Raw genomic sequence first — 56,165 nt, 5'->3', positions numbered from 1 at the left:
GGATTGGTGCGATTGACCGGGGCTACTCCCTCAAATCCGACTCATGGATCGGGTTGGCCCGGCTGGTAGCCCGCTGGTACTGGGCCGGCCAGGTGGCCTTGTTGCCGCCCAGGTCGTCATCGGCATGCAGAGGCCAGTACGGGTCGCGCAGCAACTCGCGGGCGAGGAAGATGATGTCGGCCTGCCCGGTGCGCAGGATGTGCTCGGCCTGGGCCGGTTCGGTGATCATGCCCACGGTGCCGGTGGCGATCTCCGACTCCTTGCGCACCCGTTCAGCGAAGCGAGTCTGGTACCCCGGGCCGGTGGGAATCTCGGCGTTGACCGAGGTGCCGCCGGAGGACACATCGATCAGATCCACGCCAATGGCTCTCAGGCGCCGGGCCAGCTCGACGGTTTCGTCCGGGTTCCAACCGTCTTCGACCCAGTCGGTGGCCGAGACCCGTACGAACAGGGGCAACTCCTGAGGCCAGACCTTGCGCACCGCCTCGGTGACTTCCAGGGTCAGGCGAATACGGTTTTCGAAGCAGCTGCCATAGCGGTCGCGGCGCTGGTTGCTCAGCGGCGACAGGAACTGGTGCAGCAGGTAGCCATGGGCAGCATGCACCTCGACCACCTTGAAACCTGCCTGCAGCGCACGGCGCGCAGCATCGGCGAAGGCCTGGACGATGCCGGCGATTTCATCTTCGGACAACTCATGGGGCACCGTATGCTCCGGATCGAAGGCGATCTTCGACGGGCCTACCGGCTGCCAGCCGCCGTCTTCGACCTTGACGCTGCCATGCTTGCCAAGCCACGGGCGATGGGTGCTGGCCTTGCGCCCGGCATGGGCGAGCTGGATGCCGGGCACGGCGCCCTGGGCGGTGATGAAGCGCGTGATGCGTTGCAGCGGGGGGATTTGGGCGTCGTTCCACAGGCCCAGGTCCTCGGCACTGATGCGACCGTCGGGAGTGACAGCCGTGGCTTCGGTGATCACCAGGCCAGCGCCGCCGACGGCACGGCTGCCCAGGTGCACCAGGTGCCAATCGTTGGCCAGGCCGTCCGCGGCGGAGTACTGGCACATGGGGGAGACGGCGATGCGGTTGGGTAGGGTCAGCTGACGCAGGGTGTAGGGCTCAAGCAGCAGGCTCATGAGGGGACCTCCCAGGGACTCCAATGGTTGGCCGGTCCGGGCACTTGTGTGAGGCCTTGGTCCGGTATCGGTAGTGTTCAGACTAGACCAGATAGGGAGGGTGAGGGATGTTGGTTTGCTGTCGAACGGCCGATGCCGTCCGGGTGCTTGGTTGCCTGTTCTGGCCCGATCGCGGGACAAGCCCGCTCCTACAGGGGTAGCGCTGAGCTCGAAAATCCGAAGAAGCGGTGGTCCGACTTGCGTCGAGATTGACCCAACAGACCGGACTACCGCGCCTCCATGTGCGCAATCATCAATTGCACACTCTCCTGCCCACGAAACTCGTTCACATCCAGCTTGTAGGCCAGCTCCACCCAGCGCACCGTAGGGTTCGGCCAGACCTCCCGGTCGATCCCGAAGGCAATCCCATCCAGCCTGACCGACCCGCACTCGCTCTTGAGCACCACCTTCAGGTGCCGCTCCCCCACCACCCGCTGCTCGACCAACTGGAAAACCCCATGGAACAGCGGCTCGGGGAAGTGCTGCCCCCAAGGCCCTGCGTGACGCAACGCGCGCGCCAGGTCCAGGTGGAACTCCTCGACCGCCAGCGTGCCGTCGGACAGCAAGCGCCCGGTCAGGTCCTCTTCCCCAAGGTGCCGGCGAACCTCCTCGTCGAAGGCCGCGGCAAACGCCGGGAAGTGCTCCGCCGGCAACGACAGGCCGGCCGCCATGGCATGCCCGCCAAACTTGCTGATCAAATGCGGATGGCGCGCCGCCACCGCATCCAGCGCGTCGCGAATATGAAACCCAGGCACCGAGCGCGCCGAGCCCTTGAGCATCCCCTCGCCGGCGTCGGCAAAGGCAATCGTCGGTCGGTGGTAACGCTCCTTCAGCCGCGACGCAAGGATGCCGATCACCCCCTGGTGCCAGTCGGCTTCGAACAGGCACAGGCCATAGGGCATGGACTCGACCGGCAGGTCCTTGAGCTGGGCCAACGCCTCGCGCTGCATGCCCTGCTCGATGGACTTGCGGTCCTGGTTCAGCCCATCGAGCTGCTGGGCCATGTCCAGCGCCAGCGCCGCGTCATCGCAGAGCAGGCATTCGATCCCCAGGCTCATGTCGTCCAGGCGGCCGGCCGCATTCAGGCGCGGGCCGAGAATGAAGCCAAGGTCGGTGGAGGTGATGCGCCGGTGGTCGCGTCGGGCCACCTCGAGGATGGCTTTGAGCCCTGGCCGGGCCCGGCCGGCACGGATACGCTCCAGCCCCTGGTGCACCAGGATGCGGTTGTTGGCGTCCAAGGGCACCACGTCGGCGACACTGCCCAGGGCCACCAGGTCGAGCAGCTCGCCGATGTTCGGCTGCGCTTGGCTGTCATAGCGGCCCAGGCTGCGCAGGCGCGCGCGCAGGGCCATCAATACATAGAAGATCACCCCCACGCCGGCCAGGGCCTTGCTGGGAAAATCGCAGCCGGGCTGGTTCGGGTTGACGATCGCATCGGCGTCCGGCAGGTGTTCGCCCGGCAGGTGGTGATCGGTGACCAGCACCTTCAGGCCGGCCGCCTTGGCGGCGGCGACACCCTCGACACTGGAGATGCCGTTGTCCACCGTGATCAGCAGCTGCGGCTCGCGCTGCAGGGCCACCTGGACGATTTCGGGGGTCAAGCCATAGCCGTATTCGAAACGGTTCGGCACAAGGTAGTCGACATGGGCCGCGCCCAGCAGACGCAGGCCAAGTACACCGACGGTACTGGCCGTCGCACCATCGGCGTCGAAGTCACCGACGATGAGGATGCGCTGGCGCTGGTCGAGCGCCTCGACCAGCAGGTCCACCGCCGCGTCGATGCCCTTGAGCTGTTGGTAGGGCAACAGCCGCGCCAGGCTTTTGTCCAGTTCGGCCTCCGACTGCACGCCTCGGGCGGCGTACAGGCGGGTCAGCAAGGGCGGGAGGTTACCGAGAAAAGGCAGGCTCGGTGGCAGGGGACGAGGTTCGATACGCATGGAGGCTTCGGCAGTCAGGTTGGGAACAGGTCAGCCACGCTCACCGAGCAGCCACTCCAGCTGCACTTCGTGCTGGCCACGGTCGTCGGTCACGAACAGCGTGCCCTCGCTGATCATCACGTCCCACTTGATCGAACGGGGCATGTCGGTGGCCAGGGTTTCCAGCACGTCCTGGGGCACCGCGGCGATGCTCAGGTTCTTCAGGCCCTTGACCGCATCGACCACCTTGTTCTGCCATACCCGCAGGCTGCCATAGGCCAGCAGACTGGTGCGCTCGGTACGGCGTGAGCACCAGGTCAGGCGCTCGGCATCCGGCTGGCCGACTTCGATCCAATGCAAGACGCGGTCATCCAGGCTCTTTTCCCACAGGGCGGCCTCATCCACGTCCGACAGGCCACGGCCGAACGACAGGTTCTCGTTGTACCACAGGGCATAGGCCAGCAGGCGTACGGCCATGCGTTCCTCGGTTTCCGAAGGATGGCGGGCGATGGTCTGGCGGACGTTCTCGTACACGCCGCGGTCGAGGTCGGTCAGATTCAGTTCGAACTTGTAGGTGGTGGACGGCTGGGCCATGGGCGGGGGCTTCTTGCGAAATAAAAGTCACACAGTCTAACCGATCCCGCCCTTCGTTGTGCCGCGACAGTACCTGCAACCGATGACCTATGATAAAACCACGCATCAACCCAGTCGCCACGGATGCCCCATGCCCACGTCCAGCAAACCCCTCGCCGGCCTGAAAGTGATCGAGCTCGGCACTCTGATCGCCGGCCCCTTCGCCTCGCGCATCTGTGCCGAATTCGGCGCCGAGGTCATCAAGGTGGAATCCCCCGATGGCGGCGACCCCTTGCGCAAATGGCGCAAGCTGTACGAGGGCACTTCGCTGTGGTGGTTCGTCCAGGCACGCAACAAGCAGTCATTGACGCTCAACCTCAAGCACCCCGATGGCCGTGAGATCCTCAAGCGGCTGCTGGCCGAGGCCGACATCCTGATCGAGAACTTCCGGCCCGGCGTGCTGGAGAAGCTCGGCCTGGGCTGGGATGTGCTGCATGCGCTCAACCCACGCCTGGTCATGGTGCGCCTGTCGGGCTTCGGGCAGACCGGCCCGATGAAAGACCAGCCCGGTTTCGGCGCTGTGGGCGAGTCCATGGGCGGCCTGCGCTACATCACAGGTTTCGAGGACCGCCCGCCAGTGCGTACCGGGATCTCCATCGGCGACTCGATCGCCGCCCTGTGGGGCGTGATCGGCGCGCTCATGGCCCTGCGTCACCGAGAGGTCAACGGTGGCCAGGGGCAGGTGGTGGACGTGGCCTTGTACGAAGCCATCTTCGCCATGATGGAAAGCATGGTGCCGGAGTTCGATGTGTTCGGCTTCATCCGCGAGCGCACCGGCAACATCATGCCGGGCATCACCCCCTCTTCCATCCACACCAGCGCCGATGGCAAGCACGTACAGATCGGTGCCAATGGCGATGCCATCTTCAAGCGCTTCATGCAGGCCATCGGCCGCGATGACCTGGCCATCGACCCGGCCCTGGCCACCAATGACGGCCGGGACCTGCGCCGCGACGAGCTCTACGGTGTCATCGACCGCTGGGTCAACAGCCTGCCGCTGGCGCAGGTGATGCAGGTGCTGACCGAGGCCGAGGTACCGGCGAGCCGGATCTATTCGGCCGAAGACATGTTCAACGACCCGCAGTACCTGGCTCGCGAAATGTTCCTCCAGGCCAAGCTGCCCGATGGCAAGCCGTTCAAGATGCCTGGCATCGTTCCCAAGCTCTCGGACACCCCCGGCTCCGCCGAATGGGTCGGCCCGGCCCTGGGCGAACATACCGAGGCGGTGCTCGGCCGCCTGGGCTACGACACGCCAGCCATCCGCCGGTTGCGCGAAGCCGGTGCGGTCTGACGGCACGCCGATGCCCAAGGCCGTCCGACATGCACTTGGCCTGCTGGTCCTGTTGTGCGGACTGCTGCCCGCCATGGCCAACGCCAAGGAACGCCTGATGTGGCTGATACGCGACCTGCCGCCTTTCACCATCTTCGATGGTGTGGCCCAAGGCCAGGGCGTTATCGACCGCTTGCTGCCTCAGTTGATCGCGCAGATGCCCGAATACGACCACAGCATCATCCGGGTCAATCGTGCCCGGGGCATCCAGATGCTCCAGGAGCCCAGCTTCACCTGCGACCCGACATTGCTGTGGACGCCTGAACGGGCCAAGTTCGTGCATTTTTCAACGCCTTCTCTGGGCGTGCTGAGCAGCGGCGTTGTGGTGCGCAAGCAGGACCAGGCCATGCTGGCGCCCCTTCTCGATGGCCAGCAAGTCGACCTCAAGCGCTTGCTCGCCGAACCCCGCCTCAAGCTTGGCATCGTCGCCGAACGCAGCTACAGCCCCCAGGTCGACGATATGCTACGCCAGTTGCCCGACACCGCCGTGAGCCGCCATTACGGTAACGAAGCCACCACCAACCTGTTGCAGATGCAGCAGCTCGGGCGCCTGCAACTGGTGCTGGGGTACTGGCCGGAAATCCGCTACCTGATCCAGGCGCAGGGTTGGCCGCTGGACGATTATGCGTTCCATCCCATCCAGGGTGTGACCCGCTACCAGTTCCTGCATGTCGGCTGCACCGACACACCGCTTGGGCGCGAAGCCATCCGCCATATCGACCAACTACTGCCGCACCTGCGCCGGGACGTCCTCCCTGCGCTGTATGCCCGATGGCTGGACCCGGAGCAACAACGGGACTATCTGGAACACAGCAGGCACTTTTTCGAAGATCGCCAAGACTAGCGCGATCGAACAGGCGCCGAATCTTTCACGACAAATACTTCTCAAGGCTGACGGTATAAAAAAGAAACCCCGAACGCTGGGGAAGAATCGTCCGGGGTCAAGCGAAGTCCAATGGGACCTCCAGGAGCAGCCCACAGCACCGGAGCAAAGCGCTGTCACACCACCCCTACTGGTTCTGATGAACCGTTCAGGCGAAGGTTCCCTGGAATGTTCGCTGGTGCTGCAAAGCCGCGATCACGCAAGGTTGCAGGCGGCCTTCGGCGATCTGCAGGTCCCGGTGCAGACCATCGACCAGGTCGACCAGCAGCCGCTGGTCCTGCAACTGGCGTTGGCTCACGGAACGTTTGAGGGTCACTTCCCCTTGCTGGTCGACCACGGTGAGTTGGCGGTTGCCGCTGGCGTCGGTTTCGCCAAGCTGGGCCTGGTAAGGGGTCAGGGCATGGTTGAGCAGTTTGCAGATTCTTTCCATCCGGCTTACTCGCTGTTCGTGGAACCTATCGGAACTGACCACCAGGCGCAGTGGAAAGTTCGTCACACAGCGCCGGTCACCTTGAGCATGCGCGGCGGACATGACAGTTTGACCACGGCCTCAGAGGGATAGGCCGGCCGGCAGCGCCAGGCACTCCAGCGCTCTTTGCAAGGTTGGCATCGACAACGGCCAGGACAACTCACCGACGACCTTCAGGTCCTGTCGCCGGGCTTCACGGGCCAGGCTCTCGCCCTGCCTCGCCGGCTCGCCGACGAACAGCAACGCACAGGGACGCTGCGCGCGATCCACCTGCCTGAGCAGGACCCGCCCGTCCCGTACGGGCATGGCATTGTCCAGGATCAGCAGGTCGACCGTGCCACGTTGCGCCAGGCAGGACTTGGCCTCGAGCAGGTCCTGGGCGACCCGTACGTTGAAGACGCCGTGGGCATTGCATGCCTGGTGCAGAGAAATGTCGTGGGAAGGTCGTGCGTGAATCAGCACGTTGAGCCATTGCATGAACTGCTCCTGAGATGTCCCGCCCGGGGTGAATGGGCAGGTCACTCTAATGGCGTCATGCTGAAAGCTATGTAAGAAAAATCTGAAGCTAGTACAGAAACGTCCGAGCGGCGACCTCAAATAAGAACGGGTCTACAGGCGAAACATGCCCCAAGGCATATGGCACCGGCGTTGCTGGTGATCGCGGGACAAGTCGAACCGCCGCCCCCACAACAAACCCGCTCCTACCGAAGAGCGGGGCCCTGTGGGAACGGCGGTGCGGCGCTCCGACTTGTCCCGCGATGACCTCAGAGCGGCTTGCCGCGGTTGCCGTGCTGGCTGACGAAGGCCTGGACGGTCTTCAGGTCGTTGGCCAGGACCGTACAGCGCTCTTCGCGGCTGAACAGGTCGCTCAGGTGCGCCGGCAGTTCCAGGGCTTTGCCCACGCCCGCCTTTTCCACCGCCTCGGGGAACTTGACCGGGTGCGCCGTGCCCAGCACCACCATCGGCGTGTCCAGGCTGCGGCGGCATTCGCGGGCGGCCTTGACGCCGATTGCGGTGTGCGGGTCGAGCACTTCACCGGTGCTGGCGAATACCTCGGCGATGGTCTCGCAGGTCTGTTCGTCGGTCACTGCCAGAGAATCGAACAGCTTGCGGGCCTCGGTCCAGCGGTCTTGCTCGACGCTGAAGCCGCCACCCTGCTTGAAGCGCTCCATCAGCTCGGCGATGGCCGCGCCGTTGCGACCATGCAGGTCGAACAGCAGGCGCTCGAAGTTCGACGACACCATGATGTCCATCGACGGCGACAGGGTCGGGTGCAGGGCATCCTTGACGTACTGGTTACCGCTCATGAAGCGGTGCAGGATGTCGTTGCGGTTGGTCGCCACGATCAGCTGGCTGATCGGCAGGCCCATGTTGCGCGCCAGGTAGCCAGCGAAGATGTCGCCGAAGTTGCCGGTCGGCACCGAGAAGGCCACCGAGCGGGCCGGGCCGCCCAGCTGCAGCGCTGCATGGAAGTAGTAGACGATCTGGGCCATGATCCGTGCCCAGTTGATCGAGTTCACCGCCACCAGGCGCGTGCCCTTGAGGAACGACTGGTCGGCGAAGCTGGCCTTGACCATTTCCTGGCAATCGTCGAAGTTGCCTTCGATGGCGATGTTGTGGATGTTGTCGCCGAGAATGGTGGTCATCTGGCGACGCTGCACCTCCGACACGCGCTGATGCGGGTGCAGGATGAAGATGTCGACGTTGTCGCAACGGCGGCAGCCTTCGATGGCCGCGGAACCGGTGTCACCGCTGGTGGCGCCGACGATCACCACGCGCTCGCCGCGCTTGGCCAGTACATGGTCGAGCAGCCGGCCGAGCAGCTGCAGGGCGAAATCCTTGAAGGCCAGGGTCGGGCCGTGGAACAGCTCCATGACCCATTCGTTGCCGCCCAGCTGGCGCAGCGGCGCAACGGCGGCGTGGGCGAAGGCGCCGTAGGTTTCTTCCAGGATCTTCTTGAAGTCGGCATCGGCGATGCTGCCGTCGACGAACGGGCGCATCACCCGGAAGGCCAACTCGTGGTACGGCAGGCCGGCCCAGGAGGCGATCTCTTCCTGGGTGAAGCGTGGCAGGTTTTCCGGCACGTACAGGCCGCCATCGCTGGCAAGGCCGGCCAGCAGGACATCTTCGAAGTTCAGGGCCGGTGCCTGGCCGCGGGTACTGATATAGCGCATGGGAGCAAACCTTCGGTTCTGGGTGGGGGCCGCGGTCGCGGCCCGCCTCTGACATTAATTGAGCTGTTCGACGCGGATGCGCACGACCTTGCCGACCACGTCCTGCAAGGCTTCCAGGGCGACGATGGCGTCGTTGATGCGTTGTTCTACCACACGGTGGGTCAGGAGGATCATCGGCACCAGGCCATCCTGTTCCTCGGCTTCCTTCTGCATGATCGACTCGATGTTGATGCCGCGCTCGGACAGGATGCTCGCCACCTGGGCCAGCACGCCTGGGTGGTCCTTGGCCTGGATGCGCAGGTAGTAGGCGCTCTCGCAGGCCTCGATCGGCAGGATCGGGTGGGCCGACAGCGAGTCTGGCTGGAAGGCCAGGTGCGGCACGCGGTTCTCGGGGTCGGAGGTCATGGCGCGTACCACGTCCACCAGGTCGGCAACGACCGAGGAAGCGGTCGGTTCCATGCCGGCACCGGCGCCGTAGTACAAGGTGGAGCCGGCGGCATCACCATTGACCATCACGGCGTTCATCACACCGTTGACGTTGGCGATCAGGCGGTCGTTGGGGATCAGCGTCGGGTGGACACGCAGCTCGATACCGGCGTCGGTGCTGCGGGCCACGCCCAGGTGCTTGATGCGGTAACCCAGGGCCTCGGCGTAGTTGACGTCCGCGGTGGTCAGCTGGGTGATGCCTTCGGTGTAGGCTTTGTCGAACTGCAGCGGGATACCGAAGGCGATGGACGCCAGGATGGTCAGCTTGTGGGCCGCATCGATACCTTCGACGTCGAAGGTCGGGTCGGCTTCGGCGTAGCCCAGGGCCTGGGCTTCGGCCAGCACTTCGGGGAAGGCACGGCCCTTGTCGCGCATTTCGGTGAGGATGAAGTTGCCGGTGCCGTTGATGATGCCCGCCAGCCAGTTGATACGGTTGGCCGACAACCCTTCGCGGATCGCCTTGATCACCGGGATGCCGCCAGCCACCGCGGCTTCGAAGGCGACGATGACGCCCTGCTCGCGGGCCTTGGCGAAAATCTCGTTGCCATGCACGGCGATCAGCGCCTTGTTGGCAGTGACCACGTGCTTGCCGTTCTCGATGGCCTTGAGCACCAGGTCGCGGGCGATGGTGTAGCCGCCGATCAGCTCGATGACGATGTCGATCTCCGGGTTGCTCGCGACCTCGAACACATCAGCGGTAATGGGGGTACCGGTAATCTGGCAGTTCGGGTTCTGCGAGCGCATGGCGATCTGTGCCACTTCAATACCGCGCCCGGCACGGCGGGCGATCTCCTCGGCGTTGCGCTGAAGTACATTGAAGGTTCCGCCACCGACGGTCCCCAACCCACAGATGCCTACTTTGACCGGTTTCACTGTGAACTCCCCATTGAACGGCCGGCACCTGCGCCGACCGTGAAACGTGCCGTCTCCCCATGAAGACGGCGTACTGTTTGAATTACTTGCCTTGCGCCAGAGCCAGCTTGGCCACCTGAGGGGCCGGCTGGTAGCCCGGAATCACCTGGCCACTTTCCAGGACGATCGCAGGCGTGCCGTTGACGCCGATCGACTGGCCCAGCTGGAATTGCTTGCCGACCGGGTTGGCGCACTTGGCGGCCTTGATTTCTTTGCCATCGATCATCTTGTCCAGTGCCGCGCGACGGTCGCTGGAACACCAGACCGCCTGCAACTGCTCGTCACCCGGCGAGCCCAGGCCCTGGCGCGGGAAGGCGACATAGCGCACTTCGATACCGCGACGGTTGAGCTCGGGCACTTCGGCGTGCAGCTTGTGGCAATACGGGCAGGTGGTGTCGGTGAAGACGGTGATGTGCGACTTGGTCTGGCCCTTGGCAGGATAAACCACCATCTCGGCAGTCGGAATGCCGTTGATGAGCTTGGCGATGCCCTGGCGCTCGGTCTTCTCGGTAAGGTTGACCGGCTTGCCGTCCTGGATCTGGTACAGGTAGCCCTGCATCACGAACTGGCCGTCGGCGCTGGCATACAGCACGCGACCACCCTGAAGCTTGACTTCATAGAGGCCATTGACCGGGCTGCTGGCCACGCTTTCGATCGGGACTTCCAGCTCAAGCGTCTTGAGGGTGTTGCGGATCGCCTGCTCGGCGCCGGCACTGGCGTCGCTGGCCGCAGCCACGGCAAAGGTGCTGGCCAGCGCCAGGGCGGCGGCGGCGAAAAGATGGGTCACGCGCATGGGGTACTCCTGAAGGCGGACGGGGCCGGAGGGCGTCGACATGCGGCAAGCGGGCGTCGACCGTGCGGCCCTTGGAAACCGTCCAAGCCTACCACAACCGGTAGGCGCTAAATCAGCCCTCACAGGCCACAGGTCGGAACATGAAAATCATTCATCCACGCGGATGGTGCTGGGCATGCAACTGTTGCAGGCGCGCCTTGGCCACGTGGGTGTAGATCTGCGTGGTGGACAGGTCGCTGTGTCCCAGCAGCATCTGCACCACGCGCAGGTCAGCGCCATGGTTGAGCAGGTGGGTGGCGAAGGCATGGCGCAGGGTATGAGGCGACAGCGGCTTGTCGATCCCGGCCACCCGCGCCTGGTGCTTGATGCGGTGCCAAAAGGTCTGCCGAGTCATCTGCTCGCCCCGCTGGCTGGGGAACAGCACATCGCTGGGGCGGCCGTTGAGCAGTTCGTTGCGACCATCGCGCAGGTAGCGCTCCAGCCACACCACCGCCTCCTCCCCCATCGGCACCAGGCGCTCCTTGCTGCCTTTGCCCATGACCCGCAGCACCCCTTGGCGCAGGTTGACCTGGTCGAGGGTCAGGCTGACCAGCTCGGTGACCCGCAGCCCACAGGCATAGAGCACCTCGAGCATGGCCCGGTCGCGCTGGCCGATGGCCTCGCCCAGATCCGGCGCCTTGAGCAGCGCCTCGACATCGGCCTCGGAGAGGGATTTGGGCAAGGGTCGGCCCAACTGCGGCATGTCGACCTGCAAGGTCGGGTCGACGCTGACCAGCCGCTCGCGCAGCAGGTAACGGAAGAAGCCGCGTAGCCCGGAAAGAAAGCGCGCCGTGGAGCGTGGTTTGTAGCCTTGGTCGACGCGCCAGGCCAGGTGATCGAAGATCAGTTCGCGCCCCACGTCCGGTAGCGCCACGCCGCGCGCCTGCAACCAGCCGTTGAACAGGGCCAGGTCGCTTCGGTAGGAGGCGCGGGTGTTGTCGGACAGGCCTTTTTCAAGCCATAGGGCATCAAGGAACTGGTCGATCAGGGGGTGGTCGAGGGCGGACATGAAAACTCGGTGGCAAACGACGAATTGGCGCTTAGTCTTTCATAACAACGTCGGCATAGGGAGCCCGCATGAGCGAACAGCAGATTCTCTTGAGTTTCGGTGGCATCGGCGCCGCCGCACTGGCCTGCCAATGGCTGGCCTGGCGCCTGAAACTGCCTGCCATCCTGTTCCTGCTGCTGTCCGGGATCCTCGCCGGCCCCGTGCTCGGCTGGCTGTCGCCGCAAGACTTGTTCGGCCCGCTTTTGATGCCCCTGGTGTCCCTTGCGGTGGCCCTGATCCTGTTCGAAGGCAGCCTGACCCTGCACCTGTCCCAATGGCACGAGATCGGCAGCGTGGTGCATCGACTGGTGACCCTGGGCGCGCTGAGCACCTGGGTGGTGATCGCCGTGGCCACCCATTGGCTGCTGGGCTTCGACTGGCCGCTGGCGATCCTGTTCGGCACCTTGACCCTGGTGACCGGCCCGACAGTGATCGTGCCCATGCTCCGCGTGGTGCGGCCCAAGGCAGCGATCGCCAACATCCTGCGCTGGGAGGGCATCGTCATCGACCCGATCGGTGCCTTGCTGGCGGTGGTGGTCTACAGCTTCATCATCGCCCGCACCGATGGCGAGGGGCTGAGCCAGAGTCTTGTGACCTTCGGCGGGGTGATTTTCTGCGGCAGTGCGCTGGGCGCCGCCGGCGGCTGGCTGCTGGGGCAGGTGATGCGCGCCCAGTGGCTGCCGGAGTACCTGCACAACCTGGCATCGTTGGCCGCGGTGCTGGGCATCTTCATCGCCGCCAACCAGATCGTCCATGAGTCCGGACTGCTGGCGGTGACAGTGATGGGCATGTGGCTGGCGAACATGCCAGGGGTGGATGTGCGGCAGATCCTGCACTTCAAGGAAAACCTCAGCGTGCTGTTGATTTCCGGCCTGTTCATCCTCCTGGCCGCCCGCCTCGACCTGCATGCACTGTTGGCCCTGGGCCCGGCGGTACTGGCATTGCTGCTGGTGATCCAGTTGCTGGCCCGCCCGCTCAATGTGCTGCTCTCCACCTGGGGCTCGAGCCTGGGCTGGCGCGAACGCCTGCTGCTGGCCTGGATCGCCCCGCGGGGTATCGTCGCCGCAGCGGTCTCGGCCATCTTCGCCATCCGCCTGGATGAGGCAGGTCATGAGGGCGCCCTGCTGCTGGTGCCGCTGACCTTCGCCGTGATCATCGGCACCGTGGTGCTGCAGAGCGCCACCGCCAGGCCCCTGGCCCGCCTGCTCAAGGTCGCCGAACCTGCGCCCAGCGGCTTTCTCATCGTCGGCGCCAACCCGCCGGCGCGCGCCGTCGCCAAAGCCCTGCAACAATTGGGTAGTAGAGTGCTGCTGACCGATTCCAGCTGGGAAAACATCCGCGCCGCGCGCATGGACGGGCTGCCGACCTATTTCGGCAACCCCGCCTCCCAGCATGCCGATGCCCACCTTGACCTGGTCGGCCTTGGCCACCTGCTCGGCCTGTCGCCGGCAGGCGAGCTCAATGCCCTGGCCTGCGCGCGCTTTCGCCACGACTTCGGCCACAACCGCCTGTTCGTGCTGGCCAGCGGCCTGGACAAACAGCGCAGCGACAAGCACCGCGCCAGCGAGGAACATCGCGGCCAACTGCTGGGAACGAGCCCTATGACCTATGGGCAACTGGCCAACCGCCTGCACCAGGGGGCCGAGCTGTACAGTACCCACCTGACCGAGGGCTTTTCCTGGCAGGACTACCAGGCGCTACATGGTGATCGGGCCACCGTACTGTTCGCCCGCGATGCCAATGGCTGGGTGCATGTGGCCAGCCCGGATTCATCCCTCAAGCCCCAACCGGGCTGGACACTGGTAGCGCTGGTGGAAGCCGACCGGGAGGCCAAAGCGGTCGTCGAGGCGGACATGGCCAATCATTGAGAAAGCAAAAAAGCAGCCCGAAGGCTGCTTTTTTTCTCGCAAGGTGGCCTCGGCCACCGGTCAAACTGCACTCAGGACAGTTTTTCCTTGATGCGAGCGGCTTTGCCGGACAGGTCGCGCAGGTAGTACAGCTTGGCCTTACGCACGTCACCACGACGTTTCACGGACAGGCTGTCGATCTGCGGGCTGTAGGTCTGGAAGGTACGCTCTACGCCAACGCCGCTGGAGATCTTGCGCACGGTGAAAGCGCTGTTCAGGCCGCGGTTACGCTTGGCGATAACGACACCTTCGAATGCCTGCAGACGGGAACGGTCACCTTCCTTCACTTTGACCTGGACGACAACGGTGTCGCCTGGTGCGAAGGCAGGGATTTCCTTGTTCATCTGCTCGGCTTCGAGCTGCTGGATGATCTTGTTGGTCATGCTGTGCTCCTAAGGCGGATAACTCGATCCACCATCGATACGTTAACTATCGTCCCGCTCGCGGAGGTATTCCTCGAGCAGCTTCTTCTCTTCTCCAGAAAGCGAGCGACTTTCCAGAAGATCGGCGCGTCGTTCGAAGGTCCTACCAAGGGACTGCTTCAACCGCCAACGCCGGATGTGTGCATGGTTGCCGCTAAGCAACACGTCGGGAACGCGCTGATCCGCATACACCTCCGGTCGGGTGTAGTGCGGGCAATCGAGCAGACCATCGGTGAAGGAATCTTCCTGCGCCGAGTCCACATGCCCTAAAGCTCCGGGCAGCAGTCGCGTAACCGCATCGATCAGTACCATGGCCGGCAGCTCGCCACCGGAAAGCACATAGTCGCCAATCGACCACTCTTCATCGACATGAGCCTCGATAAAACGCTCGTCGATGCCTTCATAACGGCCGGCAATCAGGATCAACGATTCCTGTTGTGCCAAGCCTTCGACCGCCTGCTGGGTCAGCTTGCGGCCTTGTGGCGAGAGGTAGATCACCTTCGCCGATGCTCCGGTCGCCTGCCTGGCGCTGGCCAGGGCATCTTCCAGAGGCTTGATCTTCATCACCATGCCAGGACCACCGCCAAAAGGCCGATCATCCACCGTGTGGTGGCGATCCGTGGTGTAGTCCCGCGGGTTCCAGCAGGTCACTTGCAGCAACCCCTGTTTCACCGCGCGGCTGGTAATGCCGTACTCCGTGATGGCCGAGAACATCTCGGGGAACAGGGTGACGACCTCTACGCGAAGGTTACCCATCGTCTAGAAATCCGCGTCCCATTCGACTCGCATCACGCCTGCTTCCAGGTCGACTGCCAGCACGCATTGCTCCGTATAGGGCAACAGACGCTCGCGATCATCCAGGCTGCCTGCGCAAGGCTTGACCACCATTACATCGTTCGCACCGGTCTCCAACAGGTGATCGATCTTGCCGAACAGCTGTTCGTCCTGATTGATGACCTTCAGGCCCACCAACTGGTACCAGTAGTACTCGTCAGCTGCCAGGTTGGGCAAAAGGCTCCGCGGGATGCAGATTTCGTAACCGCTCAAAAGACGTGCTTCGTCACGATCGTCGAGGCCTTTCAATTTCACGACCAGGCCCTTCTGGGAGCCACGACCGTTGACCAGCTCGACCTGCTTTACCTTGCCTTCATGCCGAAGCGTCCAGCGCGGATAATCCAACAGGTTTTCAATCGGATCGGTAAAGGAGTACACCTTCACCTCGCCGCGAACGCCGTGAACCGAAAAAATCTTGCCGACGACAATGAGGGCGTCAGCGTTTTCTGGCGTCGCGTTCATACTGCTCAGGCAGCGGCCTTGGCAGCGTCCTTCAGCAGCTGAGCAACACGCTCAGACGGCTGCGCGCCCTGGCTCAGCCAGTAGTTGACGCGTTCCTGGTTGACCGACAGCTTGACTTCGGCGCCCGATGCGATCGGGTTGAAGAAGCCAACGCGCTCAACGAAACGGCCGTCACGGGCGTTACGCGAGTTGGTCACGGTCAGGTGGTAGAATGGGCGCTTTTTCGAGCCGCCACGGGCAAGACGGATGGTTACCATGTGAACATCGTTCCTATAGTCGGTGCTGCAAATCTGAATGCCCAAATGGGCACAGGGTGCCCAAAAGGCCGCATATTCTCGGGGAATACACGGACATTTGCAAATGCCTTTTTCGGCGAGGGCCTGCCGCGCCGTTCAGATCTGCCAGTTAAGCCGCGAATTTCGCGACATCAGTTCCCGCCAAGGCGGGGGGTTCCGGGTGGCTGCCCTATTAAAGGCAGCCACCCTGAATGACGTTACAGCTTCGGCATGCCGCCACCCGGCAGCATCCCGCCCAGGCCACGCATCATCTTGGCCATGCCGCCCTTGGCGGAGAATTTCTTCATCATCTTCTGCATCTGCTTGTGCTGCTTGATCAGCCGGCCGACATCCTGCACCTGGGTGCCGGAGCCGAGGGCGATGCGGCGTTTGCGCGAGCCGCTGATGATTTCCGGGTCGCGACGCTCAGCCGGGGTCATGGAGTCGATGATCGCCTCCATCTGCTTGAACTGCTTCTCAGCCGCGCCCTGGGCATTGCCCATCTGCGACAGGTTGACCCCGCCGATGCTCGGCAGCTTGTCCATCAGGCCGCCCAGGCCGCCCATGTTCTTCATCTGCTGCAGCTGGTCGCGGAAGTCTTCGAGGTCGAAGCCCTTGCCCTTCTTGAGCTTCTTGGCGAGCTTGTCGGCCTTGGCCTTGTCGATGTTCTGCTCGGCCTGCTCGATCAGGCTGAGCACGTCGCCCATGCCGAGGATGCGCGAGGCGATACGGTCCGGGTGGAACGGCTCCAGGGCCTCGGTCTTCTCGCCCATGCCGATGAACTTGATCGGCTTGCCGGTGATGGCGCGCACCGACAGTGCGGCACCGCCACGGGCGTCGCCGTCGACCTTGGTCAGCACCACGCCAGTCAACGGCAGCGCGTCGCCGAAGGCCTTGGCGGTGTTGGCGGCGTCCTGGCCGGTCATGGCATCGACCACGAACAGGGTCTCGACCGGCTTGACCGCGGCGTGCAGGGCCTTGATCTCGTCCATCATGTCGGCGTCGATGTGCAGACGGCCGGCGGTGTCGACGATGACCACGTCGATGTACTTGAGCTTGGCCTCGCGGATCGCCGCCTCGGCGATGGCCACGGGCTTCTGGCTGATATCGGACGGGAAGAAGGTCACGCCGATGTCGTTGGCCAGGGTTTCCAGCTGCTTGATCGCCGCCGGACGGTAGACGTCGGCCGACACCACCATCACGCTCTTCTTCTTGCGCTCTTTAAGGAAGCGCGCCAGCTTGCCGGCGGTGGTGGTCTTGCCCGCGCCCTGCAGGCCGGCCATCAGCACCACCGCGGGCGGAGCGGCATTGAGCGCCAGGTCTTCGTTGGCGGCGCCCATCAGGCCTTCGAGTTCGGCCTGGACGATCTTCACGAATGCCTGGCCTGGGGTCAGGCTGCGCGACACCTCGGTGCCGACCGCACGCTCCTTGACGCTGTTGACGAAATCCTTGACCACCGGCAGGGCGACGTCGGCCTCAAGCAGGGCCATGCGCACTTCGCGCAGCGTGTCCTTGATGTTGTCTTCGGTCAGCTTGGCCTTGCCGGTGACATGGCGCAGCGTCTGTGACAGGCGGTCGGTCAGGTTTTCGAACATGGTGATCCTTTCAGGCCCTAGTGAAGCCGAGGTTTTTCAGGCGCCCAGGTGAACATGTACACGCGCTGGGCACAGCAAGGCGGCGATTATAGCGAAGAGCGGCGACGGCGCACACCTTGGCGCCACCGGATCTGGATGGTCGGCGCCCCCATCGCCGGCAAGCCGGCTCCCACAGGGTGTGGTTGGCGCTGCACCAGTGGGAGTCGGCTTGCCCACAACCATAGAATCTCCCACAGGTATGGCGGTGTCTCTGAAAACAGCGCAGGACAGGTGGACGCCGGCTCACCGGCGATGGGGCCTGCCGGTCTTCCTTGGCAGCGGCGATCTATGCCACACTCCGTCTCTTTAAGGCTCGCCAACCAGGACTTATGGTCTCCTCTCCCAGCCTCATCCCCAACCTGATCGCCGCCGGCCTTTATATAGCTGCAGCGATCTACCAGGGTGCCTACCTCGCCCAGGGCCGCAAGGTCGACAAACGCCTGCTCGGCCTGCTCGGCGCCTTTGCCGTGCTTGCCCAGGGCGGCGCCCTGTTCTTCCAGTTGATCACCCCCCTGGGCCTGAGCCTGGACTTCTTCAGCGCCGCCAGCCTGATCGCCGTGGCAGTGATCGGCCTGACCCTGCTGGCCTGTCTGCGCATTCCGGTGGAAAACCTGCTGATGCTGTTGTTCCCGCTCGGCGCCATCACTGCCCTGCTGGCCCAGTTCGCACCGCCCGGCACCGTACCGCTGGTCAACGAGGAACCCGGGATCCTGGCGCATATACTGCTGTCGATCCTGGCCTATGGCCTGTTCACCATCGCCGTGTTCCAGGCCCTGTTGCTGTTGCTGCAGGACCACCAGCTCAAGCACAAGCACCCCTCAGGGCTGATCCGCAACTTCCCGCCCCTGCAAACCATGGAGAGCCTGCTGTTCGGCTTCCTCTGGGCGGGCTGGGGCCTGCTCTCGCTGTCGCTGCTTTCCGGCTGGCTGTTCCTGGAGAACCTGTTCGCCCAGCACCTGGTGCACAAGACCTTGCTGTCCTGCATCGCCTGGGTGGTGTTCGGCTTGTTGCTGTGGGGGCGCACCCGCCTGGGCTGGCGCGGCCACAAGGCGATCCGCTGGACGCTCGCCGGTTTCTGCCTGCTGATGCTGGCCTATTTCGGCAGCAAGCTGGTACGTGAATTCATCCTGCATATCTGACGGCCGCCCATGGACACCCTGCCGTACGCTCCGCTACTCGGCACCTTGGCACTGGCGCTGCTCTGGGCGGCGCTGTTCACCGCGGTAGACGCAGCCCGCCAACTGCTCAATGGCCACCAGCGCCCCGCTGAAACTGCCGAACCGGCCCTGCCCGCCCAAGCCGTGGTGCTGTGCGCGAGCCTGGGCAAGTTGCTGGTGCTAGGCCTGGCCTGCCTGGCTGGCCAACGCTACAACGGTGAGCACGGCTTCTGGCTGGCAGGCCTGGCAGCCACCTTCACCTTGCTGATCCTGGCCGAATACCTGCCGCGGCGTATGGCCAGGCGCAACCCGCAGGCCTTCGTCACCCTCGGCGCCTTGCTGCGCTGGCCGCTGGTGGTATTGCAACCGCTGGCCTGCCTGCTCGATGGCTGCGCCAAGCTGCTCCTGCGGCCGTTTCGCATCCAGCCCACGGCGCTGGCCCTGCACCCGGAGGAACACGACGACTTCGACGACGCCGAACCCTTCGAGGCACCACGCGCGGGCCTGCTGGACGGCCTGCAATCGCTGGACAAGATCACCGTCAACGACATTCTGGTGCCGCGCAACGAAGTGGACGGCATCAACCTGGACGAGCCGATCGAGCAGATCATCGAGCAGCTGATCGTCAGCCGCCATACCCGCCTGCCGGTCTACCACAGCGACATCAACCAGGTCGAAGCCATCCTCAACACTAAGCAGATCAGCCACCTGCTGCCCCGTGCCGAACTGACCCGCGAGGCGTTGCGGGCCGCCTGCTACGAACCCTATTTCGTTCCCGAAAGCACGCCGCTGCAGATGCAGCTGCTGAACTTCCACAAACAGCAACGGCGCCTGGGCGTGGTGGTCGACGAATATGGCGAAGTGCTGGGGATCGTCACCTTGGAGGACATCCTCGAGGAAATCGTCGGCGAGTTCGAAGATGAACAGTCCCTCGACAACCCCCACGTCCACCCGCTGGACGATGGCCGCTACGTGATCGAAGGCACCGCTTCGCTGCGCGAGATCAACCGCAGCCTCGGCTGGCACCTGCCCTGCGACGGCGGGCCGAAGACCCTCAACGGTCTGGTCACCGAAGCCCTGGAAAGCATTCCGGAAAGCGCCGTTTGCCTGAAGATCGGTCGCTATCGCCTGGAAATCCTCGAAACAGAGGACAATTGCGCCAGCAAGGTACTGGTATGGACCGTGACCCGGTAGCTATACTCGGGTCACGCTTACCCAGCCCTGCCGTCCCGCCCGCTACCCGCACCCGGCGTCCGACGGCCAGTCCGCCTCACTGACACGCCCCGCGGTCCTGCTTCACCACCCAGAACAGCCCGCTCCCCTCCTATCCCTTGGGCTATCGTCAGTTGGGCGACTCACTACTGTTCGCTCCGGCGCCCACGCGCCCCTGCCTGCCTGGCAAGGGTTCGGGCTGCCCACGAAGGAGCACTCGACTGTCAGGGACCTACATAATGACAACCAGCAGCACCTATGCCGACACCCCGGCAGCCCCGGTCAACTCGCCTGCGCGGGTGGCAACAGCCAGCTTCATCGGCACCGCCATCGAATTCTACGATTTCTACGTCTATGCCACCGCCGCCGCCCTGGTGATCGGCCCGGTGTTTTTCCCGTCGGGCTCGGGCACCGCGCAGATGCTCGCGGCCTTCATCACCTTCGGCATCGCCTTCCTAGCGCGCCCGCTGGGCTCGGCGCTGTTCGGCCACTTCGGCGACCGTATCGGGCGCAAGTCGACCCTGGTCGCCTCGCTGTTGCTGATGGGCGTCTCCACCACGCTGATCGGCGTATTGCCAGGCTATGACAGCATCGGTATCTGGGCACCGGTACTGCTCTGCCTGCTGCGCTTCGGCCAAGGCCTGGGGCTGGGCGGCGAATGGGGTGGCGCGGCGCTGCTGGCCACCGAGAATGCGCCCGAAGGCAAGCGGGCCTGGTTCGGCATGTTCCCGCAATTGGGCCCTTCGATCGGCTTCCTGGCCGCCAACGGCCTGTTCCTGGGCTTGGCCTTGGTACTGAGCGACGAGCAGTTCCGCGAGTGGGGCTGGCGCATTCCGTTCCTGCTCAGCGCCGCGCTGGTGGTGGTGGGCCTGTATGTGCGCCTGAAGCTCGAGGAGAGCCCGGTGTTCGCCAAAGCCGTGGCACGCCATGAGCGGGTGAAACTGCCGGTGGTCGACCTGTTCGCCAAGTACTGGCTGCCGACCTTGCTGGGTGCCCTGGCGATGGTGGTGTGCTATGCGCTGTTCTATATCTCCACGGTGTTTTCCCTGAGCTACGGGGTCTCGACCCTGGGCTACACCCGCCAGAGCTTCCTGGGCATGCTGTGCTTCGCCGTGGTCTTCATGGCCCTGGCCACGCCATTGTCGGCCTGGTTGAGCGACCGCTACGGGCGCAAGCCGGTGCTGATCGTCGGCGCCCTGCTGGCCGTGGCGTCTGGGTTCACCATGGAGCCGCTGCTGACCTCCGGCTCGACCACGGGCGTGGCACTGTTCCTGGCCATCGAGCTGTTCCTGATGGGCGTGACCTTCGCCCCGATGGGTGCCTTGCTGCCTGAACTGTTCCCGACCCATGTGCGCTATACCGGCGCTTCGGCGGCCTACAACCTGGGCGGCATCGTCGGCGCCTCGGCGGCACCGTTCTTCGCCCAGAAGCTGGTGACCCTGGGTGGGTTGAGCTGGGTGGGCGGCTATGTGTCGGCAGCGGCCGTGATCAGCCTGATTGCCGTGTTGTGTTTGAAAGAGACCCGCAACGCAAAACTTTGAAAGGCGGGGGCCGCGTTGCGGCCCCTTCGCGGCGCAAGGCCGCTCCTACAAAGGTTGTGGGAGATCACCCAGCCCTTCGGGCTGCACTACCGCACAGACCTTGGCCATCAGAACTCGACCTTGACCGCCTGCGACGCGCGGGTGGCCTTGGCCCGGGCCGCCTCGATCGACTCGTCACGAGCCAGGCACACGCCCATGCGACGCTGGCCGTCGATTTCCGGTTTGCCGAACAGACGGATCGCGGTATCCGGCTCGCTCAACGCTGCGCCCAGGTTGGCGAACGAGGTCTGCTGCGATTTGCCTTGCGGCAGGATCACCGCCGAGGCCGACGGGCCGAACTGGCGTACCACCGGAATCGGCAAACCGAGGATGGCGCGAGCATGCAGGGCGAACTGCGACAGGTCCTGGGATATCAGAGTCACCAGGCCCGTGTCGTGCGGGCGCGGCGAGACCTCGCTGAACCACACCTGATCGCCCTTGACGAACAATTCCACGCCGAACAGGCCGCGCCCGCCCAAGGCATCGGTGACCGCCTGGGCGACCCGCTGGGATTCGGCCAGAGCCTTCGGGCTCATGGCCTGGGGCTGCCAGGACTCCTGGTAGTCGCCCTTCTCCTGGCGGTGCCCTACCGGCGCCAGGAAGGTGGTGCCGCCCACGTGGCGCACGGTGAGCAAGGTGATTTCGTACTCGAAATCGATGAAGCCTTCGATGATCACCCGGCCCTTGCCAGCACGGCCACCCTCCTGGGCATAGTCCCAAGCCTTCTGCAGGTCGGCCTCGCTGCGCAGCAGGCTCTGCCCCTTGCCCGAGGAGCTCATCACCGGCTTGACTACGCACGGGTAGCCCAGGTCGGCGACTGCCTTGGCGTAGTCTTCGAAGGTATCGGCAAAGTGGTAGGGCGAGGTCGGCAGGTCCAGTTCCTCGGCCGCCAGGCGGCGGATGCCCTCACGGTTCATGGTCAGTTGCGTGGCGCGGGCGGTGGGGACCACGTTGAAGCCTTCATTCTCCAGCTCCACCAGGGTCGCGGTGGCGATGGCCTCGATTTCCGGCACGATGTAGTGCGGTTTTTCAGCCTCGATCACCGCACGCAGGGCAACGCCATCGAGCATGTTGATGACATGGCTGCGGTGCGCAACCTGCATGGCCGGGGCATTGGCGTAGCGGTCCACGGCAATCACTTCGACACCCAGGCGCTGCAGCTCGATCACCACTTCCTTGCCCAGCTCGCCGCAGCCACACAGCAGTACACGGGTCGCGGTGGGCGACAATGGGGTTCCGATACGGGTCATTTCAGGTCCTCGAAGGCGTCGGGGCCGCGCCACGCTGGCTGCCGCCCGCTGAAAAAGGACCGGTATTCTACACCTGGCAACGCGCGTTGGGGCCGTTGCAGGAGCGGCCTTGTGTCGCCAGAGAAGCGCGCAGCGCTCCCTGCCTCAGCCCGCGACGGCCGTGCGGCGTGCCCGCCAGGCCATGGCCAGCCACACCGCAGTGACGCCGGCGAACTTCGAAGCCAGCGCCGTACCGATCACCGCAGGTGTCAGGGCGCCGATCATGCCGAAGAAAATGAAAGTGTCCACCGGGATGCTCAGCGCCGAGCTCAGCCACAGGCGGTCGCGCAGCGGCCGGCGGGTAACGCTGAACACCAGCCAGTCGATCAGCTCGGAAATGAAGAACGCGGTGGCGCTGGCCAGGGCGATGGCCGGTTCCGAGGTGACGTAGGACAGCACCAGGGCCGCCAGCATGGCCAGTAGCGCGCCATGCCCATAGCGGGTCTGCACCATGTCACGCAGGATGAACACCAGCCCGCCCCAGGCGGACCAGATGACATCCAGGTGCGGCGCACTGGAGAAGGCGTAGTTGATCAGCACTACGCTGCTGATGTAAGCGATGAGATAGAACATGGGATCACGCGTTGGACAAGCGGCACAGAATACTTGATTTCAAGGTCAACTGCAGCCCCTGCCTGCGCCCGCCCCATCGCGGGACAAGCCCGCTCCCACAGGTCCCGAACGACCTCGTGGCATGCATCGTACCTGTGGGAGATCACCCAGCCCTTCCGGGCTGCGCTGTCGCGCAAAGAACAAGCGGCTAGCGCTGGTTCCCCTGTGGGAGCGGGCTTGTCCCGCGATTGGACCGCATGAACACCACGGCCCTCAGATGACCAACCCAGCCGCCACCGCCCGCTCATGGCACAGCACCAGCACCTGCCGGCGCTCCTGGTTGTCCATGCGCGACCAGCGGGTGATCTCGGCCACCGTACGCTGGCACCCTACACAGATATCCTGTTCATCCAGGGCGCAGACATTCACGCAGGGCGAGGCGACCGGCCGTTCACGATCAGCCACGTCAGTCATCCTGCGGCGCCAAGTCACGGGCATAGCGTTCGGCGTTCTGCACGTAGTGCGCGGCGCTGGCTTCTAGCATGCGCTTTTGCGCCTCGGTCAGCTCGCGTACCACCTTGCCCGGCGAACCCATCACCAGCGAGCCGTCAGGGATCTCCTTGCCCTCCGGGATCAGCGCGTTGGCGCCAATGATGCAGTGCTTGCCAATGCGCGCCCCGTTGAGGATCACCGCGTTGATGCCGACCAGGCTGTGGTCGCCCACCGTGCAGCCATGGAGCATGGCGTTATGGCCGATGGTCACGCCCTTGCCGAGCGTCAGCGGCGAGCCCATGTCGGTATGCATCACTGTGCCATCCTGGACATTGCTGCCTTCGCCGATGTCGATCAGCTCGTTGTCGCCGCGCAGCACCGCACCGAACCAGACGCTGGCCCCGGCCTGCAGGCGCACCTTGCCGATCAGCGTGGCATTGGGCGCTGCCCAGCTGCTGGGATGGGTCTCGACCCGCAGGTCGCCCAGGCGGTATTTCATGTCTCGCTCCTCACGGTTGAAGCTGTCGGGGGATGCCCACTCAGATCGGGGTATAGCGCTCTGGGGGATGATGCAGGTCGATGCCGGCATCGAACAGCACGTTGACCAACTCGACGATCATGATTGCCGACAGCCCCCAGATCTTGTATTCGCCATAACGGTAGGCCGGTACATACCAGCTGCGGCCCTGGTAATCGATGCGGTGGGTGTGATCGCGCGGGTCCTGGCGGAAAAACGCCAGCGGCACCGTGAACACGGCCGCGATCTCCGCGTCGTTGGCGCGGTACTCGACGAAATCCGGAACCACGCCGACGAACGGCGTCACCTTCAGGCCATGCAGGGAGATCAGCGGGCTGAGGGGGCCGACCACCTCCACCAGACCAGGCGGCAGGCCGATTTCCTCCTCGGCCTCGCGCAGCGCGGTGAACACCAGGTCCGGGTCTTCCGGGTCGCGCCGCCCGCCGGGGAAGGCCACTTCGCCACCGTGGGTGGAAAGGCCCTTGGCCCGCAGGGTCAGCACCAGTTCGGGCTCTTCGCTACGGGTGATGGGCAAGAGGACCGCCGCCTCGGGGAAACGTCGGTCCGTTTCCAGTGATGCGGGGGTATGGTTGCTCATGCGGCGAAGAAGCTCATCCAGCATTACACACTCTCGATTGCAAGGCCTGCCCTGCATGATGCACCAAAGCCGCAACGCACCCAAGCCCTGCCCGATGGCGGCTTGCGGTCACGGTGGTGGGCACGCCAAGATAGCCGTACCTCAAAGGAAGAAAAGCATGAAATTCTGCAGCGCGTGCGGCCAGCCAGTGATACAGCGCATTCCCGAGGGCGACAGCCGCCCCCGCTATGTCTGCGACCATTGCCAGACCATCCATTACCAGAACCCCAATATCGTTGCCGGCGTACTGCCCACCCATGGCACCCAGGTGCTGCTGTGTCGCCGTGCGATCGAGCCGCGCCGTGGCTTCTGGACCCTGCCCGCCGGTTTCATGGAGAACGGCGAGACCCTCGAGCAAGCCGCCCGTCGCGAAACCGTGGAGGAAGCCTGCGCCCGGGTCGGGCACATGAGCCTGTACCAATTGTTCGACCTGCCGCACATCGACCAGGTGCATGTGTTCTTCCGCGCCGAGCTGGCCGACCTGGATTTCGCCGTCGGTATCGAGAGCCTGGAAGTGCGCTTGTTCGAAGAACATGAAATTCCTTGGGACGAGCTGGCTTTCCGCACCGTGACACGCACACTAGAATGCTATTATCGCGACCGCATCGGGCAGTCCTACCCGGTAGGCCATGAGTACCTGCCCCCGATGAATGTCTCGTCGTCCATCACCTAGTTTTCAGGGATACGGTTTCATGCGCTGGTTGCTCGCCCTTTTCTGCCTTTGCGTTACGTCGGTGTCCCAGGCGGCCTTCACCGAGACCATCATCCGCAAGCCGCAGGACACCGCGCAGTCCCCGGTCGCCAGCCAACCGTTGGTCGACAAGGTACTGGTGCTCAAGTCCGAACGCCGCCTGCAACTGATCAGCCGCGGCGAGCCGCTCAAGACCTACCGTATCTCCCTGGGCAAACAACCCAAGGGCACCAAGGAACGCGAGGGCGACAATCGCACCCCCGAAGGCCTCTACTGGCTGGACTGGCGCAAGGTCAGCGACCGTTTCAACCTGGCCATACATATCTCCTACCCCAATATCAGCGATGCTGCCCGCGCCCGCCGGGAAGGCGTCAACCCTGGCGGCATGATCATGATCCACGGGACGCCCATCGACGAGAACTACCCGGAGTGGTACTTCCACACCCTGGACTGGACCGAAGGCTGTATCGCCATGCGCAACGCGGACATGCAGGAAGTCTGGAGCATGGTGAAGGACGGGACCTTGATCGAGATTCGTCCCTGATTCCTACACGACATCGTTTCTGTAAGACGCTTCGTACATTCGATCCGCTCCCAGCCGACAGGCCTATGGGCACGGGACCGCATCCAAGCAATGGGGTGCATTTTTAGAATTCACGCAATCGGGTACCTCCCGTACCCACCTTGCGGAATTCCCCCATGCCGACCCTCCTGTTGCGTATTGCCAGCTGGTTATCCGTCGGGCTGCCCCTGGCCTGCCTGGCCGCGCTGCCCGCCCAGGCAACCGACCCAGCCAGCGAGCAGCTACGCGACCAGCAGCGCACGCTGCGCCAGTTGGAACAACAACAACGCCTGGAGCAATGGCAGCGTCGTCCAGCGCCCAGAACGGCTAGGGAACCGACCCTCGATGAACGCCCCGCCGGTCGCTGCTGGGCAATTCCCGGCCTGCGCCTGCGCGGCAACCGGCAGGTGCCGACCGCGGCATTGGACCGGGCCTTGCGACCCCTGCTGGCGCCCTGCCTGGATGTGGCCGGCATCAATCGGCTGCTCAAGGCCATCACCGAACGCTACATAGAGGCTGGCTACCCCGCCAGCCGCCCCTACCTGGCCCTGCAGCCCCAGGCCGGCCAGCCTCTGGATATCGTCATCGTCGAAGGCTTCGTCGAGTCGATCGAACTGCCCGATGCCGACCTGCCGCTTTCCCTGCAAGGCGCCTTTCCCGGCTTGCTCGGCAAACCCTTGTACCTGCCTGACCTGGAACAGGGGCTGGACCAACTCAACCGCCTGCGTGCCTATGACCTGGGCGCCGACCTGCTGCCTGGGGAACTGCAGGGCGGCACGCGGGTGATCATCCAGCCGCGCCAGGTCGGCTCGCGCTGGCATTTGGACAGCCGCCTGGACAATCGCGGCAGCGAGCTGACCGGCCGCCACCGTCTGAACCTGGGCGTGGGGCTGGACAGCCCGCTGGGCCTGAACGATGACCTGCGCCTGGCCCTGGTCTCGGCCGTTTTCGACGCCCCGGGGCAGAGCCAGGGCGCCAGCCTGTACTACGCCCTGCCCTATGGCCCATGGACATTGGCCCTGAACGCCAGCTGGATGCGCTACAAGGCCCCGCTGCCCAACGGGCGGCAGGTCAGCAGCGGCACCAGCAGTCTCCAGGGCGTGAGCTTGGAGCGCCTGCTGTGGCGCAACCAGCAAGGCCTGCTGAGCACGGTTGCCCGCCTGGACAGAAAGGCCCTGGTCAATCGCATCGACGGCGCCACGACCCTCCAGCAAAGTCCGACACTCGCCACCCTGGAAGCCGGGCTCAACCTGCTATGGCTCGACGGCGGCCTGTGGAACGCCTACCTGGGCGTCGCCCAGAGCCTGGACTGGTTCGGTGCCGAACACCCTGTCCAGGTCCCTGGGCTGCCTGCACGGGCACATTTTCGCAAGTACCGCGCCAACGTCCTGCACCTGCGCCAGGGCCCTGCGCAGTGGCCCTGGCGCTGGCAAGGCGAGCTGAACCTGCAATATAGCCGCGAAGCGTTGCCGGCCGTCGAACAACTGTTACTCAGCGACGACTCCGCCGTGCGCGGTTGGCGCCAAGGCACCGTAGCCGGCACCAGCGGTGCGGTATGGCGCAATACCTTCAGCCAACCCCTGCCCATCTCCGCGCCTCTGGAAGTCCGACCACAGCTTGGCCTGGATCTGGGCTGGGCGCGCTTCAACCGCAACGCACCGTCCCAACGCATCGCAGGGGCCTCCCTGGGCCTCGAACTGGTGCGCCCAGGCAACCGCCTGCGCCTCGACTACCAACGCGCCCTGTATGCCAGCGACCGCAACCGGCAGTCGCTGGAGCCCGGCATCTGGGTCCTGGAATGGGCCCTGAGCATCTGATCACCCACAACAAAGAGAACAAAACGTGACGACTTGCATCCAAGTTAGATCCAAACGCCCGGATACCTTGCGCTGGGCTATCTTCATCGCCCTGCTGACCTCGTCGGCCGCTCTGGCGGGGCCTGCTCTGCAACCGGCCGCAGGGCCTGGCGGCACTCCTGTGGTCAACAATGGCCATGGCGTGCCGGTGATCGACATCGTCGCCCCGAATGCCAAGGGCCTGTCGCACAACCAATTCCTCGACTACAACGTCGGCAAGCCCGGTGTCGTGCTGAACAACGCCTTGCAACCCGGCCAGTCGCAACTGGCCGGCGCCCTGGCCGCGAACCCGCAGTTCCAGGGCCAAGCCGCCTCGACCATCCTCAACGAAGTGATCAGCCGCAACGCATCGGTGATCGAAGGCCCACAGGAGATCTTCGGTCGCCCGGCCGACTACATCCTGGCCAACCCCAATGGCATTACCCTCAATGGCGGCAGCTTCATCAACACGACCCGCGCCGGGTTCGTGGTCGGCACCCCGCTGGTCGAGGAACAGCAACTGCGCCTGATCGACACCTTGCAGGCCAGTGGTAGCTTGCAGGTTGCCGCCGGCGGGCAGGCCAACAGCGAAGGGGCACTAGACCTGGTCGCCCCACGCATCGACAGCCAGGGCCCGCTGACCGCTGCAGGCGACCTCACGCTCATTGCCGGGCGCAACCGCATCGATGCCGGTACAGGCGATGTACTCGAGCACCAGCCGGGCGTCCCGGCCAGCATCGATGCCAACCTATTCGGCGCCATGCGTGCCGGGCGCATCCGTGTGGTCAGCACCGCCGAAGGCGCCGGCGTGCGCATGGGGCCGACGCAGGTTTCGGCACAGCGCGGCATCAGTATCCGGTCGGCCGGTGACCTGGCCATCAGCGGCACCGGCAGCGAGCGAGCCAGCCTGCAGAGCGCCCAGGGCGAGCTGTCGCTGGCGGCGGCCGATGACCTGACCTTGACCGCCGTCGAAGGCAAGGCCAGGCGAATCGACATCAAGGCCGGCAACACGCTCACTCTCGACGCTCAAGCCCGGCAGGACATCCAGCGTGACCGTGAGCAATGGAACAGCAAGGCCTGGTTCGTCACCACCGAGACTTACGACCGCACCCGGACCACCACCACCCACAAGCAACAAGGCACGCAACTGCAGGCCGGCGACATTGCGCTGAGCGCCGGCGGCGACATGCGTCTGCGCGCCGCCGAGCTGGACAGTGCCGGCGAGCTCAGGCTCGACAGCGCTGGTGCGCTGGGTATCGAAGCGGGTATCGATAGCCTGCGGGTCGAGGAACAGATCCGCCATCGCAAGAACCTCTGGCGTGGCGACCGCGACTCCGACCAGACCAAGGAAACAGCGCAGGCCAGCGTGCTCCGAGGCCAGCGCCTGGTGGTCAATGCCGGTGGCGACCTCACGGTCACGGGCAGCCGCCTGGAAAGCACTGGCGACATGCAATTGAAAGGCAAGCAGGTAACCGTGACGACAACCACTCTCGAGGAGATCGGCAACCAGCGCGACTATCGCGGCGACCTGGTCTCCGGCACCTTCTTCGGCAATCGCGACGGCAATGATCGCCAGGGCCAGGCCGTGGCCGGCAGCGATCTCGATGCCAAGGGCAACCTGAGCGTGATCGCCGAACAGGTCACGATCAAGGGCAGCAACCTGGCCAGCCAGGGTGACTCGGTGCTGTATAGCGAGAAAGGCCTGCTGAGCATCGAGGCCGATCGCAGCACCCTGTCCACTGCCGAGCATGAAAGCGACAGCAAGCTTTTCGGCCTGATCGGCACCCAGCAGACACGCAACAGCCGCCAGGAGCAGTTGTTGGTCAGCGACGTGACCGCCAGCAGCGACCTGCGCCTGGCCAGCGCCGAAGAGATGCGTATCCAGGGCGCCAAGCTCGGCGCAGGCGGGAAGTTGCAGGTCGAGGCCAAGGGCGACCTGCTGGTCGACAGCGCACAGGCCGACAAGCAGACCGAGACCCTGCGCCAGACGCGCGGGCTCAGCGCCAGCGCCAGGCAGACCCAGCAAGCCCAGGACGGCAAGCCGGACTCGCGCCAGTTCGAGGCCAGCCTGGGATACCGGGTAAGCAACAGCCGGCGGAAGGAGCGAGAAACCACCCAAGTGTCCAGCGAACTCAAGGGCACCACGGTCGAGCTCACCAGTGGCGGGCATCTGCAGGTCAACGGCTCCAAGGTCCAGGCCAGCGCTGGCGACCTCACTGTGCAGGCTGCGCGAACCACCCTGGGGGCGACCCACGACAGCCGTGAATCAGACAGCGAGCAAACCCGCATCGAAGGCGCACTGGCGGTGACGGGCGGGATCGACAGGCTCGGCAGTGCCTTCACCGGCCAGCACCAGCAGAGCACCGCCCGCGAAGCCACCCGCAACGCGGTGCGCAGCGAACTGTTGGCCACGGGTGATATCCAGCTCGCCACCGGCAACCTCCTTACCCAGGCCGCTCGCGTGCAGGCCGGCGGCGCCCTGGGTGTGCAAGCCGAACGAATCGACAACCAGGCCGTCGAGAACGTCGGAGAACGCGAGCAGGGCACACGCAACTGGCGCGCCAGCCTAGGGGCCAGCCTGGAATACCGCGACATCAGCCGACCGATCGAGCGCTTGGTCGAGGGTGAGGAAGCCGCTCGTTTCCAGCAGGCATCGGTGGAAGACGCCCTGACCGCACCCAGCCTCGGCGCCGATGTGACCGTGGACCATCTCCTACGCCTGGAAAACCAGCGCCGGGGCTATGCCCAGGCCAGTGAGCTATCCGGCGCCTCGGTCACGGTCAGGGCCAAGGACATCAATGACCAGGGTACCCAATGGCGCGCCGATGAAGGCACTTTGACGCTGCAGGCCGAGCGCCACCAGATGCTCGCCGCCACCGATACCACGCAAACCGATATAAAACGCCGGGACGTAGGCGGCGACGTGCGTGTCGATACCAGCACCGGCCAGGACATCAACGCCCGGGTCGCGGGCAAGGGTGGCTCGCTGGAAACACAAGACAGGGCCACCACTGCCCGCCCCGGCACGCTCTACGGCCAACGTGGCATCCAGGTGCAACTCGGCAGCGATGGGCGCTACGAAGGCACGCATATCGACGGCGGGGAAGGCGATGTATCGCTGCACAGCGACGGCACCTTGACCCTGGCCCAGGCCACCGACAGCACCAGCCAAATGACCGAGAGCCTGGCCGGCAATGGTTGGGCCAAAGGCGGCAACCGTCCTGGCAGCACCGGCATCGACGGCCGTGGCTACCTGGACAAGGACCGACAGCAACGCCTGGACACCAAGGCCCAAGTCGCACAGGTCGACGCCAAGGGCGATGTCAGCCTCAGCAGCGGCGGCGACCTGCTGATCGAAGGCACCCGCATCGGCAGCCGCGAGACGCCCGTGGCCAATGTGCGCCTGGACAGTGGTGGCTTGCTGCAGATCGAGGCCGCGCGTGATACCCACCAGGCCAGCGGTGCGAGGCTCGGCGGCGGGCTGGAGCTGGCGGCCAAGACCGGTACCAGCAAGGGTGGCGGCATCGGCGGTCATTTCACCCATGGCTCGCTGGACGAACGCAGCGACCAAGCCGTTGATGCGCGTATCACCAGTGCCGGCACCCTCTCCTTGAGCAGCCGCGCACGAGAAGCAATAGCCCTGCGTGCTCAAGGCCTTCAGGCATCTGCGGCACGGATCGACGTGCAGACGTTCAATGGCGGCCTGTTGCTCGAGGGATCCGGCAACCGTGACTACCGCAACAACCTCGACATCACCGCAGGGGCCGGCATAAGCCTGAGCCAGGGCGAACTCGACAGCCGCGCCCTGCACGGCAGGGTCCGAGTCGACCTCGACAAACGAGACAACCAGACCTGGAATGCCAATACCTGGCGTGCCGACCGCATCAACCTGCTGAGCCAGGGTGATGCCCGTCTCGAAGGCACCAGCCTGGAGGCCCAACGCATCCAGGGTGATATCGGCGGCGACCTGCTGGTAGCCAGCCGCAAGGACCGGGTCGATACCCTGACCGTGACGGGCGATGCGCGCCTTAGCCAGGAGAAGAATCCCCAGGGCTATACCAACGCCGCCAAGGCCCTGGCTGGGCCTGCGAGCGGCAAGATCGGCGAGAAGACCAGCGCGGCGCTGGGCAAGGCCGAGCCGGGCCTGTCGCCGACGTTCAAGCTCGAGGTGTCCCACCAGCAACGAGACACCGTGGCTCATCAGGCCACCCTCAAAGGTCGCGAGGGCATCGGCGTGAAAGTGGGTGGCGATGCGCACCTGGTGGGCGCCCGCCTGCAGTCAGCCAACGGCCCGGTCGACCTGCAGGCGGCGTCAATCACGCGCGAAACGCTGACCGGTACCGATTATCGACGGGATGTATCGGTCGATGCGTCGAATTCACCCGTCGACCTCGGCACCGCAATCGCCGAACTGGCCAAGGGCAAGGGGGCGGCCGACGGCGAGAACCCGTTGGACCTGGGGCTGTTGCGTACCAGTGGATATAGCCGCAGCGAACAGTGGGTTTCGGAGGTTCGGCAGAACGGGGATCGTTGAGGGCGTGTTCGAGATGGGCGCCGCCTGGGACTGGGTCGGGCCCGATATCATCGTCGCCTGGCAAGGGCTTCGCCCTTGATCGCGGGACAAGCCCGCTCCCACAAAGGACCTGCAAACTCAAATAGTTATGCGTTGTTCTATGAGAGCGGGCTTGTCCCGCGATTGCCCCATCGCCGGCAAGCCGACTCCCACCTGCCCTGCGCTGTTTTCAAAGACACCGCCGCGCGCGGCGTCCCAATTACCACTTGACCAACCGCTGCACCCGAGTCGCCTCAGGCCCCAGCCAGCGGGCACCGCGCAGCAGCGGCGTCACGGCAGCGCCCTGCTGCACGTGCAGATCGACCTGGGCCTGGCGCCCCAGCAGGTCTGCCTTCAGTTCAGCGCTGTGCTGCCCAGCCAGCGCCAAGCGCCCAAGCACCCGCCAACCCTGATCACACTCCACTTCCAAACTACCCTGCCCCAGCCCCAGCGACCAAGGCGCAGCCAGGGCCAGGTCCTCAACCGCAAGGCGCCCCTGGGCTTGGTGGCATCGCGAGCCATTACCCTGCAGGCGTACCAGGCCTTGCCATTGCCCCGCCAAACGATAAGCCGACGCAACACTGGCCTGCGGGCCCAGCGCCTCAAGCTCGGCCTGCCATTGCCATGGCCAACCGGCCAGGCGAACGCGCCAGCCTTGCCCCTGGAACGCCAGGCCTGCCTCGATCTCGCGATGCCAGGGCCGCCAATGCCAGCGCACCGGGCCGACCTCGCCCAGCTGCCGGGCCTCACCCCGCCACAGGCTGCCAGACACACCGGCCACCGGCAGGGCCAGGCCTCGCAGGACCCAACCGGCAGGTAACTCGACCAGCACTGTCAGGCAAAACACCCCCACCAGCCATACCCAGCCACGCCGTGTCATGGCCGCAACCACAGTTCGAAGCGCAGGCCCTTGGGCTCCCGCTCCAGGCCCCATTGCAAGGGCTGGGCGCCATCGATCTGCACGGCCTGCAGCCACCCTTGCAGCACCTGCTCGTCAGCGACCAGGCCATGCAGCCGCCAGGCCTCGTCGTCGGCTTGCACATCCTGAAGGTCGATCCCCCGTGCCTGAGCCGACTGACGCAGGCGCTCCAGGCTCAGCGTCGGTCCGTTGCGCAGCTCTGCTGCCGTGACAGCCAAGGCTTGCCACTGGCTCGTCTCGCGCCACAGGACCAAGCCTTCGCGCACGGCCAGGAAGGCCAGCAACGATGCAATCAGGCTCCAGGCCAGGACCATGCGGTAGCGTTGCACGCCATCCAGGTTCATGTTGCGCCCCCTAGGTCGAATACCACTTGCCATTGCCCCGCCTGCCCATCGCCCTGCACCTCGACGCGCGCACCTGCGGCCGCGGCCATCGCGTCCCAGGGTGGCGCGGCGCCGTCGCCGTCCAGCCGCAGGTGCCAGCGCCGGCCATCGAAGCGCACAGCCTGAAGGTGCCAGCGGGGTTGCTCGCGCAGCCAAGCCTGCAGGCGGGTTTGCAGATCCTCGAGCTGGCGCAGGCGCAACTGCCGTTCCGTGTCGGCCCCCTGCAGGCGCTTGAGCGCCTGGGCGGCCTGGCGTGGCGAAGCCTGGCGGCCCACGACGGCTTGCACTTGCGCCTGCCAAAGCTGCGCCTGGCGCCATTGCTGATGCCCCCATAGCCCAGCCCACAGCGAGCACAACAGCAGGCAGGCTGCCATCAGGCGTAGGTGCAGGCGTGGCAATTGGGGCTTGCTCCAGTTTGACGTACGCCGTTGGGCGAACAGCCCGGGCAGCACGTCGAGGTCGGCAACTTGCGTCGGCCAGGGGCCCTCCATGGCGTGCACCTGCAGGCCAGCCCAAGGCGAACGCGGGGCCTCGCCCAAGACGTGCGGCCAAGCCAACCAATGCTCCCGGCCATCCTCGGCCAGGCCCCTGAGCAGACTGACGTCCGTCGGCTTGCACCATTGCCAGGCAGTGCCCGTCGGTGGCGCCGGCAACAGTTGGAACTCCGCCCAACAACGCTCGACCTGCAATCCCCAGGCTGCACATTGAGCGTGCCAAGCCTCGAGCTGCCGGCGCGCCACGGCCACCAGACGTACCTGCCCCGCCTGCCGGGCAAGGCTGGCGCAAGCCAACGCTTCGCTCTCCTGCAGCAACTGGTCTTCCAGCAGCAGCGGCCACTCCTCGCGCTTGAGCCCAACAGGGGCAGGCACCTGGAAATGACTGCACGCCTCCCCCGGCAGCACGAGGGCCACCCGGGTGTGCGCCTCGGCCGGGGGCTCGCCCTGGCCCTGGCGCAGCAGCGCGTCGCCGCCCACCCGCAACCACTCCCAAGGGGCGTCGCCCTGGCCGGGGCGCAGCAGAAGCCAGGGTCGGGCCGGCGCGGCTCGTCGCCACTCAAGCTTCATGAACGCCCCCAGGGCAATACGAAGGTGCAGGCATACGGTGCTCCATCACGCTGCAGATGCAGGCGCACGCCACGGCCAGGGTGCACCGGTTGATCGGACGGCCAGGCCAGCCAACGGCCCTCCTGGTAATAGAGAATGTGCATGGCGTTCACCCGCTGCAGTTGTTCACGCAGCACCCATTGCGGCTCGCCCACGGCGTACAGGTCTGCCGAGCTTTCCAGCAGCAAGCGCTGGCCCTGGGCATCGAAGCGCAGCCGCTGGCGCTGCAGGCGCGACCCGCCCTCGGCCTGCGGCCAGCCGGTTGCAGCCACCCAGAGCAACGTGTTGCGCTGCGGCTGCCAATCGAGCCAGCGCGTTGCCAGGGGCAGGCGTTGTTCATACACCCGGCGCAGCACTGGGCTGTCGAAGCGCCGCTCCAGGGCCAGGCAGAACTCCAGGACGCGGTCTGCTTCGACAGAGGTGCCGAGGCGTTCGCGCACCTTGAGCCAGCCATTCACCAGCGCCGCGAGCATGACGCCGAGTACGGCGGTCAAGGCCAGCGCCACCATCAGTTCGATCAGGGTCATGCCCACCTGGCGAGCTTTCACGGGCGCTCCAGGAAAAGACTGTACTGCCCCAGCGGCAGGCGTTGGTCGACGTCGGCGAACAGGCGCAACTCGCCACGACGCAAGTCGCGCACGCCTGTACCACGCAGTTGCAACTGCCAGTGACAGGCCTGCCCGCCCTGGTGCAGCACGCCGCTGTTCTGGTTGGACGGTGGCCAGTAGCGCTCCACGGTAAAACGCGCCTGCAGCTCGCGCGCGCAGAGCAGGCCGAGGCGGTGCTGTTGCACGCCTTCCTGCACGGCCAGGCGCTGACGCAATACCTGGCTGGTGATCACCGCCAGCACCGCGGCGATCGCCAGGGCGACACACACTTCGAGCAAGGTGAACCCGCGCTGGTGTACTTTCATGAGCCCTGGCCCCTGCGCAGCCGGCCATCACGCCCCCACTCCCAACGCTCGCGGCCTTCGGCCCAGCGCCAGGTCAGGCTGCCCGGCCGGGCCCACCCCTCCGGGGTGAACACCAGCTGCGGCGCCTGGCTCGCGGGCCAGTCCGGGCGCAGCGCGGTGGGCCAGTCGCCCAGGCGGGTTGGCTCGGCCACCCAGCCTGTCGGCTCCCGCCGAACGAACTCCGGGCGCTGGCCGTTCCAACGCAGGCCGCGTAACTGGCCCGCGTGCCGAGCCAGGGCGGACTGGCTGCGGATTTCCGCGGCCAGACGCGCCAACGCTTGGTCGGCACCGGCCTTGCCGCTGTCGAGCCAGGCCACGCCGAGCCCGGTCATCAGCCCGGCGATGGCCAACACCACCAGCAACTCGAGCAGGCTGAAGCCGCGTTGGCCGGTCACAGGTCAGAGTTCCCAGTTGCCCAGGTCGGCATCCAGGCCCTCGCCGCCCGGCACGCCATCGGCGCCCAGGGAATAGACATCGACCCGGCCGTGTTCACCGGGCAGGCGATACTGGTAGGGCGTACCCCAAGGGTCTTCCGGCAGGCGGCGGATATAACCGTCGCTGCGCCAAGCGCGGGGCAACGGCTCCTGGGACGGTTTTTTCACCAGCGCCGCCAGGCCCTGTTCGCTGCTGGGGAAGCGCAGGTTGTCCAGGCGGTACATGTCCAGGGCCTGCTCCAGAGTCGCCAAGTCGGCCATGACCTTCTGCCGCATGGCCTTGTCCTGGTTACCCAGCACGCTGGGGGCGACCACGGCGATGAGCAGGCCGATGATGAAGATGACCACCATGATTTCCATGAGGGTGAAGCCACGCTGGCGGGGGCGTCGATACTGCATGTCGCTGCTCCTTTTCACATTGCAGGTTTTCATAGTTGCAGGCCCTGGTTGAGCTGCATGATCGGCAACAGCACCGCCAGCACGATGAACAGCACCACGCCGCCCATCACCAGGATCATCAGGGGTTCGAAGAGCGCCATGGCCGTGTCCACCTGGCGGGCGAAGCCGCGCTCCTGGTCATCGGCCACGCGCTCGAGCATGTCGGCCAGGGTGCCGCTGGCCTCGCCGCTGCCGACCATGTTCACCAACAGGGGCGGGAACTGGCCGCTGGCATCCAGGGCCCGATGCAGGCTGGTGCCGCCTTCGACCTGGGTGCGCACCTGTTCCATGGCCTGGCGGATGCGCCGGTTGCCGACCGTCTCGGTGGCCACCTGCAAGGCTTCGAGCAAGGCCACGCCGCTGCCGCAGAGGATCGCCAGGCTGCGCGCCAGACGTGCGCTTTCCAGTACCTGCAGCAGCGCGCCGATACGCGGCAGGCGCAGCAGCAGGTCGTCGCGACGCAAACGCCAGTGGGCTTTGCGCAGCAGCCAACTGCACAGCAACGTCGACAGGATCGCCAAGCCCAACAACCACGGGCCTGCCGTGACCAGCCCCTGGCTGAGGCCGATCAGCAGCGAGGTGACCAGGGGCAGGCTCTGCCCGGAATGGGCGAACTGCTCGGTGAGCTTGGGGACCACGAACGTCATCAGGCCAATCACCACCGCCAGCGACACACCCATCAGTACGCTGGGATAGATCAGCGCCGTGCGGGCCTTGTGCTGTTGGCGCTGTACCTGCTCCAGGTGATCGGCCAGGCGCGCCAGCACCTGGGCCAGGCGCCCGGAGCGCTCACCGGCTTCGACCAGGGCGCAGTACAGGCCGGTAAAGGGAGCACCCTGGCGGGCCAGGCTGCGCGCCAGCCCCAGGCCCTCGGCCAACGAGCCGCGCACAGCGACCAGCACCGCGTGCAACGCAGGCTGGCGCAGTTGCCGCTCCAGAGTCGCCAGGGCATCGACCAGGGGAATACCGGCACCGGTCAAGGTGGCCAGCTGACGGGTCAGCTCGCACAGTTGCGAGCGGCTCAGGCGTTGGCGGCGGGGCTGGGCCTCACCTGGGTCCTGGCGTTGCAACTGGCGGGCGAACAGGCCCTGCTCGCGCAACAGTTGCCGGGCGTGGCGCTCGGTGTCGGCCTGCACGCTGGCCTTGTGGGTCCGCCCGGCCATGTCGACCGCCTGGTATCGGTAAGTCGGCATGCTCAGCCCTGCACCACGCGCAACACCTCGGCCAGGCTGGTCTGGCCGCGGGCCAGGCAGTCGCTGGCCATGCCCACCAGGCTCTGTCGCCGGTCGGCGAGGTAGCCCTGCATGGTCACCTCGCTGGCACCGTCATACAGCAGCGCCACCAAGCCCGCGTCCAGCTCGATGAACTCATACAGGCCCAGACGCCCCACATAGCCAGTGCCCTGGCAGTGCTCGCAACCGACCGGGTGATAGGTCTCGGCCAAGTTCGCAAGCTCCGGCCACAAGCGCCGCTCGGCCGCCTGCAGCGGGTGCGCCACGGCACACGCGCACAGCCGCCGCACCAGGCGCTGGGCCAGCACCCCGCGCAGGCTGGAGGCGATGAGGAACGGCTCGACGCCCATGTCGCGCAGGCGCGTCACCGCGCCCACGGCGCTGTTGGTGTGCAGGGTCGAGAGCACCAGGTGCCCGGTGAGGCTGGCCTGCACGGCAATCTGTGCGGTTTCCCGGTCGCGAATCTCGCCGAGCATGATCACGTCCGGGTCCTGGCGCAGGATGGCGCGCAGGCCGCTGGCGAAGGTCAACCCCGCACGTGGGTTGATGGCCGTCTGGCCGATGCCGGCGATGGCGTATTCCACTGGGTCTTCGACGGTGAGGATGTTGCGGCTGCCGTCGTTGAGGCTGTTCAGGCAGGCGTAGAGCGTGGTGGTCTTGCCCGAGCCGGTAGGGCCGGTGGAGAGCACGATGCCATTGGGGCGGGCCAGGCAACTGCGCAAGCCGTGCAGCACGGCCTCGGTCATGCCCAGGTTGTCCAGTGCCAGCAGGCTGGTCTGCTTGTCCAGCACACGCATCACCACCCGCTCGCCATGGATGCCCGGCAACGTCGAGACCCGTACGTCCACCTCGCGCCCGGCGGCGCGCAGGGTGATGCGCCCATCCTGGGGCTGGCGCTTCTCGGCGATGTCCAGACGTGCCATGACCTTGATCCGCGATACCAGCATGGCCGACAGCGCCCGTGGCGGACGCAGCACCTCGCGCAGGTGGCCATCGATGCGCAGGCGCACCACCAGGGTCTGCTCGAAAGTCTCGATATGGATATCCGAGGCGCGCTGGCGCAAGGCCTGGCCGAACAGGCCGTTGATCAGACGAATCACCGGCGCTTCGTCATCGCTTTCGAGCAAATCCTCGATGCGTGGCATCTCGCTCATCAGCCCGGCCAGGTCGACCTGTTCACCGATCCCTTCGATCAACGCCTCGGTGGCCGATTCGCCCGCTTGGTACAACAGGCCAAGGCGCTCGTCGAAGGCAGCCCGGTCCAGGCATTGGCAGGTCTCCGGCCGGCCATGCACGCGCAGCAGCTCCTGCAGTTGGTCGCTGTCGGCATCCTCGCGCAGCCACAGCTGCCAGCCCTCGGCGCTGGGCGCCATGGCCAGGCCGGCCTGGCGGGCCAGGCGATACGGCAGCATCACCAGTCCCCGCCTTCCAGGCGGGCACGGCTGGAGGGGAATGCCTTCAGCAACTGCGAGCCCTCGGCCAGCTCCGGCAGTTGCAGCGGCGTGCCCTGCTGCAGGCTGCGGTATTTTTCCTGGCTCAGGCCCGCCAGGCTCTGGCCATCGCGCAGAATGCGTGGACGGATGAACACCATCAGGTTCTGCTTGGTGTTCTTGCTGGTGTCCGAGCGGAACAGCCGGCCCAGCCCCGGGATGTCGCCCAGCAACGGGACACGCTGGTCGCTGGTGCTCAGCTCGTCGCTGATCAGGCCACCGAGGATCACCAGGCCGTTGTCCTCCACCATCACCTTGGTCTTGATCTCGCGCTTGTTGGTGATGACGTCGCTGGCGGCACTGGAATCGGCGATCGACGAGACCTCCTGGACAATGTCCAGGCGCACGCTGTTGTCGATGTTCACCTGCGGCTTGATGCGCAGCTTGACCCCCACTTCCTTGCGCTCGATGGTCTGGTAGGGGTTGGCGTTGTTCTGAGTCACGGAGCCTGTGACGAAGGGCACCTCCTGGCCGACCAGGATCGACGCCTCGGCGTTGTCCAGGGTCAGCAGGGTGGGCGTCGACAACAGGTTGAAGCCGCTCTTGCCCTTAAGCGCATTGATCAGCATGGCGAAGTTGAAGCCGCCGCCGATATGGCCGATGCCGACGGTGGCACCGGTGGTGGCTGAGAGTAGCTTGCCGAGTTTCTCGTTGTCGCCACTGGCGGCCGCCCCGGCGACATTGGCAATGTTCACCCCGTTGCTGCCGAAGTTGACGATACCGGCACCGAACTTCTCGTCAGCGAACAGCCATTGCACGCCCAACTCCTGGGCCTGGCTGTCGCTGACCTCGGCGATGATCGCCTCGACCACCACCTGGGCGCGGCGGATGTCCAACTGCTCGACGATATTACGGTAGGCGGCCAACTCGCTGTCCGGCCCGACCATCACCACGGCGTTGGTGCCTTCTTCATATTCCAGGCGAATACCCGAGTCGCTGGCCATCGCCACTGGCGTCTCCTTGCCCTGCCCTTCGCCTTCGGCGGGTACTGCGCCGCTCTGGCTGAGGCCGCGCAAAACCTTGACCACCTCGCTGGCGTTGGCGTGGCGCAGGTAGATCACCTGGGTGTTGCTGCTGTGCAGGCTGTCGCTGGGCCGGTCGAGCTGGGCCAGCAGGGCGCGCACGCGCTCACGGCTGTCGGCACTGCCGCGCACCAACAATGCATTGCTGCGCGGGTCGGCCACCACCTGGGCGCCGTCGGCACCCTGCTCGCGAGCCAGCAGGCGGGTTACCAGCTGGGCGGTATCAGCGGCGCTGGCATGGCGCAGGGGCATCATCTGCAGGGGCTCTTCGCTGACTTGGTCAAGCTGGCGCAGCAGGCTGTCGATGCGCTCGAGGTTGCTGCGCCAGTCGGTCACCACCAGCAGGTTGGCGGCCGGGTACGGGGTGATGACGCCGACCCGAGGGTCGATCAGCGGCTTGAGGATACCGAGCATCTGTTCGCTGGCGGCATTGCGCACATTGAACACCCGGGTGGCCACGCCATCACTGCCTTCGCTCTGCCTGCCCGCGGCCTCCACCGGCACCGGTTCCAGGCGCGCGGCCTGGTCGGGGACAATCTTCACGCTGCCATTGGGCAGGTCGACGGCAGCAAAGCCCTGGGCACGCAACTGGGCCAGGAAGATGTCGTAGATGGCCTCGGCATCATGGCGATCGACGGTACGCACGGTGACCTTGCCCTTGACCCGCGGGTCGACGATGAAGCTGGTGCCGGTGATGCGCGACACGCTGTCGATGAACTCGCCAAGGTCGGTGTCGACGAAGTTCACTTCGTACAACGGCGTGCCGTTCTCATCGATCTCCTCGGGCTCCTCGGCCCAGGCCAGCGCAAGGCCCAGGCTCAGCATCACGGCCACACAGTATCTTGCAAACATCGCTCATCCTTGCCGCTTGAAGCCGGTCACGGCGGGCCGTGGCGGCCAGGGCAGGCGTTCGCGCCGCCCCTGGTTGTCGAAAATCAGGCCATCGGCATCGATGTCCTGCAGCACGATGCCTGGCGCCAGCCGCTGGCCACGACCGAGCGTGCGTACCTGTTCGCCGAAACGCAGCACCACCACCGTGGCCGACAGCGGCTGCGCCTTGAGGCCACCCAGGTAGCGCAGGGGCAAGCGGGTCAAGGGAATGGCGCCGTCATCGAGCGCGGGCTGCCAGTGGCCGACCATCAAGCCGGGCAACAGCGCGTCGCGGCGGTCGGGTGCATGGGCCGGTTGCAAGGGTTGGCTGAGCTGCAGCACGCACTGGGCAGCGAGCCAGCCGGCCAGGGTGAGCAGCGCTGCGCCGAACAGGCGGCCGCGCGAGGTCACGACGCCACCTGTCGGGGATGCCAGCCAGGGTGGCCCTGCACATAGCGCACGTCCGGCCGTTGCAGCCTGTCCAGCTGCCAGTCGGGGCGCTGGCGCAGCAGCCAGGCCTCGATTTTCTGCCACAACGGCTCGCCGGCCTTGGCGTCGAACTGCAGGCCAAAGGTGCGGCACAGCCCTTCGACGGGCTCGAGGCCAGCGACCCGCTTGCCCTGGGGGCTGTAGCTCAGGCGCCAGGCCTGGCCCTGCCACCGGGGCAGGTCCTGGCTGTTGTCCAGCAGCAGTGGGTCGCCGAACAATTGTTCGGCGGCGTTCTCCAGTACCTGCTCGACCTGTCGCGCCGGGGCCTCGACCACCGGCGCTGGGTAGCCGCCAGACAATGCGATCAGCTGCTCACGGGTGATGAACTCACCGGCGCCCAGCGGTGCGTCGTAGCGCAGCCCTGGCAGCAGCACCGGGACACTGCTGCCGTCGGCCAATGCCTGGTGCAGCAAGCGGTCCCAGCTGCCGCCGAGGGTGTCGCGGCGCCAAAGGGCTTCCGGGGCCCTGGCCAAGGGCTGGTCGAGCCAGGCGGCATGCCCGGCGCGCTGCAAGTGCAACTGCGTACGCAACTGGTGGGCACGGCCCTGGGCAACCGGGCCAAGCTGGTGCTCGAACGCGGGGAAGAATTGCGCCGAGAATCGCCACTGGCCGCCCACATACTGGCAACGCAAGCGGAATGCGCCACTGGCGCGGCAGCCGGCGAACAGCACCGGCACGCGCCGCCCGCTGGCTTGGGTGACATCTACCGGCGCGGGCCAAAAGTCCTGGCCCCGGGCGCAGAGCAGCACATCGAGTTCAGGCACCCGCTCGGCCAGCCACAGGCCAGGGCCGGTGCCGACATCCGCCAAGGCCACCACCAGGTCGGCTTCACGGCGTGCCTGCTGGAAGATTGGCAACAGTGATTGGTACCACTGTTTAAGGGAGGCTTTCTGGTCCTGGGCATAGGGGTCGGTCACCCCGACCACGGCAATGCGCGCCCCGCCCCGTTGGAACACTCGCATGCCGTCGAGGCCGAGTGCCTTGGCCTGGCTGTCTGCAAGGCCGGCCCCGAGGGTGGTGGCCAGTGCCTGACGATACAGGCCGGCGCAACGCTGCGGCCAGAGCACCCGCTCATCGCTGCTGACCCGCACTTCGCTGCCCAGCAACTGGCTGCCCTGCACACCGCTGTCGCCCTGGGTCAGGTAGGCCAGGCCGCTGCCATTCCAGCACTGGCCGTTCTCCAGGGTCAGGCTGTTGTTGACCCCCGCCTCGCCACGCAGGTCTTCCAACAAGGCCGCCAGTACTGCATAGCCACCCAGGCGGGCATTGCCGGCCTGGGTGGCATCGAGCAAGGGGGCAAGCGCGGGGTCGAACGCCAGGGCACTGGCTCCGGTCATCCAGGGCGCACGCCCCAGGTGGCTGACCGGCCCCAACCGGGTCGCCGGCACCACGGGCTGGCCGGGCTGACGTGTATCGAGGGTATCGGCGAGGTAAAGCAGGTCCACCGCTGGGGTGTCACTGCCCCGCCCCGGGAATGTGGAACAGGCGCCAAGCAAGGGTGCCAGCGCGCCGACGCCCATCCAGCTGATGACTTCCCGTCTGCCTACACTGCTTGCCATCGACCCCGCCATCCTCGCCCGCCTCCCTTGTTGGGTCCCGGATATTGCGGCGCCTGGATGACAGTTTGATGGCAGATATCCGACAACGATTCCAAAAAAATCTTTGTAACGCGTCGTTAAGAACGGCTTGTTTTAAAAAGTCGTTAACATTTCTGCCAACCAATCATCATCTTTGCGCTCTACAGTCGCGGTTTCCTTCAACTCAGCCAACCTAAGGACACCCTGATGAGTCGAGATACCGGCGACAACCTGGACCGCAACCCAAGCGGCAACCTGCCAATGGCCAGCGTCATGGACGCCTACCTGAGCCGTCGCAGCGTGATGCGCGGCAGCCTTGGCGCAGCGATCGCCATGATCGCCGGTACCGGTCTGACAGGCTGCTTCGACGGCGGCGGCTCCGACCACGACGATGCCACCCCGCCCGAGCCGGAAAAGCCGAAACTCAAGTTGGGCTTCCAGTCCATTCCAGGCTCGCGCACCGACGCCTGCGTGGTCGCCGCAGGCTACAGCGCCTATGTCCTGGCACCCTGGGGCACGCCGCTGAACCGCAACGCCAACCCGTGGAAGGCCGACGGCAGCAACACCTCGACCGACCAGGCCAATGCCATGGGCATGCACCATGACGGCATGCATTTCTTCCCCATCGACGGCCGCTCCGACGATGGCTTGCTGGCGATCAACTTCGAGTACATCGACGCCGCAGCCCTGCACCCCAGCGGCCCGACCACCGACCTGGACGGCAAGCGCCCGGTCGAGGAAGTACGCAAGGAAATCAACGCTCACGGCGCCGGCGTGGTGCGCCTGAGCAAGGTCAACGGCCGCTGGCAGGTGGTGGACAACGACCCGCTCAACCGCCGCTTCACCACCGCCTCGCTGATGGACATCGCAGGCCCGTTGCGTGGCACCGACCACGTCAAGACCAAGTTCTCGCCCACCGGTACCCAGTGCCGCGGCACCAACAACAACTGCGGCAACGGCTACACCCCGTGGGGCACCTACCTGACCTGCGAAGAGAACTGGCCAGGCATCTTCGTGAACAAGGCCACCCGGCCAGAGGACCAGGTGCGTATCGGCGTCGCTACCGCCAACGGCCAGTACAAGTGGGAAAGCGCGGCCGGTGACAGCACCGAGGTGAACGGCGAATTCGCCCGCTTCGACATCACCCCGAGCGGCGCCAGCGCCACTGACGACTACCGTAACGAAGCCAGCACCTACGGCTATATCGTCGAGATCGACCCATACAACAGCGCGACCCTCGCGACCAAGCGCACCGCCCTGGGGCGCTTCCGTCACGAAGGCTGCTGCCCGGGCCTGCCGGTGGCCGGCAAGCCCCTGGTCTGGTACATGGGCGACGACTCGAACAACGAGTACCTGTACAAGTTCGTCTCCGACACCGTATGGAGCGAAGCCGATGCCAACCCGTCCGACCGCCTGGCGACCGGTGCCAAGTACATGGACAAGGGCAAGCTCTACGTGGCGCGCTTCAATGCCGACGGCACCGGCAAGTGGCTGCTGCTCGACGTGGCCACCCCAACCACCGGCGGCAGCACCCTGGGTGCGCTGTACGGCGACCTGCCCGGCATCATCCTCAACACCCGCGGTGCCGGTGACGCCGTCGGCGCCACGCCGATGGACCGCCCGGAGTGGACTGCGGTCAACCCACTCAACGGCGATGTCTACCTGACCCTGACCAACAACAGCGCACGCACACCGGACAAGGTGGATGCCGCCAACCCACGCGGGCCGAACCGTCATGGCCACATCATCCGCTGGCACGACAGCGACGATCACCTGAGCTTCACCTGGGACATCTTCGTGTTCGGCGCCAATGCCGACGGCACTGCGGACATCAACCGCTCCGGCCTCACCGAATTGAACCAGTTCGCCAGCCCCGACGGTATGAGCTTCGATAGCCGGGGCGTGCTGTGGTTCGAGACCGACAACGGCGAAAAGAGCGTGACCAGCTATACCAACGACCAGTTGCTGGCGGTCATCCCGACCGACCTGGTGGACGCCAACGGCAAGCAGGTACCGGTCAATGCCAAGAACCAAGTGGACCTGCGCCGCTTCTTCGTCGGCCCGAACGGGTGCGAGGTGACCGGTATCGCTTTCACGCCGGACAACAAGACATTGTTCGTCAACATCCAGCACCCGGAGAACTGGCCGTCGACCGACAAGGCGACCGACGTGACCCCGGCAGGCACCACGGTGCGGCCACGGGCTTCGACGGTGGTGATCCAGCGGAACGATGGCGGGGAGATCGGTACGGTCTGACCGACCTGCGCCGCCCCAATCGCGGGACAAGCCCGCTCCCACAGGCTCTACGCCATCCTGTGGGAGCGGGCTTGTCCCGCGATAGCGCCCGTCAGTAAAACCCCAATCCCCCTACCAGGGCACCGGCTCGCGACTGCTCACCCGCACCTGCTGCGCCGGCACCCTCGCATGCCATTGCACCACCCCCTGTGCCTGCACCTGGAACTCGCTGCGCAGGGTGCGCCCGTCCTGTTCGAATGACAGCTGCAACAGGAAGTACCCACTGTTGAGCAGCAACCCCTCGCTCAGCCGTTCGAAGGTCTCGTCGTCCACCGCCCCCAACGCCTGGCGCAGCGCCGTGGCATCCACATAACCCGACGCCGGCCTGCCGCTGACAATACGGCTGAGCAGCGAACGGGGAAAACGGCCCTCATAGATGGCATCGAGCAATGGCAGGTGCTCCAACCCCAGGGCGTTGGCGTTCAAGCGCCAACCACGGGTCTCGGGCAAGGCGCAGAGCATCGGGTAGCGCGCCTGGCGGCCGGCGTCCGGCTCGAGCAACAGGTTCAGCTCGCTCATGTCCAGCATCGGCTGGTTGGCTGCCAGCCGTGGTGGCCGTTGACGTAGGTACTGGGCGCTTTCGGCCCCCTGCAGGCGAGCATCGCTGTCGGCATCGAGCCAGTCGGCCAAAGCCTGCACCAGCCGCTCGGCCGCCATGTCATCGCCCAGCAGGTAGCGCAGCTGGCGCTCGGCACGTTCGCCATCCTCGCCGAGCAGGGCGTTGACGTTGAAGCAGGTGTGCTGGTCGCGCACCCGCAAGCGTGCCGTGCCGGCACCGAAGTCGTAGTCCAGCGGCTGCCCGCGCAAGGCCTGCCAGAACAACGGGCTGGCCCGCCATGCCGGGTCGCGCAGGGCCTGGCTGGCATAGGCCAGGCCGGCCTGCTCCATCGCCCGCACTTGCACCCGCTGTTGCAACAGCCGCACGTCTTCCACTTGGTGACGGCCGTCTTCCACCAGCCAGGCCAGGCCACCGGCGAGCATCGCCAGCGCCACCAATACCATCAGCAATGCTGCCCCGCGCTGTTGCCTACCGCCCATCCTGCCCATCCCTGCGCCTGCCAAAAGCGCCAGTCAACACGGCGCGTGTTTCACGCAGATGGCAGCGCCAACGTTCATGTGCTCGTCATCTAAGGCAGGCAGGATTGTCGTTCCTTTTCATGACCTTACAGGAGTGGTCGCCATGGGTGGCATCGGAATCTGGCAGTTGGTGATCGTGCTGTTGATCGTATTCCTGCTGTTCGGCACCAAGCGGCTCAAGGGCCTGGGCAGCGATGTGGGCGACGCGATCCAGGGCTTTCGCAAGTCCATGGGCACCAGCCCGGAAACAGACCCGGCCAACGCCCAGGTACAGCAACAGGCCCCGCTGACCGGCCAGGCCGCCCAGCAGCCTCAAGCGGACCGTCAGGCCTGATGTTCGAGGTAGGCTTCACCGAACTGCTGCTGGTGGGCATCGTCGCCCTGCTGGTTCTCGGCCCAGAGCGCCTGCCCGTGGCGGCGCGTACCGTCGGGCGCGGGCTCGGCCAGGCGCGACGGGCCATGCAGGCACTACGGGCGCAGGTGGAACGGGAAATCGACCTGCCGGCACTGGACAGCCAGCCCCTGCAGCGTCTGGAACAGCAGATCCGCCAGGGCGTGAGCCTCGAGGCCCAGCCCGCGGCCACCACCCCAGCCAAGGAGCACGGCGCATGAGCACTGCCATGGAACACGAGGCGCGCATGCCTTTGACCGAGCACCTGCGCGAGGTGCGCAAGCGCCTGGTGCGCAGCCTGCTGGTGGTGGCCGTGGTGTTCGCCGCCCTGTTTCCCTTCGCCCAGACGCTCTACACCTTGATCTCCGAACCCTTGCGCCGCTTCCTGCCGCAAGGCGCCAGCATGATCGCCACCAGCGTCACCTCGCCGTTCCTGACACCGTTCAAGCTGACGGCCATGTGCGCGCTGTTCGTCGCCATGCCGGTGCTGCTGCACCAGGCCTGGGGGTTCATCGCGCCGGGCCTGTACCGCCGGGAGCGGCGCATCGCCCTACCCTTGCTGGCGTCGAGCATTCTGCTGTTCTATGCCGGCATGGCATTCGCATTCTTCCTGGTGTTTCCGATGATGTTCGGGTTCTTTGCCAGCGTTACCCCGGAAGGGGTGGCGATGATGACCGACATCAGCCAGTACCTGGATTTCATCATGGCGCTGTTCCTGGCGTTCGGCCTGGCGTTCGAGATCCCGGTGGCGACCTTCATCGTGGTCTGGGCAGGGCTTGCCGATGTGGCCACTCTGCGCCGCAGCCGGCCCTACGTGATCGTCGGGTGCTTCGTGGTGGGGATGATCCTGACGCCGCCGGACGTGTTTTCACAGACCATGCTGGCGGTGCCGATGTGGCTGCTGTTCGAGGTGGGGTTGCTGGCCTGTGCGGGGTTGCGGCGGCCTGAGGGTGGGCACGATCCAGCAGTGCAAGACCTGCGTCTATAGACGCGGGCTGGCTGCGCAGCAGTCGTAGAATCGGCCACAGGACACAGACAGGGCTCGGTGAGCGGCTGCTGCGCTGCCGATCGCGGGACAAGCCCGCTCCTACAGGGACCGATGTGGTCTAGAACTCGGCGAGGCGCCAGACCTCGTAGGCCGGCGTCTCGTACGGGTGGCTCTGCTTGAGTGCGGCGACGACCTGAGCGATCAGATCGTCGGCCACCACCAGCTCCACCTTCCACTCTTGCACCTGCTCGACCTGACCGGCCTGCCCGAGGAACGGCTGGCTGCCGTCCAACGGGCGGAACTGGCCCTGGCCGAGTGTTTGCCAGGCGCAGTGGTCATAGTCGCCGATGCGGCCGCCACCGGCGGCGAACACGGCGGCCTTGACCACGTCCACGTGGCTCGGCGGCACGAAGAAGGCGAGCTTGTACACCCCTTAGTTCACCCAGACCCGCGCATTGCGGAACATGCGCATCCAGGCGCCGTCTTCCTGCCACTCATCCGGGCGCCAGGAGTTCTGCACGGCACGGAACACACGCTCAGGGTGCGGCATCATGATGGTCACGCGGCCGTCGCGGCTGGTCAGGCCGGTGATACCACGCGGCGAGCCGTTCGGGTTGGCCGGGTAGGCCTCGGTGACCTTGCCATGGTTGTCGACGAAGCGCAGGGCCACGCAACCGGACAGGTCGGCTTCCAGCAGTGCCTCTTCGCTGGCGAATTCGGCATGGCCTTCACCGTGGGCGATGGCGATCGGCATGTGCGAACCGGCCATGCCCTGCAGGAAGATCGAGTTGGACTTCTGCACCTCGACCATGGCCACGCGCGCCTCGAACTGCTCCGAGCGGTTGCGCACGAAGTGCGGCCAGTACTCGGTGCCAGGGATCAGCTCGTGCAGGTTGGACATCATCTGGCAACCGTTGCACACGCCCAGGGCGAAGCTGTCGTTGCGCTCGAAGAATGCCTGGAAGGTGTCGCGGGCACGAGTGTTGAACAGTGCCGACTTGGCCCAGCCCTCACCGGCACCCAGCACGTCACCGTAGGAGAAGCCACCGCAGGCCACCAGGCCTTTGAACGCTTCGAAGTCGACACGGCCGGCGAGGATATCGCTCATGTGCACGTCAATGGCAGCAAAGCCTGCGCGGTCGAAGGCAGCCGCCATCTCGACCTGGCCGTTGACGCCCTGCTCGCGCAGGATCGCCACTTGCGGGCGCACGCCCTTCTTGATGTACGGCGCGGCGATGTCGTCGTTGACGTCGAAGCCCAGCTTGACCGACAGGCCTGGGTTCTCTTCCTCCAGCAGGACGTCGAACTCCTGGTCGGCGCAGTCAGCGTTGTCACGCAGGCGCTGGATCTGGTAGCTGGTCTCGGCCCACTGGCGCTGCAGCAGACGGCGCTGATCGTCGAACAGCACGTCGCCGTTCAGGCTGATGGACACTTCGCCGTTGTTGACCGGCTTGCCAATCACCGCGACGCATTCCTCGCCGAGGCCGGCGGCGCTGAATTGCGCCAGCACGTCCGGAGTGGCGTCCTGGCGCACCTGGATGACAGCACCCAGTTCTTCGTTGAACAGGATGGCCGGCACGTCGGCACGGCTGTCGGTCAGCGGGTCAAGGTGCAGGTCGAGGCCACAGTGGCCGGCGAAGGCCATTTCCAGCACGGTGGTCAGCAGGCCGCCGTCGGAACGGTCGTGGTAGGCCAGCAGGTGGCCATCGGCGTTCAGGCCCTGGATCACGGCGAAGAAGGCCTTGAGGTCTTCGGCGTCGTCGACGTCCGGCGCCTGGGCACCGATCTTGCCGTAGGTCTGGGCCAGGATCGAGGCGCCCATGCGGTTCTGGCCACGGCCCAGGTCGACCAGGATCAAGTCGGTCTCGCCCTTGTCCATGCGCAGCTGCGGGGTCAGAGTGCCGCGAATGTCGACCACCGGGGCGAAGCCGCTGACGATCAGCGACATCGGTGCGGTGACGCTCTTCTGCACACCCTCCTCGCTCCACTGGGTCTTCATCGACATGGAGTCCTTGCCCACCGGAATGGTCAGGCCCAGTTCCGGGCACAGCTCCATGCCGACGGCCTTGACGGTGTCGTACAGGCGAGCGTCTTCACCCGGGTGGCCGGCAGCGGACATCCAGTTGGCCGACAGCTTGATGTCGGAGAGCTTCTCGATGCGGGCGCCGGCAAGGTTGGTGAGTACCTCGCCGATGGCCATGCGCCCGGAGGCCGGGGCGTCGAGCAAGGCCAGCGGGGTGCGCTCACCCATGGCCATGGCTTCGCCGGTGTAGACGTCGAAGCTGGTGGCGGTGACGGCGCAGTCGGCCACCGGTACCTGCCACGGGCCGACCATCTGGTCGCGGGCGACCAGGCCGGTGATGGTGCGGTCGCCGATGGTGATCAGGAAGCTCTTGCTGGCCACGGCCGGGTGACGCAGGACGCGTTCGACGGCCTGGTCCAGGTCCAGCGCGCTCGGGTCGAAGTCATCGCCCAGCTCGGCTTCGCGGGTGACCGAGCGGTGCATGCGCGGCGGCTTGCCCAGCAGCACGTCCAGCGGCATGTCGACCGGGGTGTTGTCGAAGTGGCTGTCGGTGACGGTGAGGTGTTTTTCCTCGGTGGCTTCGCCGACCACGGCGAACGGGCAACGCTCGCGCTCGCAGATGGCCTTGAAGCGCTCGAAGTCCTCGGCACTGACCGCCAGCACGTAGCGCTCCTGCGACTCGTTGCTCCAGATCTCGTGCGGGGCCATGCCCGGCTCGTCGTTGGGCACGTTGCGCAGCTCGAAGCGGCCACCGCGGCCACCGTCGTTGACCAGTTCGGGGAAGGCGTTGGAGATACCACCGGCACCCACGTCATGGATGAAGGCGATCGGGTTCTTGTCGCCCAGCTGCCAGCAACGGTCGATGACCTCCTGGCAACGGCGCTCCATTTCCGGGTTCTCGCGCTGCACCGAGGCGAAGTCCAGGTCGGCGGAGCTGGCACCAGTGGCCACCGACGAGGCGGCGCCGCCGCCCAGGCCGATCAGCATGGCCGGGCCGCCGAGCACGATCAGCTTGGCGCCGACGGTGATCTCGCCCTTCTGCACATGGTCTTCACGGATGTTGCCCATGCCGCCGGCGAGCATGATCGGCTTGTGGTAGCCGCGCACTTCTTCGCCACGCGGGGTGTTGATCGCCTGTTCGAAGGTACGGAAGTAGCCGGTCAGGGCCGGGCGGCCGAATTCGTTGTTGAACGCAGCGCCACCCAGGGGGCCTTCGACCATGATGTCGAGGGCGTCGACGATGCGGCCCGGCTTGCCGTAGGCCTGCTCCCAAGGCTGTTCGAAGCCCGGGATGCGCAGGTTGGAGACGGTGAAGCCGGTGAGGCCGGCCTTGGGCTTGGCGCCACGGCCGGTGGCGCCTTCGTCGCGGATCTCGCCGCCGGAGCCGGTGGAGGCGCCGGAGAACGGGGCGATGGCGGTCGGGTGGTTGTGGGTCTCGACCTTCATCAGGATGTGCACCGGCTCCTGCACCGCGCCGTACTGGCGGGTCTCAGGGTTCGGGAAGAAGCGGCCGGCGACGTTGCCGACGATGACCGAGGCGTTGTCCTTGTAAGCCGACAGCACGCCTTCGCTGTGCATCTGGTAGGTGTTCTTGATCATCCCGAACAGGCTTTTTTCCTGAGCCTGGCCGTCGATATCCCAACTGGCGTTGAAGATCTTGTGGCGGCAGTGCTCGGAGTTGGCCTGGGCGAACATCATCAGTTCGATGTCGTTCGGGTTGCGGGCAAGGCCCTGGAAGGCGTTGACCAGGTAGTCGATCTCATCTTCGGCCAGGGCCAGGCCCAGGTCGATGTTGGCCTGGGCCAGCGCGGCGCGGCCACCGCCGAGGATGTCCACGGAGGTCATCGGCTTGGGCTGGGCATGGCTGAACAGGTCGGCGGCATCTTCGAGGCGGCCCAGGACACGCTGGGTCATGCGGTCGTGCAGCTCGGCGGCGATGGCGGCCGCATCGGCATCGGACAACTCGCCAGCGACGTAGTAGGCGATGCCGCGCTCCAGGCGCTGGATGCTCTGCAGGCCGCAGTTATGGGCGATATCGCTGGCCTTGCTGGCCCAGGGCGAAATGGTGCCCAGGCGCGGCACGACCAGGAACAGGCGGCCGCTCGGCTCCTGGACCGGGACGCTCGGGCCGTACTTGAGCAGACGGCCCAGCACCTGCTGCTGGTCGGCGGTCAGCTCGCCATCGACATCGGCGAAGTGGGCGAATTCGGCATACAAACCAGTAACAGCGGGGACTTTCTGGCTCAGTTGCTCGAGTAACTTACCGTGGCGGAAGGCAGAAAGGGCAGGAGCGCCGCGCAGGATCAACATCGTCGGGACAGCCTCAGGAAGGGGTGTGCTTAGAGGCCGTGCATTCTAGCCTAATTCGTACGCTTTCGGCACCCGCTCTAAGCCACGGCTGCCGGGCGGCGGAACCGGACTTTCGGGTCAAAAATTCGAGAGGTTGGCGAGGGTATGCCTTGGGGCTGTGGCGCCTGTGAGATCGCGCCGCGCGGGCGGCGCTCGATCTCACAGGCGCCCTACAGCCCCAAGGCATACCCCTGCCGGCCCTACCGCCATTCAACGCCCTGCCGCATGCAGCACAGAACGCGCTACCAGACAAGCTAACCGTTGTCGAGATATGGCGGGACCAGTCCTTTGCGTATACTGCAACCTATGTTCGCCCACACTGCTTTGCGCCAGCGCTGCGCCAGATGGCTCTTCGCAACCGGACTCTTCCTGATGCTCGGTGCCTGTGTTGAAAAACCCAGCACCCTAGAACGCGTCAAGGAGGATGGCGTGTTGCGCGTAATTACCCGCAACAGCCCGGCCACCTACTTCCAGGACCGCAACGGCGAAACTGGCTTCGAGTACGAACTTGTCAAGCGTTTCGCCGACGATCTCGGCGTAAAGCTGGAAATCGAAACGGCCGACAGCCTCGACGAACTGTTCGACCAACTGGGCAAGCCCTCAGGCCCGGTGCTGGCCGCCGCAGGCCTTGTCAGCAGCGAGAAGCGCACCGCCCAGGCGAAGTTCTCCCATCCGTACCTCGAAGTCACCCCGCAGGTCATCTACCGTAACGGCCGTTCCCGCCCCACCAACGTCAAGGGGCTCATCGGCAAAAAAATCATGGTGCTCAAGGGCAGCAGCCATGCCGATCAGCTGGCCGAGCTGAAAAAGCAAAATCCTACGCTCGAATACGAAGAATCTGACGCGGTTGAGGTCGTCGACCTCCTGCGCATGGTCGATGAAGGGCAAATCGACCTGACCCTAGTGGACTCCAACGAACTGGCCATGAACCAGGTCTACTTCCCCAACGTGCGCGTGGCATTCGACCTGGGCGACTCCCGTGACCAGCGCTGGGCACTGGCGCCCGGCGAGGACAACAGCCTGCTCAACGAGGTCAACGAGTTCCTCGACAAGGCGCAGAAGAACGGCACCCTGCAACGCCTGAAGGAGCGCTACTACGGCCATGTCGACGTGCTCGGCTACGTTGGCGCGTATACCTTCGCCCAGCACCTGCAGCAACGCCTGCCCAAATATGAAAAGCACTTCCGCGCCTCCAGCAAGGTCGAACAGGTGGACTGGCGCCTGCTGGCGGCGATCGGCTACCAGGAATCGATGTGGCAGCCGGAAGTCACCTCCAAGACCGGCGTGCGCGGCCTGATGATGCTGACCCAGCGCACCGCCCAGGCCATGGGAGTGTCCAACCGACTGGACCCCAAGCAGAGCATCCAGGGCGGCGCCAAGTACTTCGTGCTGGTCAAGAGCCAGCTCGACGACAGCATCAAGGAGCCGGACCGCACCTGGTTCGCCCTGGCCGCCTACAACGTCGGCAGTGGCCACCTGGAGGACGCCCGCATGCTGGCCAAGCGCGAAGGGCTGAACCCGAACAAGTGGCTGGACGTGAAGAAAATGCTGCCGCGCCTGTCGCAGAAACAGTGGTACCGCAAGACCCGCTACGGCTATGCCCGCGGCGGCGAGCCGGTGCACTTCGTGGCCAACATCCGCCGCTACTACGACATCCTCACCTGGGTGACCCAGCCGCAGCTCGAAGGCCAAGTAGCCGAGGGCAACCTGCATGTGCCGGGGGTCAACAAGGACAAACCGGCAGAACAGTCGCCACCGATGTGAACCTTTGCGGCCCTATCGCCGGCAAGCCGGCTCCCACAGAGGGTCAGCACTGGCCGTTTGTGCTTTGCGCGACAGCGCAGCCCAAACGGCCGGGTGATCTTTTACAGGGATCCCATGGCAACAAGCGTACACGGAACCTGTGGGAGCGGGCTTGCCCCGCGATTGGGCCGGGCCCGCTATCACCGCCGCCAAGCAAGGGTTTCGCCCTTGATCGCGGGACAAGCCCGCTCCCACAGGGTGTGGTTGGCGCTGCACCAGTGGGAGCCGGCTTGCCCACAACCATAGAATCTCCCACAGGCGCGGCGCGATCCTTACGACTAGCGCTAACCCTGTAGGAGCCGGCTTGCCGGCGATGAGGCCAGAACAGGCCTACCCCTTGGCCCGCCGAGCCTTGAAGAAATCGCTGAGAATCTGCCCGCATTCTTCAGCCAACACCCCACCCTCGAACATCACCCGATGGTTCAGGAAGCTCTGGGTAAAGAACTGCCCCTGGCTCTGCACGATGCCGGCCTTGGGTTCCAAGGCACCATAGACCACCCGGCCTATACGCGAATGCACGATCAACCCCGCGCACATGCTGCACGGCTCCAGGGTCACGTAGAGGGTGCTGCCCGGCAGCCGGTAGTTGCTGGCAGCCTTGGCTGCAGCGCGGATAGCCACCATTTCGGCATGAGCGCTGGGGTCGCTGTCGGTGATCGGGCGATTGAAGCCCTGGCCGATCACCTGGCCATGCTGCACCAGCACTGCCCCCACCGGTACTTCGCCCATGGCCGCGCCCTGGGCAGCCAGCTCCAGGGCCAGGCGCATGAATTCCTGGTCGCGGCTGCGGTCGATGATCTGCGGGCGCATCAAACCACCGCGATCGCGGCCATCAGGCCGGTTTCCATGTGGTCGATCACGTGGCAGTGGAACATCCAGGTGCCGGGGTTATCCGCCACCAGCGCGACCTGGGCCCGTTCGTTCTTGCCCAGCAGGTAGGTGTCGGTGAACCACGGTTCGACGATCTTGCGTCGATTGGAGGCGATCACCTTGAAGCTCATGCCATGCAAGTGGATGGGGTGTTGGTACTGGGTCATGTTCTTCAGTTCGAGAATGTAGCTCTTGCCCTTGGTCAGCGTGGCGATCGGACGGTCCGCACAGGTCTTGTCGGTGATGTCCCAGGCCTGGCCGTTGATCTGCCAGAGGCTTGGCGGCCGACCGCTCTCGGTCCCCACCGAAACCTTGCCGGCCCACTCGAAATTGAAGTTGAGTTTCTCGGCGTTCTCCAGGTCCGGCTCGGCGATGGGGTTGGGCGGCAGTGCCTCGGGCCAATCGCCGGGTGCCTCGCTACTGGCTACCGAACGCAGGGTGCCCAGGCGCACGAAGCCGTCGCGCAGGGAGATTTCCTCGCCTGCCTGTGGAATGCGAATAGCCAGGCAGATGCGCATGCCCGGGCCGAGCCAGTAATCTTCGTCCAGGGGCCGTGGGGTGACCGGGTTGCCATCGAGCGCGTAGATCCTGGCTTCGCAGTTGCCCTTGAGGTTGATGCGGTAGGTCCAGGTGTTGTCCAGGTTCAGCAGGCGCACCCGCACCACCTGGCCAGCAGGCAATTCGGTGACCGAGCCGGCCTGGCCATTGATGGTGATCAAACGGCCGGCCGTGCCATTGCGCGCAGCTTCCCGGGGAATGCTGAATGGCAACCAGGCGCCCTGCTCGTCCACATGCCAGTTCTTCAGGCTCAGGGTGCGCTCATGCTCAAAGCCCGTGGGTTCGCGCTCCTCGACGATCAGCGGGCCAACCAGGCCGCGCCCCAACTCCTCGGAGCTGCTGACATGCGGGTGGTACCAATAGCTGCCTGCATCCGGTACACGGAACTTGTAGTCGAAGTATTCGCCGGGCTTTACCGGCAACTGCGACACGTAAGGCACG

Annotated in this window: 51 protein-coding genes (1 of these 51 only partly in view); 15 read left to right on the top strand and 36 right to left on the bottom strand. The window is 65.5% G+C overall.

The window, feature by feature from the left end; genetic code table 11:
* Positions 1 to 22: 22 nt before the first annotated feature.
* The 3 genes from IRZ56_RS08615 to IRZ56_RS08605 form a co-directional block, all read right to left on the bottom strand.
* A complete protein-coding gene (locus IRZ56_RS08615) occupies positions 23 to 1,129 on the bottom strand; it encodes an NADH:flavin oxidoreductase/NADH oxidase (protein ID WP_196144570.1) in 1,107 nt (368 codons plus the stop codon).
* A gap of 266 nt (positions 1,130 to 1,395) precedes the next feature.
* On the bottom strand, positions 1,396 to 3,105 hold the full coding sequence (gene recJ, locus IRZ56_RS08610) for a single-stranded-DNA-specific exonuclease RecJ (protein ID WP_196144569.1): 1,710 nt from the start codon (positions 3,103 to 3,105) through the stop codon (positions 1,396 to 1,398).
* A gap of 30 nt (positions 3,106 to 3,135) precedes the next feature.
* A complete protein-coding gene (locus IRZ56_RS08605; RefSeq protein ID WP_196144568.1) occupies positions 3,136 to 3,678 on the bottom strand; it encodes a YaeQ family protein in 543 nt (180 codons plus the stop codon).
* Positions 3,679 to 3,808: 130 nt separating this feature from the next.
* Here IRZ56_RS08605 and IRZ56_RS08600 point away from each other — a divergent pair, with 130 nt between their 5' ends.
* Together IRZ56_RS08600 and IRZ56_RS08595 are read left to right on the top strand one after the other, a co-directional pair.
* Entirely contained in the window at positions 3,809 to 5,008 is a 1,200-nt protein-coding gene (locus tag IRZ56_RS08600; RefSeq protein ID WP_196144567.1) for a CaiB/BaiF CoA transferase family protein, read from the top strand.
* Between the two features lie 10 nt (positions 5,009 to 5,018).
* Positions 5,019 to 5,891 (top strand): TIGR02285 family protein, encoded by an 873-nt coding sequence (locus IRZ56_RS08595; protein ID WP_196144566.1) that lies wholly within the window; start codon positions 5,019 to 5,021, stop codon positions 5,889 to 5,891.
* A 187-nt stretch (positions 5,892 to 6,078) separates the two neighbouring features.
* On the opposite strand, the gene IRZ56_RS08590 is transcribed toward IRZ56_RS08595, so the two are convergent.
* From IRZ56_RS08590 to xerD, 6 genes are all read right to left on the bottom strand, one after another.
* Positions 6,079 to 6,360, bottom strand: coding sequence for a DUF3509 domain-containing protein (locus tag IRZ56_RS08590; protein WP_196144565.1), 282 nt, complete (start codon positions 6,358 to 6,360; stop codon positions 6,079 to 6,081).
* 120 nt (positions 6,361 to 6,480) lie between these two features.
* Entirely contained in the window at positions 6,481 to 6,876 is a 396-nt protein-coding gene (locus IRZ56_RS08585) for a response regulator (RefSeq protein WP_196144564.1), read from the bottom strand.
* Positions 6,877 to 7,163: 287 nt separating this feature from the next.
* On the bottom strand, positions 7,164 to 8,573 hold the full coding sequence (gene thrC, locus IRZ56_RS08580; RefSeq protein ID WP_196144563.1) for a threonine synthase: 1,410 nt from the start codon (positions 8,571 to 8,573) through the stop codon (positions 7,164 to 7,166).
* A gap of 54 nt (positions 8,574 to 8,627) precedes the next feature.
* Positions 8,628 to 9,932 carry a homoserine dehydrogenase gene (locus IRZ56_RS08575; protein WP_196144562.1) on the bottom strand — a complete coding sequence of 435 codons (1,305 nt, stop codon included), beginning with the start codon at positions 9,930 to 9,932 and terminating at the stop codon, positions 8,628 to 8,630.
* A gap of 82 nt (positions 9,933 to 10,014) precedes the next feature.
* Entirely contained in the window at positions 10,015 to 10,764 is a 750-nt protein-coding gene (locus IRZ56_RS08570) for a DsbC family protein (protein WP_196144561.1), read from the bottom strand.
* A gap of 151 nt (positions 10,765 to 10,915) precedes the next feature.
* The gene (xerD, locus tag IRZ56_RS08565) at positions 10,916 to 11,812 is read right to left on the bottom strand and encodes a site-specific tyrosine recombinase XerD (RefSeq protein ID WP_196144560.1); all 897 of its coding nucleotides are present in this window, start codon (positions 11,810 to 11,812) and stop codon (positions 10,916 to 10,918) included.
* Positions 11,813 to 11,880: 68 nt separating this feature from the next.
* Here xerD and IRZ56_RS08560 point away from each other — a divergent pair, with 68 nt between their 5' ends.
* Positions 11,881 to 13,719 carry a cation:proton antiporter gene (locus IRZ56_RS08560; RefSeq protein WP_196144559.1) on the top strand — a complete coding sequence of 613 codons (1,839 nt, stop codon included), beginning with the start codon at positions 11,881 to 11,883 and terminating at the stop codon, positions 13,717 to 13,719.
* 71 nt (positions 13,720 to 13,790) lie between these two features.
* Here the strand turns inward: IRZ56_RS08560 and rplS are convergent, their stop codons facing one another.
* The 5 genes from rplS to ffh form a co-directional block, all read right to left on the bottom strand.
* Complete coding sequence (rplS, locus tag IRZ56_RS08555) at positions 13,791 to 14,141, bottom strand: 50S ribosomal protein L19 (RefSeq protein WP_196144558.1); 351 nt, start codon at positions 14,139 to 14,141, stop codon at positions 13,791 to 13,793.
* Positions 14,142 to 14,183: 42 nt separating this feature from the next.
* Positions 14,184 to 14,936: a tRNA (guanosine(37)-N1)-methyltransferase TrmD gene (gene trmD, locus IRZ56_RS08550; RefSeq protein WP_196144557.1), complete on the bottom strand. Its 753-nt coding sequence runs from the start codon at positions 14,934 to 14,936 to the stop codon at positions 14,184 to 14,186.
* A gap of 3 nt (positions 14,937 to 14,939) precedes the next feature.
* Entirely contained in the window at positions 14,940 to 15,476 is a 537-nt protein-coding gene (gene rimM, locus IRZ56_RS08545; RefSeq protein WP_070574704.1) for a ribosome maturation factor RimM, read from the bottom strand.
* 5 nt (positions 15,477 to 15,481) lie between these two features.
* Positions 15,482 to 15,733, bottom strand: a complete 252-nt coding sequence (rpsP, locus tag IRZ56_RS08540) for a 30S ribosomal protein S16 (RefSeq protein WP_023382041.1) — start codon at positions 15,731 to 15,733, stop codon at positions 15,482 to 15,484.
* A 236-nt stretch (positions 15,734 to 15,969) separates the two neighbouring features.
* Entirely contained in the window at positions 15,970 to 17,346 is a 1,377-nt protein-coding gene (ffh, locus tag IRZ56_RS08535) for a signal recognition particle protein (protein WP_043212452.1), read from the bottom strand.
* Positions 17,347 to 17,714: 368 nt separating this feature from the next.
* On the opposite strand from ffh, the gene IRZ56_RS08530 reads away from it, so the two are divergent.
* From IRZ56_RS08530 to IRZ56_RS08520, 3 genes are all read left to right on the top strand, one after another.
* A complete protein-coding gene (locus IRZ56_RS08530) occupies positions 17,715 to 18,524 on the top strand; it encodes a cytochrome C assembly family protein (protein ID WP_196144556.1) in 810 nt (269 codons plus the stop codon).
* Between the two features lie 9 nt (positions 18,525 to 18,533).
* A complete protein-coding gene (locus IRZ56_RS08525) occupies positions 18,534 to 19,736 on the top strand; it encodes a transporter associated domain-containing protein (protein WP_196144555.1) in 1,203 nt (400 codons plus the stop codon).
* Between the two features lie 257 nt (positions 19,737 to 19,993).
* On the top strand, positions 19,994 to 21,295 hold the full coding sequence (locus tag IRZ56_RS08520) for an MFS transporter (RefSeq protein WP_196144554.1): 1,302 nt from the start codon (positions 19,994 to 19,996) through the stop codon (positions 21,293 to 21,295).
* Positions 21,296 to 21,402: 107 nt separating this feature from the next.
* Here IRZ56_RS08520 and purT read toward each other — a convergent pair whose 3' ends face one another.
* The 5 genes from purT to IRZ56_RS08495 all read right to left on the bottom strand — a co-directional run bounded on the left by purT (position 21,403) and on the right by IRZ56_RS08495 (position 24,806).
* Positions 21,403 to 22,584 carry a formate-dependent phosphoribosylglycinamide formyltransferase gene (gene purT / locus IRZ56_RS08515; RefSeq protein ID WP_196144553.1) on the bottom strand — a complete coding sequence of 394 codons (1,182 nt, stop codon included), beginning with the start codon at positions 22,582 to 22,584 and terminating at the stop codon, positions 21,403 to 21,405.
* A 144-nt stretch (positions 22,585 to 22,728) separates the two neighbouring features.
* Positions 22,729 to 23,196, bottom strand: a complete 468-nt coding sequence (locus IRZ56_RS08510) for a VUT family protein (RefSeq protein WP_196144552.1) — start codon at positions 23,194 to 23,196, stop codon at positions 22,729 to 22,731.
* Positions 23,197 to 23,448: 252 nt separating this feature from the next.
* Positions 23,449 to 23,649, bottom strand: coding sequence for a DUF1289 domain-containing protein (locus tag IRZ56_RS08505; protein WP_196144551.1), 201 nt, complete (start codon positions 23,647 to 23,649; stop codon positions 23,449 to 23,451).
* A complete protein-coding gene (locus tag IRZ56_RS08500; RefSeq protein WP_196144550.1) occupies positions 23,642 to 24,166 on the bottom strand; it encodes a gamma carbonic anhydrase family protein in 525 nt (174 codons plus the stop codon). Before IRZ56_RS08500 ends, IRZ56_RS08505 begins: the two co-directional genes overlap by 8 nt.
* A gap of 40 nt (positions 24,167 to 24,206) precedes the next feature.
* Positions 24,207 to 24,806 carry a CoA pyrophosphatase gene (locus IRZ56_RS08495; RefSeq protein ID WP_196144549.1) on the bottom strand — a complete coding sequence of 200 codons (600 nt, stop codon included), beginning with the start codon at positions 24,804 to 24,806 and terminating at the stop codon, positions 24,207 to 24,209.
* A gap of 133 nt (positions 24,807 to 24,939) precedes the next feature.
* Here IRZ56_RS08495 and IRZ56_RS08490 point away from each other — a divergent pair, with 133 nt between their 5' ends.
* The 4 genes from IRZ56_RS08490 to IRZ56_RS08475 all read left to right on the top strand — a co-directional run bounded on the left by IRZ56_RS08490 (position 24,940) and on the right by IRZ56_RS08475 (position 32,443).
* Complete coding sequence (locus IRZ56_RS08490; protein ID WP_196144548.1) at positions 24,940 to 25,494, top strand: NUDIX hydrolase; 555 nt, start codon at positions 24,940 to 24,942, stop codon at positions 25,492 to 25,494.
* A gap of 19 nt (positions 25,495 to 25,513) precedes the next feature.
* Entirely contained in the window at positions 25,514 to 26,056 is a 543-nt protein-coding gene (locus tag IRZ56_RS08485; protein ID WP_196144547.1) for a L,D-transpeptidase family protein, read from the top strand.
* Between the two features lie 155 nt (positions 26,057 to 26,211).
* Positions 26,212 to 27,891: a ShlB/FhaC/HecB family hemolysin secretion/activation protein gene (locus IRZ56_RS08480; protein WP_196144546.1), complete on the top strand. Its 1,680-nt coding sequence runs from the start codon at positions 26,212 to 26,214 to the stop codon at positions 27,889 to 27,891.
* 25 nt (positions 27,892 to 27,916) lie between these two features.
* Positions 27,917 to 32,443, top strand: a complete 4,527-nt coding sequence (locus IRZ56_RS08475) for a hemagglutinin repeat-containing protein (protein WP_196144545.1) — start codon at positions 27,917 to 27,919, stop codon at positions 32,441 to 32,443.
* A 238-nt stretch (positions 32,444 to 32,681) separates the two neighbouring features.
* On the opposite strand, the gene IRZ56_RS08470 is transcribed toward IRZ56_RS08475, so the two are convergent.
* From IRZ56_RS08470 to IRZ56_RS08415, 12 genes are read right to left on the bottom strand one after another with little or no spacing between them, the layout of a single operon-like run.
* Positions 32,682 to 33,341, bottom strand: a complete 660-nt coding sequence (locus IRZ56_RS08470) for a general secretion pathway protein GspN (RefSeq protein ID WP_196144544.1) — start codon at positions 33,339 to 33,341, stop codon at positions 32,682 to 32,684.
* Entirely contained in the window at positions 33,338 to 33,724 is a 387-nt protein-coding gene (gene gspM / locus IRZ56_RS08465) for a type II secretion system protein GspM (protein ID WP_196144543.1), read from the bottom strand. Before gspM ends, IRZ56_RS08470 begins: the two co-directional genes overlap by 4 nt.
* On the bottom strand, positions 33,721 to 34,827 hold the full coding sequence (gspL, locus tag IRZ56_RS08460) for a type II secretion system protein GspL (protein WP_196144542.1): 1,107 nt from the start codon (positions 34,825 to 34,827) through the stop codon (positions 33,721 to 33,723). The genes gspM and gspL overlap by 4 nt, the downstream gene beginning before the upstream one ends.
* Entirely contained in the window at positions 34,824 to 35,414 is a 591-nt protein-coding gene (locus IRZ56_RS08455) for a PulJ/GspJ family protein (protein WP_196144541.1), read from the bottom strand. The genes gspL and IRZ56_RS08455 overlap by 4 nt, the downstream gene beginning before the upstream one ends.
* Positions 35,411 to 35,779 (bottom strand): type II secretion system protein GspI, encoded by a 369-nt coding sequence (locus IRZ56_RS08450; protein WP_196144540.1) that lies wholly within the window; start codon positions 35,777 to 35,779, stop codon positions 35,411 to 35,413. The genes IRZ56_RS08455 and IRZ56_RS08450 overlap by 4 nt, the downstream gene beginning before the upstream one ends.
* Positions 35,776 to 36,213 carry a type II secretion system minor pseudopilin GspH gene (gene gspH, locus IRZ56_RS08445; protein ID WP_196144539.1) on the bottom strand — a complete coding sequence of 146 codons (438 nt, stop codon included), beginning with the start codon at positions 36,211 to 36,213 and terminating at the stop codon, positions 35,776 to 35,778. The genes IRZ56_RS08450 and gspH overlap by 4 nt, the downstream gene beginning before the upstream one ends.
* A 3-nt stretch (positions 36,214 to 36,216) precedes the next feature.
* Positions 36,217 to 36,651 (bottom strand): type II secretion system major pseudopilin GspG, encoded by a 435-nt coding sequence (gspG, locus tag IRZ56_RS08440; RefSeq protein ID WP_196144538.1) that lies wholly within the window; start codon positions 36,649 to 36,651, stop codon positions 36,217 to 36,219.
* Positions 36,652 to 36,680: 29 nt separating this feature from the next.
* Complete coding sequence (gene gspF, locus IRZ56_RS08435) at positions 36,681 to 37,883, bottom strand: type II secretion system inner membrane protein GspF (RefSeq protein ID WP_196144537.1); 1,203 nt, start codon at positions 37,881 to 37,883, stop codon at positions 36,681 to 36,683.
* 2 nt (positions 37,884 to 37,885) lie between these two features.
* Entirely contained in the window at positions 37,886 to 39,334 is a 1,449-nt protein-coding gene (locus tag IRZ56_RS08430) for a GspE/PulE family protein (protein WP_196144536.1), read from the bottom strand.
* Complete coding sequence (gene gspD / locus IRZ56_RS08425) at positions 39,334 to 41,286, bottom strand: type II secretion system secretin GspD (RefSeq protein ID WP_196144535.1); 1,953 nt, start codon at positions 41,284 to 41,286, stop codon at positions 39,334 to 39,336. The genes IRZ56_RS08430 and gspD overlap by 1 nt, the downstream gene beginning before the upstream one ends.
* Positions 41,287 to 41,289: 3 nt before the next feature.
* A complete protein-coding gene (locus tag IRZ56_RS08420; RefSeq protein WP_196144534.1) occupies positions 41,290 to 41,715 on the bottom strand; it encodes a pilus assembly protein PilZ in 426 nt (141 codons plus the stop codon).
* Positions 41,712 to 43,352 (bottom strand): lipoprotein UxpA, encoded by a 1,641-nt coding sequence (locus IRZ56_RS08415; RefSeq protein ID WP_196144533.1) that lies wholly within the window; start codon positions 43,350 to 43,352, stop codon positions 41,712 to 41,714. Before IRZ56_RS08415 ends, IRZ56_RS08420 begins: the two co-directional genes overlap by 4 nt.
* Positions 43,353 to 43,577: 225 nt before the next feature.
* On the opposite strand from IRZ56_RS08415, the gene IRZ56_RS08410 reads away from it, so the two are divergent.
* Positions 43,578 to 45,626, top strand: coding sequence for a PhoX family protein (locus IRZ56_RS08410; RefSeq protein WP_196144532.1), 2,049 nt, complete (start codon positions 43,578 to 43,580; stop codon positions 45,624 to 45,626).
* Positions 45,627 to 45,737: 111 nt separating this feature from the next.
* On the opposite strand, the gene gspK is transcribed toward IRZ56_RS08410, so the two are convergent.
* A complete protein-coding gene (gspK, locus tag IRZ56_RS08405; protein WP_196144531.1) occupies positions 45,738 to 46,703 on the bottom strand; it encodes a type II secretion system minor pseudopilin GspK in 966 nt (321 codons plus the stop codon).
* 142 nt (positions 46,704 to 46,845) lie between these two features.
* Between gspK and tatA the strand changes: the two genes are divergently transcribed.
* From tatA to tatC, 3 genes are read left to right on the top strand one after another with little or no spacing between them, the layout of a single operon-like run.
* The gene (gene tatA, locus IRZ56_RS08400; protein WP_196144530.1) at positions 46,846 to 47,076 is read left to right on the top strand and encodes a twin-arginine translocase TatA/TatE family subunit; all 231 of its coding nucleotides are present in this window, start codon (positions 46,846 to 46,848) and stop codon (positions 47,074 to 47,076) included.
* A complete protein-coding gene (gene tatB, locus IRZ56_RS08395) occupies positions 47,076 to 47,354 on the top strand; it encodes a Sec-independent protein translocase protein TatB (protein WP_196144529.1) in 279 nt (92 codons plus the stop codon). The genes tatA and tatB overlap by 1 nt, the downstream gene beginning before the upstream one ends.
* On the top strand, positions 47,351 to 48,121 hold the full coding sequence (tatC, locus tag IRZ56_RS08390) for a twin-arginine translocase subunit TatC (protein WP_196144528.1): 771 nt from the start codon (positions 47,351 to 47,353) through the stop codon (positions 48,119 to 48,121). The genes tatB and tatC overlap by 4 nt, the downstream gene beginning before the upstream one ends.
* 118 nt (positions 48,122 to 48,239) lie before the next feature.
* Here the strand turns inward: tatC and cutA are convergent, their stop codons facing one another.
* Positions 48,240 to 48,551, bottom strand: coding sequence for a divalent cation tolerance protein CutA (gene cutA, locus IRZ56_RS08385; protein WP_196144527.1), 312 nt, complete (start codon positions 48,549 to 48,551; stop codon positions 48,240 to 48,242).
* Between the two features lie 3 nt (positions 48,552 to 48,554).
* A complete protein-coding gene (gene purL, locus IRZ56_RS08380) occupies positions 48,555 to 52,454 on the bottom strand; it encodes a phosphoribosylformylglycinamidine synthase (RefSeq protein ID WP_196144526.1) in 3,900 nt (1,299 codons plus the stop codon).
* A gap of 345 nt (positions 52,455 to 52,799) precedes the next feature.
* Between purL and mltF the strand changes: the two genes are divergently transcribed.
* Positions 52,800 to 54,257 (top strand): membrane-bound lytic murein transglycosylase MltF, encoded by a 1,458-nt coding sequence (gene mltF / locus IRZ56_RS08375; protein ID WP_196144602.1) that lies wholly within the window; start codon positions 52,800 to 52,802, stop codon positions 54,255 to 54,257.
* A gap of 369 nt (positions 54,258 to 54,626) precedes the next feature.
* Here mltF and tadA read toward each other — a convergent pair whose 3' ends face one another.
* Both tadA and IRZ56_RS08365 read right to left on the bottom strand, forming a co-directional pair.
* Positions 54,627 to 55,106: a tRNA adenosine(34) deaminase TadA gene (gene tadA, locus IRZ56_RS08370; protein ID WP_196144525.1), complete on the bottom strand. Its 480-nt coding sequence runs from the start codon at positions 55,104 to 55,106 to the stop codon at positions 54,627 to 54,629.
* Positions 55,106 to 56,165, bottom strand: partial view of a multicopper oxidase family protein gene (locus tag IRZ56_RS08365; RefSeq protein ID WP_196144524.1) — the 3' portion only. The gene runs 323 nt beyond the window's last position; only the last 1,060 of its 1,383 coding nucleotides appear in the window; its start codon lies off the right edge, out of view — the gene reads right to left on this strand; its stop codon occupies positions 55,106 to 55,108. The genes tadA and IRZ56_RS08365 overlap by 1 nt, the downstream gene beginning before the upstream one ends.

This window comes from Pseudomonas guariconensis (assembly GCF_015680235.1).
Taxonomy (GTDB): Bacteria; Pseudomonadota; Gammaproteobacteria; order Pseudomonadales; family Pseudomonadaceae; genus Aquipseudomonas; species Aquipseudomonas guariconensis_A.
The sequence above is the reverse complement of the archived record's forward strand: the minus strand, read 5'-3'. Positions and strand labels throughout refer to the sequence as shown.

What these genes read in the sequence shown, in the direction of transcription:
- rimM (WP_070574704.1), bottom strand. Translation starts at nt 15,476, where the DNA reads ATGAACGCGACGCCAGAAAACGCTGACGCCCTCATTGTCGTCGGCAAG.
- xerD (WP_196144560.1), bottom strand. Translation starts at nt 11,812, where the DNA reads ATGTCCGCCCTCGACCACCCCCTGATCGACCAGTTCCTTGATGCCCTA.
- IRZ56_RS08480 (WP_196144546.1), top strand. Translation starts at nt 26,212, where the DNA reads ATGCCGACCCTCCTGTTGCGTATTGCCAGCTGGTTATCCGTCGGGCTG.
- IRZ56_RS08570 (WP_196144561.1), bottom strand. Translation starts at nt 10,764, where the DNA reads ATGCGCGTGACCCATCTTTTCGCCGCCGCCGCCCTGGCGCTGGCCAGC.
- IRZ56_RS08450 (WP_196144540.1), bottom strand. Translation starts at nt 35,779, where the DNA reads ATGAAAGTACACCAGCGCGGGTTCACCTTGCTCGAAGTGTGTGTCGCC.
- IRZ56_RS08605 (WP_196144568.1), bottom strand. Translation starts at nt 3,678, where the DNA reads ATGGCCCAGCCGTCCACCACCTACAAGTTCGAACTGAATCTGACCGAC.
- tatA (WP_196144530.1), top strand. Translation starts at nt 46,846, where the DNA reads ATGGGTGGCATCGGAATCTGGCAGTTGGTGATCGTGCTGTTGATCGTA.
- thrC (WP_196144563.1), bottom strand. Translation starts at nt 8,573, where the DNA reads ATGCGCTATATCAGTACCCGCGGCCAGGCACCGGCCCTGAACTTCGAA.
- IRZ56_RS08585 (WP_196144564.1), bottom strand. Translation starts at nt 6,876, where the DNA reads ATGCAATGGCTCAACGTGCTGATTCACGCACGACCTTCCCACGACATT.
- IRZ56_RS08590 (WP_196144565.1), bottom strand. Translation starts at nt 6,360, where the DNA reads ATGGAAAGAATCTGCAAACTGCTCAACCATGCCCTGACCCCTTACCAG.
- purT (WP_196144553.1), bottom strand. Translation starts at nt 22,584, where the DNA reads ATGACCCGTATCGGAACCCCATTGTCGCCCACCGCGACCCGTGTACTG.
- gspL (WP_196144542.1), bottom strand. Translation starts at nt 34,827, where the DNA reads ATGAAGCTTGAGTGGCGACGAGCCGCGCCGGCCCGACCCTGGCTTCTG.
- IRZ56_RS08470 (WP_196144544.1), bottom strand. Translation starts at nt 33,341, where the DNA reads ATGACACGGCGTGGCTGGGTATGGCTGGTGGGGGTGTTTTGCCTGACA.
- IRZ56_RS08505 (WP_196144551.1), bottom strand. Translation starts at nt 23,649, where the DNA reads ATGACTGACGTGGCTGATCGTGAACGGCCGGTCGCCTCGCCCTGCGTG.
- trmD (WP_196144557.1), bottom strand. Translation starts at nt 14,936, where the DNA reads ATGGGTAACCTTCGCGTAGAGGTCGTCACCCTGTTCCCCGAGATGTTC.
- IRZ56_RS08415 (WP_196144533.1), bottom strand. Translation starts at nt 43,352, where the DNA reads ATGGCAAGCAGTGTAGGCAGACGGGAAGTCATCAGCTGGATGGGCGTC.
- IRZ56_RS08510 (WP_196144552.1), bottom strand. Translation starts at nt 23,196, where the DNA reads ATGTTCTATCTCATCGCTTACATCAGCAGCGTAGTGCTGATCAACTAC.
- gspK (WP_196144531.1), bottom strand. Translation starts at nt 46,703, where the DNA reads ATGGGCGGTAGGCAACAGCGCGGGGCAGCATTGCTGATGGTATTGGTG.
- IRZ56_RS08485 (WP_196144547.1), top strand. Translation starts at nt 25,514, where the DNA reads ATGCGCTGGTTGCTCGCCCTTTTCTGCCTTTGCGTTACGTCGGTGTCC.
- tatC (WP_196144528.1), top strand. Translation starts at nt 47,351, where the DNA reads ATGAGCACTGCCATGGAACACGAGGCGCGCATGCCTTTGACCGAGCAC.
- IRZ56_RS08500 (WP_196144550.1), bottom strand. Translation starts at nt 24,166, where the DNA reads ATGAAATACCGCCTGGGCGACCTGCGGGTCGAGACCCATCCCAGCAGC.
- rpsP (WP_023382041.1), bottom strand. Translation starts at nt 15,733, where the DNA reads ATGGTAACCATCCGTCTTGCCCGTGGCGGCTCGAAAAAGCGCCCATTC.
- gspG (WP_196144538.1), bottom strand. Translation starts at nt 36,651, where the DNA reads ATGCAGTATCGACGCCCCCGCCAGCGTGGCTTCACCCTCATGGAAATC.
- ffh (WP_043212452.1), bottom strand. Translation starts at nt 17,346, where the DNA reads ATGTTCGAAAACCTGACCGACCGCCTGTCACAGACGCTGCGCCATGTC.
- IRZ56_RS08495 (WP_196144549.1), bottom strand. Translation starts at nt 24,806, where the DNA reads ATGCTGGATGAGCTTCTTCGCCGCATGAGCAACCATACCCCCGCATCA.
- rplS (WP_196144558.1), bottom strand. Translation starts at nt 14,141, where the DNA reads ATGACCAACAAGATCATCCAGCAGCTCGAAGCCGAGCAGATGAACAAG.
- IRZ56_RS08615 (WP_196144570.1), bottom strand. Translation starts at nt 1,129, where the DNA reads ATGAGCCTGCTGCTTGAGCCCTACACCCTGCGTCAGCTGACCCTACCC.
- mltF (WP_196144602.1), top strand. Translation starts at nt 52,800, where the DNA reads ATGTTCGCCCACACTGCTTTGCGCCAGCGCTGCGCCAGATGGCTCTTC.
- tadA (WP_196144525.1), bottom strand. Translation starts at nt 55,106, where the DNA reads ATGCGCCCGCAGATCATCGACCGCAGCCGCGACCAGGAATTCATGCGC.
- gspM (WP_196144543.1), bottom strand. Translation starts at nt 33,724, where the DNA reads ATGAACCTGGATGGCGTGCAACGCTACCGCATGGTCCTGGCCTGGAGC.
- IRZ56_RS08520 (WP_196144554.1), top strand. Translation starts at nt 19,994, where the DNA reads ATGACAACCAGCAGCACCTATGCCGACACCCCGGCAGCCCCGGTCAAC.
- IRZ56_RS08595 (WP_196144566.1), top strand. Translation starts at nt 5,019, where the DNA reads ATGCCCAAGGCCGTCCGACATGCACTTGGCCTGCTGGTCCTGTTGTGC.
- IRZ56_RS08530 (WP_196144556.1), top strand. Translation starts at nt 17,715, where the DNA reads ATGGTCTCCTCTCCCAGCCTCATCCCCAACCTGATCGCCGCCGGCCTT.
- IRZ56_RS08490 (WP_196144548.1), top strand. Translation starts at nt 24,940, where the DNA reads ATGAAATTCTGCAGCGCGTGCGGCCAGCCAGTGATACAGCGCATTCCC.
- recJ (WP_196144569.1), bottom strand. Translation starts at nt 3,105, where the DNA reads ATGCGTATCGAACCTCGTCCCCTGCCACCGAGCCTGCCTTTTCTCGGT.
- gspD (WP_196144535.1), bottom strand. Translation starts at nt 41,286, where the DNA reads ATGTTTGCAAGATACTGTGTGGCCGTGATGCTGAGCCTGGGCCTTGCG.
- gspF (WP_196144537.1), bottom strand. Translation starts at nt 37,883, where the DNA reads ATGCCGACTTACCGATACCAGGCGGTCGACATGGCCGGGCGGACCCAC.
- IRZ56_RS08525 (WP_196144555.1), top strand. Translation starts at nt 18,534, where the DNA reads ATGGACACCCTGCCGTACGCTCCGCTACTCGGCACCTTGGCACTGGCG.
- IRZ56_RS08600 (WP_196144567.1), top strand. Translation starts at nt 3,809, where the DNA reads ATGCCCACGTCCAGCAAACCCCTCGCCGGCCTGAAAGTGATCGAGCTC.
- IRZ56_RS08560 (WP_196144559.1), top strand. Translation starts at nt 11,881, where the DNA reads ATGAGCGAACAGCAGATTCTCTTGAGTTTCGGTGGCATCGGCGCCGCC.
- IRZ56_RS08430 (WP_196144536.1), bottom strand. Translation starts at nt 39,334, where the DNA reads ATGCTGCCGTATCGCCTGGCCCGCCAGGCCGGCCTGGCCATGGCGCCC.
- IRZ56_RS08410 (WP_196144532.1), top strand. Translation starts at nt 43,578, where the DNA reads ATGAGTCGAGATACCGGCGACAACCTGGACCGCAACCCAAGCGGCAAC.
- tatB (WP_196144529.1), top strand. Translation starts at nt 47,076, where the DNA reads ATGTTCGAGGTAGGCTTCACCGAACTGCTGCTGGTGGGCATCGTCGCC.
- purL (WP_196144526.1), bottom strand. Translation starts at nt 52,454, where the DNA reads ATGTTGATCCTGCGCGGCGCTCCTGCCCTTTCTGCCTTCCGCCACGGT.